Below are 53,112 nucleotides of genomic sequence, written 5' to 3'. Positions count from 1 at the left end.
TGGTGCCCAGGCCCGACACCGAGACGCTCGTCGACTGGGCGCTGCGCTGCCTGGACGGCCGCAGCGCGCCCGCCGTGCTCGACCTCGGCACCGGCAGCGGCGCGATCGCGTTGGCGATCGCGCATGCCCGCCCGGACGCCCGGGTCGCGGCCGTCGACGCCAGCGCCGACGCACTGGCGGTGGCCCGCGCCAACGGCGCACGGCTCGGCCTGCCGGTGCGCTTCGTCCAGGCCGACTGGCTCGAAGGCGCCGACCGCGGGCTGGACCTGATCGTCTCGAACCCGCCCTACATCGTGGCCGGCGACCCGCACCTGGCCGCACTGCGCCACGAACCTCTGCACGCGCTGGTTTCCGGCGCCGACGGGCTGGACGACATCCGCCGCATCGTCCAGGCCGCCCCGGGGCACCTGTCACACGGCGGCTGGCTGCTGCTCGAGCACGGCTACGACCAGGCCGAGAGCGTGCGGCAGTTGCTGGCCGGACGCGGATTCGCCCAGGTCCAAAGCCGCGACGACCTCGCCGGCATCGCCCGCTGCTCCGGCGGAATGTGGCCGGGAGTGAAATAATCCGCCCAGTCCAATTTCAGGAGTTCCCCATGTCCGACACCCAGCAACGCATCGACGATCTCGTCAAGAGCAACGATCTCGTGCTCTTCATGAAGGGCAATGCCAGCTTCCCGATGTGCGGCTTCTCGGGCCGAGCGATCCAGATCCTCAAGGCCGTCGGGGTCGACACCCGCACGCTCAAGACCGTCAACGTGCTGGACGACGCCGAAGTGCGCCAGGGCATCAAGGAATACAGCAACTGGCCGACCATTCCCCAGCTCTACGTGAAGGGCGAATTCGTCGGCGGCTCGGACATCCTGATGGAGATGTACGAATCGGGCGAACTGCAGCAGATGCTGAACGCCAATCCGGCCTGATTTCTTTCCGCCATGAGCCACGACCACGCCGATCATGGCCACGCGCATGACGGCGAGGCCGCCTGGAAGCACGACGGCGTGCGCGTGATCCCGGGCGACCGGCTCGACACGAACACCGCCCAGACGCCCGGCATGAACCGGGCCGCCGCGATCGATTTCGCGCGCGTCGGCGCCCGCAAGCTCTGGGCCGGCACGGTCACGATCCATGCCAACGCCAAGACCGGCGCCCACCATCACGGGCACCTCGAATCCGTGATCTACGTGGTGCGCGGCCGGGCCCGCATGCGCTGGGGCGAGCGGCTGGAGTTCACCGCCGAAGCCGGTCCGGGCGACTTCATCTATGTGCCGCCCTACGTCCCGCACCAGGAAATCAACGCCAGCGAGACCGAGGCGCTCGAATGCGTGCTGTGCCGCAGCGATGGCCAGGCGGTAGCGATCAACCTCGACATCGAGCCGGTCGAAAAACCGGAAGCGGTGCTGTGGGTGGACCCGACCCATCCCCACGGCGGCGTGTGACCGCCGCGCGACAGATCCGCAAAACACCTCAAAGCGAGAAAACGTAGACATCCATCGAACCCGGGCACGGCTTATGCTGTCCAAAGAGTGTTCGAAACCGGAGGTGTCCATGGATTCCCGCAGTCTCGTCCTCGCCTCGCCGCCGTTCCAGCTGCCGGTCGCCAACCTGCGCAGCGTGTTCCAGACGCACGATGTCGAGCGCAAGCTCGCCAAGCTCCCCGATCGCGACCATGAGCACCTGCGAACCACCTACGAGCGGATGCTCGAGCGCGGCCCGGACCGCTTCCAGGTCAAGCCCAGCGGTGTGCCGGAAATGGCCTCGCTCTACGCCCAGCTGCCCAACTTCACCGAGGTGCTCGACGACGTGCGCCGCCATGTCGCGCTGGCGCAGGACAGCCGCGACGGGCTCGAAGTCACCCCGATGCTGCTGCTCGGCGCGCCCGGCATCGGCAAGACCCATTTCGCCAGGAAGCTGGCCGAACTGCTGGGCACCGGCATGTCGCTGGTGCCGATGAACTCGATGACCGCCGGCTGGCTGCTCTCCGGCGCCTCCTCGCAATGGAAGGGGTCCAAGCCCGGCAAGGTCTTCGAGGCGCTGGTCGAAGGCCAGTACGCCAACCCGGTGATGGTGGTCGACGAAATCGACAAGGCCGGCGCCGACAGCCAGTACGACCCGCTCGGCGCCTTGTACAACCTGCTCGAGCACGACACCGCGCACGCCTTCGTCGACGAGTTCGCCGAAGTGGCGATCGATGCCAGCCAGGTGATCTGGATCACGACGGCCAACGATGCGCGCGGCATTCCCGAGCCCATCCTCAACCGCATGAACGTGTTCGAGATCGACGCGCCCTCGCCCGAGGCGGCACGCCAGATCGCACGCCAGCTCTACGCCTCGATCCGTGGCGACCACGACTGGGGCCGCCGGCTGGCCGAGGAGCCTTCGGCCGACGTGCTCGACCACCTGGCCGTGCTGGCACCGCGCGAGATGCGGCGCGCCCTGATGACCGGGTTCGGCAATGCCCGGCTGGCCGGCCGCGACGAGGTCCGGGTCGAGGATCTGCCGCGCGCCAACGCCGCCAGGAGCCGGATCGGGTTCGTCCAGTAGCGGCTCGTTCGCGGCTCATGGCACCATGTCGGTCTTCATCGACCGACCCATGACCCTGACACAGAGCCTCCTGATCATCGTCGCGCTCATCGCGACCAGCGCCTTCTTCTCCCTGGCCGAGATCTCGCTGGCGGCTTCGCGCCGCCTGCGGCTGCGCCAGATGGCGGACGAAGGCGATGCACGCGCCGAACGCGTGATGCGCATCCAGGAGCAGCCGGGCCACTACTTCACCGTGGTGCAGATCGGACTCAACGCGGTCGCGATCCTCGGCGGCGTGGTCGGCGAAGGTGCGCTGAGCCCCTACTTCGCGCGACTGTTCGAGATCTGGCTCAGCGTCGACGCTTCCCAGACCGCCGCCTTCCTGGCCTCCTTCATCACCATCATCTCGGTCTTCCTGGTCTTCGCCGACCTGTTTCCCAAGCGCCTGGGCATGAGCAGCCCCGAAACGCTCGCGGTGCGCATGGTCGGGCCGATGCAGGTCCTGATCACCGCCTTCAAGCCGCTGGTCTGGCTGTTCACCGTCTCCACCGACCTGCTGTTCAAGCTGCTCGGCATGCCGTTGCAGCGCGATGAGAAGATCACTTCGGCCGACATCCTCGCGATGACCGAAGCCGGAGCCCGCGCCGGCGTGCTCGCCGTGCGCGAGCAGCAGGTGATCGCCAACGTCTTCGAGCTCGACACCCGCGTGGTCAGCAGCGTCATGACCTCGCGCGAGCGCATCGCGTGGTTCCTGCGCGACGATCCCGAACACGTGCTGCGGGCACGCATCGTGGCCGAGCCTTTCTCTGCCTACCCGGTATGCGAAGGCGACATCGACCACGTGCTGGGCTACGTGGACGCCAAGGACATGTTCCAGCGCGTGCTGAGCGGCCAGCCGCTCGCCTTCGGCCAGGGCCTGCCGCTGCACAAGGCGCTGGTCATTCCCGACCGGCTGTCGCTGACCGAAGTGCTCGAGCAGTTCCAGCAGGCGCACGAGGATTTCGCCATCATCGTCAACGAATACAGCCTGGTGGTCGGCGTGATCACCCTCAACGACGTGATGAGCACCGTGATGGGCGACCTGGTCGGCGACCAGGACGAGGAGCAGCAGATCGTCAAGCGCGACGAGAACTCCTGGCTGATCGACGGCGTGACGCCGATCCAGGATGTCCAGCGGGCACTCGACATCGAAGAGCTGCCGCATGCGGAGGAGTACGAAACGCTGGCCGGCTTCCTGATGGTGATGCTGCGCCGCGTGCCCAAGCGGACCGACAGCGTGACCTGGGCCGGTTACACCTTCGAGGTCATCGACGTCGACAGCCACCGCATCGACCAGGTGATGGTCACGAAGATGTGACTCGCCCCCAGGTTGCCCGGCACTTCGTGTCCGGGCGCCCACCCCCTGCCGGGGGCAACACCAGCGGCCCGGCGAAGCCGGTTCCGCGGTGTTTCACCAACGGGCCTGGCTCCGCCGGCCGGGGGAACACCGTCGCCATCGCTGTGTTTGTTCTTCGGCTGCGCGCAGCGCACGCCAGTTGGTGGGCAGCCGCGGAACCAGCTTCGCCGGGCCGCTGGCTGCGCCCCCGGCAGGGGGTGGGCGGCTACACGGAGTGAGCCAACCTGGGGGCGAGCTCATTCCACGGGTCCTTGAAGAGCCACAGCCGCTGGTTCGCGAACACCGCATCGGGATACGGCGACTTGCCGCGGCTGCCGTTGTAGCGGCCCAGGGTCATGAAGAGATCGCCCTTCTCGCGATCGAGGTAGTGGCGCAGGATCACGCAGCCGAAGCGCAGGTTGGTCTGCATGTGGAACAGCTTGGACGGGTCGCTGTCGCCGATGACCCGCGTCCAGAAGGGCATCACCTGCATGTAGCCGCGGGCACCGGCGCTCGAGACGGCGAACTTGCGAAAGTTGCTCTCGACCTGCACCAGGCCCAGCACCAGGCTGACGTCGAGCCCGGCGCGGCGCGCCTCGTACCAGACGGTCTGCAGGAATTCCTTGCGCGTCGGCCAGTCGGGAAGTTTCTTCTTGAGCCGCTCGCTCGTCGCCCCGAGCCAGCGCAGGTAGGCCATGCGGGCCTCGGTATCTCCGAATTCCGGGATCGGCGGCGCCTTGTTGTGGATCGCCGAGCTCAGCGCGGTGCGCACCGAGTCGATCAGCGGCTCCTCGATCTGCGCGCCGGCGATGGCTCTGCGCGGCACGGCCAGCGAGAGCGCGCCGGCCGCCGCGCCACCGAGGTACTGGCGCCGGGAAAGGCCGGGAGCTTTCAAGGCCAGGGGCTCAAGCCGCAGCCAGGCGGCCGGTGATGAAGTCGGCGATGCCGGTGGCGGGCACCTTGGTCGCTGCGGTATCGCGGCGATGCTGGTACTCGAGCTGGCCTTCCTTCAGCCCGCGGTCGGAGATCACGACCCGATGCGGCACGCCGATCAGTTCCCAGTCGGCGAACATCGCGCCCGGGCGCTCGCCGCGGTCGTCCAGCAGCACGTCGACACCGCTGGCCAGCAGTTGGGTGTAGAGCGCCTCAGCGGCAGTCTTGACCTCGGCGCTGCGGTCCATCCCGATCGGGCAGACCACCACCGTGAACGGCGCGATGGCGTCGGGCCAGATGATCCCGCGCTCGTCGTGGTTCTGCTCGATGGCCGCCGCCGGCAGCCGCGTGATGCCGATGCCGTAGCAGCCCATCTCGAGGAACTGGGGCTTGCCCGCCTCGTCGAGGAAGGTCGCGTTCATCGGCTTGCTGTACTTGGTGCCGAGCACGAACACATGGCCGACCTCGATGCCGCGCTCGATCGCCAGCAGCCCCTTGCCGTCGGGCGAGGCGTCGCCGGCCACCACGTTGCGGAGATCCGCCACCGCATCGGGCTCGGGCAGGTCGCGGCCCCAATTGACGCCGGTCAGGTGGAAGTCGACCTCGTTGGCGCCGCAGATCCAGTCGGCCATCACCGCGACCTCGCGGTCGGCGACGATCTTCACCGGCTGCCTGAGGTTCAGCGGGCCCAGGTAGCCGGGCTTGCAGCCGAAGTGATCCTCGATCTCGGTCACGGTCGCGAAGCGGAAGCCCTGGTCGAGCCCCGGCACCTTGCTCACCTTGATCTCGTTCATGTCGTGGTCGCCGCGCAGCAGCAGCAGCCAGACCTTCACGTTCTTGATGTTGCCGGCCTCGTCCAGCTCGTCGGTGGCCAGCACCAGCGACTTCACGGTGGTCGCCAGCGGTACGCCCAGCAGCAGGGCGACGTCCTCGCAGGTGCTCTTGCCCGGGGTCGGCGTCTTCGTGAGCGCGCCAGCGGCGGCGCCGCGCGGACCGGCCGGCGCCAGCGCCTCGGCCTTTTCCATGTTGGCCGCGTACTCGCTGTCGGGACAGTAGACGATCGCGTCCTCGCCGGTGGCTGCGATGACCTGGAACTCCTGGCTCACATCGCCGCCGATGGCTCCGCTGTCGGCCGCCACGGCCCGGTAGCGCAGGCCGAAGCGGTCGAAGATCTTGCGGTACGCGTCCGCCATCACCTGGTAGCTGGCCTTGGCGCCTTCGAGGTCACGGTCGAAGCTGTAGGCGTCCTTCATGATGAACTCGCGCCCGCGCATCAAGCCGAAACGGGGCCGGCGCTCGTCGCGGAACTTGGTCTGGATCTGGTAGAGGTTCTTCGGCAGCTGCTTGTAGCTGCGAATTTCCTGGCGCGCGATGTCGGTCACGACCTCCTCGCTGGTCGGCTGGACCACGAAGGCGCGGTCATGGCGGTCCTTGATGCGCAGCAGCTCAGGCCCGTAGCCCTGGAAACGGCCGCTCTCCTCCCAGATCTCCGCCGGCTGCACCACCGGCATCGCGAGCTCGACCGCGCCGGCCCGGTCCATCTCCTCGCGCACGATGGCCTCGACCTTGCGGATCACGCGCAGGCCCATGGGCATGTAGGTGTAGATGCCGGTGCCCAGCTTCTTGATCATGCCGGCACGCATCATCAGACGGTGGCTGGCGACCTCGGCATCGGCGGGCGCTTCCTTGAGGGTGGAGATAAAGAATCGGGAAGCTTTCATCGGTCTCGAAGAGGGCTAGAAGCAGTGGTCGGGAGGGCAGGTCCTGAGCGGTCCTGGAACCGGTCGCTTGCCGTGTGCAACCCGGCATGCATAATCGACTCAGTTCAAAAAATTGGGGTTTGATTATGCTCGACCGGGACGGCTTCAGGCCCAACGTCGGCATCATCCTGCTCAACCAGAGAAACCAGGTTTTCTGGGGCAAACGCATTCGCACCCATTCCTGGCAGTTTCCGCAAGGCGGCATCGATCGCGGCGAAAGTCCCGAGCAGGCCATGTTCCGGGAACTGCATGAGGAAGTCGGTCTCCATCCGGAGCATGTGCGAATCGTCGCCCGTACCCGTGACTGGTTGCGCTACGAGGTGCCGGATCGGTTCATCCGCCGTGACGCACGCGGCCACTACAAGGGCCAGAAGCAGATCTGGTATTTGCTGCAGCTGACCGGTCACGACTGGGATCTGAACCTGCGCGCCACCGACCACCCGGAGTTCGATGCCTGGCGCTGGCACGACTACTGGGTGCCACTCGACGTGGTGGTCGAATTCAAGCGAGGCGTCTATGAAATGGCGCTGACCGAGCTCGCCCGCTACCTGCCGCGGCAGGACTTCCGCAACCGCTTCCTGCGCAGCAATGTGCGAGCCCGCGAATTCGAGCGCCACCCGCCCGGCGCGGGCCATGAACCGACTTTCGAGCTGCCGCCCGGCGCCAGCTTCGACCCCAACCCGAATGCCCATCTTGCCAACGACCCTGCCCCGACGAACGACCCGTCCCATGTTCCGCGCTAGCCGCACGATCCTGCTGGCCTGCGTGCTGGGTGCCGCCGGCCTGGCCCAGGCGCAGCTGTTCCAGGACCCCGAGTGGAAGGAGACCGAGGCGCCGCCCGCCCCGGCCTTCGACCCCAACAAGCTGGTCCCGGTCGAGATGCCGCCGTACATGACCCTGAAGTTCGGGATCGATCCGTCGACCATCAAGGTGACCGGCGACGGCGTGGTGCGTTACGTGGTGGTCGCCAGCCATCGCGAGGGCGGCGGCTTCAACGCCTTCTACGAAGGCCTGCGCTGCGCCACCGACGAATACAAGAGCTATGCGCGCTTCACCAACGGCACCTGGGAGGTCACGCCGGCGCCCGAATGGAAACGCCTGAATGACCGCAACTCGACCTATACCAAGGCATTGGCACGGCAGGGGCTGTGCCGAGGCAGTGCACCGCGCGCCTCGGTGGGCGAGATGGTCCGCTTCCTGAAGGCCCCGGTCCGCGAAGTCGAATAGGACCCGCTGTGCGCGCAGGCTCTCAGGCTTGCAGCAGCACCATGTTGTCGCGGTGGACCATCTCGGGCTCTGCGGCATAGCCCAGCAGGCGCTCGAACTCGGCCGAGGGCTTGCGGCACAGCATCCGGGCCTCGGCGCTCGAATAGTTGGCGAGGCCGCGCCCGAGTTCGACGCCCTGTTCGTCGCGGATCGCGATCACGTCGCCACGCGAGAACTCGCCCTCGACGCCGGTCATGCCGATCGGCAGCAGGCTCTTGCCCTCGGTGCGCACCTTGGCCGCCGCGCCGGCATCCACCGACACGGCGCCGCGCAGTTGCAGATGGTCGGCCATCCAGCGCTTGCGCGCCTGGTGCTTGGCGGTCTGCGCCACGAGCAGCGTTCCGATGGCTTCGCCGCGCGTGAGGCGCAGCAGGGCGTCGGGCTCGCGGCCCCAGGCGATCACGGTCGAAGCGCCGGAGCCGGCGGCGCGCTTGGCGGCCAGGATCTTGGTGATCATGCCGCCGCGGCCGATGCTGCTGCCGGCACCGCCGGCCATGGCCTCGAGCACGGGGTCGCCGGCCGCCGCCTCATCGACGAAGCGGGCATCCGGGTCCTTGCGCGGATCGGCGCTGTAGAGGCCTTTCTGGTCGGTCAGGATCACCAGCGCATCGGCTTCCACCAGGTTGGCGACCAGCGCACCCAGGGTGTCGTTGTCGCCGAACTTGATCTCGTCGTTGACCACCGTGTCGTTCTCGTTGATGACCGGCACCACGCCAAGGGCAAGCAGGGTCACCAGCGTCGAGCGCGCATTGAGATAGCGCTCGCGATCGGCCAGGTCGGCGTGGGTCAGCAGCACCTGGGCGCTGCCGATGCCGTTCTCGCGCAGCTTGGTCTCGTAGACCTGCGCCAACCCCATCTGCCCGACGGCGGCTGCGGCCTGCAACTCATGGATCTCGCGCGGCCGCACGCGCCAGCCCAGCCGCTTCATGCCTTCGGCGATGGCTCCGCTCGACACCATCACGACCTCCCGCCCCTCGCGCACCAGCGTCGCGAGTTGCCGGCACCACTCGCCGACGGCTTGCTCGTCGAGCCCGCGCCCCTCGTTCGTGACGAGGCTGGAGCCCACCTTGACGACGATGCGGCGCGCGTCGCGCAATACGGCAGAGCCTTGGGTCGAACTCATCATTGAACGTCTGGAAAACGGGGATCGATTTCCGTCGGCGGCTGCTCGGCCACCTGCTGGGCCTTGACGTGCTGGTAGATCGCCTGCACCAGCGGCTCGCAACCCTCGCGCGTGAGCGCGGAAATCTCGAACACCGGCCCCTTGAAGCGCAGTCGCTTGACGAAATCCTTGACCCGGGCCGCGCGCTCGTCGTCCGGCACCATGTCGAGCTTGTTCAGCACCAGCCAGCGCGGTTTCTCGTACAACGCCTTGTCGTACTTCTTGAGCTCGCCCGCGATCGCCTTGGCCTGTGCGACCGGATCCACGCCCTCGTCGAAAGGCGCCAGGTCCACCACGTGCAGCAGCAGCCGGGTGCGCTGCAGGTGGCGCAGGAACAGGTGGCCGAGGCCCGCGCCTTCGGAGGCCCCTTCGATCAATCCCGGCAGGTCGGCGACCACGAAGCTCTGCTCCGGACCCACGCGCACGACGCCGAGGTTCGGATGCAGCGTGGTGAACGGATAGTCGGCAATGCGGGGACGGGCATTGGAGATCGCGCTGATCAAGGTCGACTTGCCGGCGTTCGGCATGCCGAGCAGGCCGACGTCGGCCAGCACCTTGAGCTCGAGCTTGAGGTTCTTCTTCTCGCCCGGCCAGCCGGGCGTCTTCTGGCGCGGCGCGCGGTTGATGGCGCTCTTGAAGCGCATGTTGCCGAAGCCGCCGTCGCCGCCCTTGGCGATGGTGATCACCTCGCCGGGCGTCAGCAGCTCATACAGCACCTCGCCGGTCTCGGCGTCGGAGATGATGGTGCCGACCGGCATCTTGAGCGTGACGTCGTCGCCGGCGGCGCCGAACATGTCGGAGCCCATGCCATGCTGGCCGCGCTTGGCATCGTGGCGGCGCGAGAAGCGGAAGTCGACCAGCGTGTTCAGGTTCGAGTCCGCAACCGCGAACACGTGGCCGCCGCGACCGCCGTCGCCGCCGTTCGGGCCGCCGAATTCCTTGTACTTCTCATGGCGGAACGACACGCAGCCGTTGCCGCCGTCGCCGGCGGCGACGTCGATGAAGGCTTCGTCCACGAACTTCATGAGATGTCCAATCAGTCTACAAAATGAAAAAGCCCCGGCAAAGCGGGGCTTCGATCGGATCGAAGTGACTGGCTTACGCCGGGGTCACGTTGACCGTGTGCTTGTTGAGTGCGCCCTTGGTGCCGAAGGACACATGGCCCTCGACCAGGGCGAACAGCGTGTGGTCCTTGCCGATGCCGACATTGACGCCGGGATGGAACTGGGTACCGCGCTGGCGCACGATGATCGAGCCTGCGCTGATCAGTTCGCCGCCGAAGCGCTTCACGCCGAGCATCTTGGGCTTGGAATCGCGCCCGTTTCGCGTTGAGCCGCCGCCTTTTTTCTGTGCCATGGAATCTGCTCCTTAGCCGGCGATCGCGCCGATTTGCAGTTCAGTGAACTGCTGGCGATGGCCCTGACGTTTCTGATAGTGCTTGCGACGGCGCATCTTGAAGATGCGAACCTTGTCGTGCTTGCCGTGCGACAGTACCGTGACTGTCACCGTTGCGCCGGACACCAGGGGCGTACCGACCTTGATTTCGCTGCCGGTTCCGACTGCGAGCACTTGATCGATCACGATTTCCTGGCCCACGTCCGCAGCAATCTGTTCTACTTTAATTTTTTCGCCGGAAGCAACGCGATACTGCTTGCCGCCGGTTTTTATGACCGCGTACATATTGACCTCTTGATGAAGATGGCTCCACGGCGAATTCCGCAGAGCCCATGATTATAGCACCCCAGCCTCTTGCCGCCAGTGGGCACACCCCTGGCGGGCGGAGGGCGGTCCGGGCTTCCCTATAATCGAAGGCTTCCGGCCGCTTCGGCCTCCAGCGCCACGTCGCATTCCCTGCAGCGCGCAAGCGCCCTCGCCCTTGTCAGTCCACGCCGTCGACACCTCCCCCGCTGCTGCCGTTCTCAGCCTGATCGCCGAAGACATGGCCAGCGTCGATCTCGTGATCGCCCGCCGGCTCGACACCGGCGTCCCGCTGGTGAGCCAGGTGTCCAGGTACATCATCTCCGCCGGCGGCAAGCGGTTGCGACCGGCGCTGCTGCTGCTGATGGCGGGCGCCCTCGACTATCGCGGCGAACAGCGCTTCAATCTCGCCGCCGTGGTGGAGTTCATCCACACCGCCACGCTGCTGCACGACGACGTGGTGGACGAGTCCACGCTGCGCCGAGGCCGCCCCACCGCCAACGAATCCTTCGGAAACCCCGCCAGCGTGCTGGTCGGCGACTTCCTGTACTCCCGGGCGTTCCAGATGATGCTGGACGCCGATGACGTGCGCGTGATGCAGATCCTCGCGGAGGCGACCAACGTGATCGCCGAAGGCGAAGTGCTGCAGTTGATGAACATGCACGACGCCACGCTCGACGAAGAAGCCTACCTGAAGGTGATCCGCTCGAAGACCGCCAAGCTGTTCGAGGCCAGCACCCGGCTGGCCGCCGTGCTGGCCGGCGTGCCCCCCGACGTCGAGGAAGCCTGCGCCGCTTACGGGCAGGCACTGGGCACCGCCTTCCAGGTCATCGACGACGTGCTCGACTACGCCGGAGATGCCAACGAAACCGGCAAGAACGTCGGCGACGACCTGCGCGAAGGCAAGACCACGTTGCCGCTGATCCTGGCGATGCAGCGCGGCACGACGGAGCAACGCGCGCTGATCCGCACCGCCATCGAGGCCGGCGACACCACGCAACTGCCGCAAATCGTCGCCATCGTGCGCGAAACCGGCGCCCTGGAAGCCACGCGCGCCGCAGCGGCGGCCGAAGCGCAACGCGCCATCGACGCACTTCGTGGTTTTTCTGCAAATTCGCACTCCGCGGCTTTGCTACAATTGGCGGCTCAGTTGTTAGAGCGACGCGCCTGATTCAACTCACGAGAGTGAGTGCCACGGACGATTCCCTTTTCTTGCAACCACCATCGGGGTGTAGCTTAGCCTGGTAGAGCGCTACGTTCGGGACGTAGAGGCCGGAGGTTCGAATCCTCTCACCCCGACCAGATTTCCGCCAAGGAAGTCGGTAATTTCAAGTTGGCAGGCCCCTTTGGCCTTCGCCAAAGCCAGTGCGGCACTGGCCGGCGTCGCCCCATGTGCCGTGGCGAGTGCCAAGCCCAGCCGCTTCGTGCGTCAGCAGATTCCGATAGCGACCGCACACTTGAGGCGCATTCTCAACGCCTGTCGGGACGACATCGTTATAAAATCCGCCCCCAGTCCCTTTCACCTCGACCAGCCTTTCAGGGCTGTAATTGCCAAATGCTTCGCGGAACTGTTGCCGCGCGGCGATTTACAGCGCTTGGGCGATCAGCGATGATCGTGAAGCACATTTTCACGTTTCTTACATTCGTTGAATGGCCGCTGCCGAACCCTTAGTCAAAGAAAGCTCGCCGATCGCCCTGCCGGGACTCGCGCGCGCCCTCGTTTCGGCCGGAAAGCTCCCCGCGAAGACCGCGGAAGACATCTATCAGAAATCCCTCAGCGGCCGAACCAGCTTCATTGCGGAGCTGACCGGCTCCGGTGCGGTCTCGGCGGCTGACCTGGCCCATACGCTGTCGAGCGCGTTCGGCGCGCCGTTGCTCGACCTCGACGCCATCGACTCGCAGCGCCTGCCCAAGGACCTGCTCGACCCCAAGCTGTGCCAGGCCTACCGGGTGGTGGTGCTGAGCAAGCGCAACAACCGCCTCATCGTCGCGACCGCCGACCCCTCCGACCAGCAGGCGGCCGAGAAGATCAAGTTCGCCTCGCAGATGGGCGTCGACTGGGTCATCGCCGAGTACGACAAGCTTTCCCGCATGATCGAAGCGGCGGCGGTGTCCGCCTCCGAGACCATCGACAGCATCATCGGTGCGGAGTTCGAGTTCGACGAGGTGACGGCCGATACGTCGAGCGAGAGCAACGACCCGGCGGTGGCCGAAGTCGAGGACGCGCCGGTCGTGCGCTTCCTGCACAAGATGCTGCTCGACGCCTTCAGCATGCGCGCCTCGGACATTCACTTCGAGCCCTACGAGCACAACTACCGCGTTCGCTTCCGCATCGACGGCGAGTTGCGCGAGATCGCCAGTCCGCCGACGGTCATCAAGGACAAGCTGGCGTCGCGCATCAAGGTCATCTCCCGGCTCGACATCTCCGAGAAGCGCATCCCGCAAGACGGCCGGATGAAGCTCAAGATCGGTCCCGAGCGCGTGATCGATTTCCGGGTCAGCACCCTGCCCACCCTGTTCGGCGAGAAGATCGTGATCCGGATCCTGGATCCGAGCAGCGCCCGGCTGGGCATCGATGCACTCGGCTACGACGCCGTCGAGAAGGAGCGCCTGCTGGCGGCGATCGGACGCCCCTACGGGATGGTGCTGGTCACCGGGCCGACCGGCTCCGGCAAGACCGTGTCGCTCTACACCTGCCTGAACCTGCTCAACAAGCCCGGCGTGAACATCGCGACCGCCGAGGATCCGTCCGAAATCAACCTGCCCGGCGTGAACCAGGTCAACGTCAACGACAAGGCCGGCCTCACCTTCGCCACCGCGCTCAGGGCCTTCCTGCGGCAGGATCCCGACATCATCATGGTCGGCGAAATCCGCGACATCGAAACGGCCGACATCTCGATCAAGGCGGCGCAGACGGGCCACCTGGTGCTCTCGACGCTGCACACCAACGACGCCCCGACCACGCTCACGCGGATGCGCAACATGGGCATCGCGCCCTTCAACATTGCCTCCAGCGTGATCCTGATCACGGCCCAGCGCCTGGCGCGCCGTCTGTGCACGGTGTGTCGCACGCCGACCGACGTGCCCCGGCAGGCCCTGCTCGATGCCGGTTTCGACGAGTCCGACCTGAACGGCACCTGGAAGCCCTATCACCCGGTCGGCTGCTCGGCCTGCAACGGCGGCTACAAGGGTCGCGTGGGCATCTACCAGGTGATGCCGATCAGCGAAGAGATCCAGAAGATCATTCTTCGCGACGGATCCGCACTCGACATTGCGAAGCAGTCCGAGTCCGAAGGCGTCAGGTCGCTGCGCCAGTCGGGGCTTCGAAAAGTCATGCAGGGACTGACCTCACTCGAAGAAGTGCTGGCAGTCACCAACGAATAACGCGGCAATACGCGCATCAGTACGCAGAGGCGGAGATCCCATGGCAACGGCAGCAGCATCGAACCGGACGCTCAAGGAGTTCATCTTCGAGTGGGAGGGCAAGGACCGCAACGGCAAGACGGTGCGCGGCGAAGTGCGCGCCGCCGGCGAGAACCAGGTGCAGGCGGCACTGCGCCGCCAGGGCATTCTCACCACCAAGATCAAGAAGCGGCGCATGCGCTCGGGCAAGGCGATCAAGCCCAAGGACATCGCGATCTTCACGCGCCAGCTGGCCACCATGATGAAGGCCGGCGTGCCCTTGCTGCAGTCCTTCGACATCGTCGGCCGCGGCAACGCCAATCCGAACGTCGCCAAGCTGCTCAACGACATCCGCAGCGACGTCGAGACCGGCACCTCGCTGTCGGCGGCGTTCCGCAAGTTCCCGAAGTACTTCGACAGCCTCTATTGCAACCTGGTCGAGGCCGGCGAGGCGGCCGGTATCCTGGAAGACCTGCTCGACCGCCTGGCCACCTACATGGAAAAGACCGAGGCGATCAAGTCGAAGATCAAGTCGGCGCTGATGTACCCGATCTCGGTCGTGGTGGTGGCCTTCGTGGTGGTGGCGATCATCATGATCTTCGTGATCCCGGCCTTCAAGCAGGTGTTCTCCTCCTTCGGCGCCGACCTGCCGGCGCCCACGCTGATCGTGATGGCGATCAGCGAATTCTTCGTCTCCTACTGGTGGCTGATCTTCGGCGTGATCGGCGGCGGCATCTATTTCTTCCTCCAGGCCTGGAAGCGCAACGAGCGCGTGCAACAGGTCATGGACCGCCTGCTGCTGCGCCTGCCGATCTTCGGCGCCCTGATCGACAAGTCCTGCACTGCGCGCTGGACCCGCACGCTGGCCACGATGTTCGCCGCCGGCGTGCCGCTGGTCGAGGCGCTCGACTCGGTCGGCGGGGCGTCGGGCAACTCGGTCTATGCGGAGGCCACCACCCGCATCCAGCAAGAAGTCTCGACCGGCACCAGCCTGACGACCGCGATGACCAACGCCAACCTGTTTCCTTCGATGGTGCTGCAGATGACCGCGATCGGCGAGGAATCCGGCTCGATCGACCACATGCTGGGCAAGGCCGCGGATTTCTATGAGTCAGAAGTCGACGACATGGTGGCCGGCCTTTCGAGCCTGATGGAGCCGATCATCATCGTCTTCCTGGGCGTCATCATCGGCGGCATCGTGGTCTCGATGTACCTGCCCATCTTCAAGCTTGGCCAGGTCGTCTGATGCTCGTATCGCAGGGGGTGGACGCCGCGTTGGCCGGCGTGTTCGGGCTTTTGATCGGCAGCTTCCTCAATGTGGTCGTCTACCGGAAGCCGGTGATGATGTACCGCGACTGGCTGTTCGACGCCGTCGGCCACCTCATGACCCAGGCCGACGGCCGCTCGCTGTGGACGCGGGCGCTCGGTCCCGCGTCGGCCGTGGAGTCCAGGCTCGCGGCGGCGGCCGACGAGGCCGTGCCGGTGCTCGAGGCGCTGCCGCCGTTCAACCTTGCGCGTCCGGCGTCGCGCTGCAGTCATTGCGGCCAGCCGGTGCGCTGGTGGCGCAACGTCCCGGTGCTGAGCTATCTGGCGCTGGGTGGACGCTGCGGTGATTGCAAGGCCCGGATCAGCCCGCGCTACCCCATCGTCGAAGGAGTGATCGGATTGCTGTTCGCGCTGTGCGGCTGGCGCTTCGGGCTGACGCCGGTCGGCGCGCTCTGGGCCGCCTGCGCGACGCTGCTCGTGTGCCAGTTCCTGATCGACCTGGACACGCAGTACCTGCCCGACGACTACAACTACCTGCTGCTCTGGCTGGGTCTGATCGGCTCGGCCCTGGGCTGGACCGGGGTCCCGCTCTCCTCCGCCGTCTGGGGTGCGGTGGCCGGCTATCTGAGCCTGTGGCTGATCTACCAGCTCTATCTGCGGATCACCGGCAAGGAGGGCATGGGTTACGGCGACTTCAAGCTGCTGGCGGCGCTGGGGGCCTGGTTCGGCGCGGAGTTCCTGCTGGCCATGGTGCTCGTGTCCTCGCTCGTCGGCGCGGTGGTCGGCGGCATGCTGCTGGTGGCGGGCAAGCTCGCGCACAAGGACGTGCCCATCTCCTTCGGCCCCTTCCTCGCGGGTGCCGGCCTGGTCTGCCTGGTGGCGGGGCCGGCGCAGGTCATGGCCTGGCTGCCGTTCGCCTTCCCCTTCCACCCCTGAGGCCGGCCATGCGCATCGGCCTCACCGGCGGCATCGGCAGCGGCAAGAGCACCGTCGCGTCGATGCTGGTCGGGCTCGGTGCGAAATTGATCGATACCGATGCGATCGCGCGCACCATCGCCCAGCCGCAAGGAGCGGCCATGCCGGCGCTGCAGCTGGAGTTCGGTGCCTCGGTGATTGCGGTCGACGGCGGCCTGGACCGGGCCCGCATGCGGGAACTGGTGTTCGCAGATCCGGCAGCGAAACGGCGGCTCGAATCCATCCTGCACCCGCTGATCGGCGCCGAGTGCGAACGGCAGGCAGCCACCGCTGCGGCCGGCCAGACCATCGTCTTCGACGTCCCGCTGCTGGTGGAATCGAGGCGCTGGCGCACGAACGTCGACCGGGTGCTGGTGGTCGACGCATCCGAAGCGACGCAGCTCGAACGGGTGGTGGCGCGCTCGGGCTGGACGCCCGATGCGGTCCGGTCGGTGATCGCCCAGCAGGCCGAACGCGGCCTGCGGCGCGCGGCCGCCGACGCACTGATCTTCAACGAGAAGCTCACGCTCGCGGAACTCGCCCTCGAAGTACAGAGTCTTTGGAATCGTTGGGCCGACGCGGACACGCGATAATCCCCGGTCCGCCGGCGCGTGCGCGCCCGACAACAAGAAAGCGGCGTGCGTTTCGACCCCGCGAGACAGCCCTCCCCAAGATGCTTTTCAATTCGTACGCGTTCATCTTTTTCTTCTTCCCGATCGTGCTGGTCGGGTTCTTCCTGATCGGAAAGCGCAACGCACGGGCGGCCGCCGGATTTCTCGCGCTCGCCTCCCTGTTCTTCTATGGTTGGTGGAGTGTCCAGGCGCTGCCGCTGCTGCTGGGCTCGATCTGCTTCAACTACTGGGCCGGCCTGCGCCTGACCCCCGGCCCCGGACGCACCGACGCCAACCGCAAGCGGATGCTGGTGATCGCGCTGGTGGTCAACCTGGGCGTGCTGGCGGTCTTCAAGTACGCGAACTTCTTCGTCGCCAACGTCAATGACGGCCTCCTGGCGGCGGGCTACTCGCCGATCTCGATGCTGCACATCGCGCTGCCGATCGGGATCTCGTTCTATACCTTCACGCAGATCGCCTTCCTGGTGGACTGCTGGCAAGGCAAGGTGCACGAGCGCAGCTTCGTGCACTACCTGCTGTTCGTCACCTACTTTCCCCACCTGATCGCGGGTCCGGTGCTGCATCACGCGCAGATGATGCCGCAGTTCGCCAATCCGGCGACCTACCGGGTCGACTACGACAAGATCGCGCTCGGGCTGGCGATCTTCGTCTTCGGGCTGGGCAAGAAGCTGCTGATCGGCGACCCGATGGGCGAGTACGCCGACCTGATGTTCAACGGCGTCCACAAGGGCCTGACGCCGACGATGGGCACCGCTTGGGTCGGCGTGCTGGCCTACACGCTGCAGATCTACTTCGACTTCTCGGGCTACTCGGACATGGCGGTGGGCCTGTCGCTGTGCCTGGGGGTGCAGTTGCCGCTCAACTTCAATTCACCCTACAAGTCGACCAACATCATCGAGTTCTGGCGCCGCTGGCACATCTCGCTGTCGACCTTCCTGCGCGACTACCTCTACGTGCCGCTGGGCGGCAATCGCAAGGGACCGGCGCGGCGCTACCTGAACCTGTTCCTGACGATGCTGCTGGGCGGCCTGTGGCACGGGGCGGCCTGGACCTTCGTCATCTGGGGCGCATTGCACGGCTTCTTCCTGATGGTCAACCACCTCTGGAACGCCAAGGTGCGCCGCAACGCCAAGCCCGGCCGGGTGGCGCGCCTACTCGGCTGGCTGCTGACCTTCGTCTGCGTGATGATCGCCTGGGTCGTGTTCCGGGCCGAGAGCATGCACGCCGCGACCACCATCTACCAGGCCATGCTCGGGATGCACGGCACCGCGCATTCGGTGTTCAGCGAACTCGGGGCCGTGCCCTACCGCAAGAACGACTTCTTCCATACGCTGCTGGTCGGACTGTTCATCTGCCTGGTCATGCCGCCGACCATCACGCTGCAGCGCTGGGTGCCGCAGCTGCAGGCCCTGGCCGGACGGCCGCGCCTGGCCTGGGTGTTCACGGCGCTGATGGCCGTCTTCACGGTGTACCTGCTGGGCGTCTGCGTTTCGAAGCTGGGCTCGTACAGCCCCTTCCTCTATTTCCAATTCTGATATGACTCCCGCGAAACTCTGGCTGCGGATCTTCGGGGCCGGCTTCCTCGTCATCATCGCGCTGCTGATCGTGACCCTGAAGACGCCGGCCTTCTATGGCGACATGACCCGCATCGGCCTGCTGTCGGAGACCGCCTTCGGCTGGCGGATCGAGCCGCCGCACGTGGACCGGCAGTACCTGAATGCGGTGCCGGTCGCCGACGCCGACATCGTTGTGATCGGCGACAGCTTCTCGATGTCGAACCGCTGGCAGTCGCTGCTCACCCGGGCCGGCTACCGCGTCACGACCACCTTCTGGGGCCAGATCAACGAGGAACTCTGCGGCGACTTCGATGCCTGGCTCGATCGCGCGGGCTTCCGCGGCAAGCTGGTGATCGTCGAGAGCATCGAGCGCCTGGTGAACGACCGCATGGTCGCCACGCAGACCTGCAAGACGATGACCAAGCCCTTCTCGGCCGGCCTCAAGCCCTTCTTCGAATCGCCCTCGGCGGTGCCGGCGCCGGCGCTCAACTGGGACGGCAAGCTGACCTCGGGCGTGCGGATCTATCGCAACACCAGGAGGGCGCGCGAGGCGACGGAACCGATCTTGTCGAACGACCGCATCCTGGTGCGTCCGGTTCCCGAGGGCTGCGCGATGTTCAGCCACCAGCTCTGCGACAAGGTCCCGTTCTGGCCGGCCGACGACGAGAACGGCGAGCTCACGGTGCAGCATGCGGCACAGATGAAGGCCTTCAGCGACGCCCATCCGCAGCGCGCCGTCCTGTGGATGATCATTCCCAACAAGACCACCGTGTATGTCAAGCCGGAACATTCGAAAGATTTCGTGACGGCTTTCGGGGCCGCCGATCTCGGCCCCGACCTGTTCAGCCTCTCGCAGGAGGAGAAAAAGAAGGTCCGCGACTATTTCTTCCCCAACGACACGCACCTGTCGATGCACGGGCAGTTGGTGGTCGGTCAGCGCATACTCGAGGCGGTTCGCAAGATCCTGCCCACTGCGCCCTCGAAGGCTTCTTGAAGCTATCATCTGCAACCGGAAGCCACTACGCGTGATCCTCTACGAGTACCCCTTCAACGAGCGCATCCGGACCTACCTGCGGCTGGAACACCTGTTTCGCCGTCTTGGCGAACTGGTGCCGGCCGACTCGCCGCTGCTGCATCACTATGCGCTCGTCACGATCTTCGAGATCATGGACGTGGCTGCTCGCGCCGACCTCAAGGCCGATGTGCTGCGCGATCTCGACAAGCACAAGAACGTCTTCAACAGCTACCGCGGCAATCCCGCGATCGCCGAGTCGGTGCTGGACCAGGTGGTGGGCAAGCTCGAAAGCAACTTCGCGACGCTCAACACGGTGCCTGGCAAGGCGGGCCAGGCGCTGACCGAGAACGAGTGGCTCATGAGCATCCGCAGCCGCGCCGGCATCCCGGGCGGCACCTGCGAATTCGACCTGCCGGCCTACTACACCTGGCAGAACCGCCGGGCCCCCGAGCGCCGCGCCGACCTCGAACGCTGGTCGTCAACGCTCGCTCCGCTGGCCGAATCGATCTACCTGCTGCTCAAACTGCTGCGTGACGCCGACGTGCCCTACAAGGTGATCGCGGCCAACGGCCAGTTCCAGCAGACCCTGCCGCAAGGCCGCAGCTTCCAGCTGCTGCGGCTGCGCATCGACCCCAAGCTCGGGCTCATCCCCGAGATCAGCGGCAACCGGCTCATGGTGTCGGTGCGCCTGATGCGGCACGAGGCCGACGACCGGCTGCACCAGAGCACGGACGACGCGCCTTTCGAACTCACCCTCTGCGCATGAGTGCCGTGAATGCTCTCGGCGAGCGGATCGTCAGGTGCCCGGCGTGCGGGCAGGACAGCGTCTATGCGGCCAGCAACCCCTACCGGCCGTTCTGCAGCGCGCGCTGCAAGGGCATCGATCTCGGCGCCTGGGCCAGCGAGGAATTCAAGATGCCCGCCGATGCGCCGCCGGACGATGATCCGTTCGGCGATCCCAAGCGCCAGTAAGCCCTAGGCCGCAGGCCGCTCGAAGGCCAGGCCGCGCTCCTCGGCCAGCCAGCCCAGCACCGGGAGCGCGCCCGGCAGCACCGGCGCAACGTCCAGCGGCAGTTGCTGCCAGCACATCGCCTGCCCCTCGCGCATTTCGAAATCGCCCGCCCACTGCGTCACCTTGCACCAGTGCAGGCGCACCAGCGCGTGCGGGTAATCGTGCTCGGTGACCTTCCAGACTTCGGCGCCGGCGATCGTGATGCCGAGTTCCTCGTGCAACTCGCGGCGCAGGGCCTGTTCGACGGACTCGCCGGCTTCGAGCTTGCCGCCCGGGAATTCCCAGTAGCCCGCATAGGGCTTGCCCTCGGGCCGGGTCGACAGCAGCAGCGCGTCGTCCTCGCGGATCAGGATGCCGACCGCGACCTCGGTGTGCTTGCGCGAACCCGTCATGGCAGCCTCAGGCGCGCCCGGCATAGTCGCGCGCGAACTGGTAGGCCACGCGGCCGCTGCGCGAGCCACGCTCGAGCGCCCACACCAGCGCTTGCGGGCGCGCGGCCTCGACCGCCTTGGCGTCGACACCGAAAGAGGAAAGCCACTGGGCGACGATCGCCAGGTACTCGTTCTGGCTGAACGGATAGAAGCTCACCCAGAGGCCGAAGCGCTCCGACAGCGAGATCTTCTCCTCGATCACTTCGCCCGGGTGCACCTCACCGTCTTCCGTGTGGGTGTAGCTGAGGTTGTCCTTCATGTACTCGGGCAGCAGGTGGCGCCGATTGCTGGTCGCGTAGATCAGCACGTTGGGCGTCGACGCGGCGATCGAGCCGTCGAGGATCGACTTGAGCGCCTTGTAGCCCGGCTCGCCCTCGTCGAAGCTCAGGTCGTCGCTGAAGACGATGAATTTCTCGGGACGGCCCGAAACCACCTCGACGATGTCGGGCAAGTCGGTCAGCTCGGCCTTGTCGACCTCGATCAGGCGCAGGCCCTGCGGCGCATAGGCCTGCAGGCAGGCGCGGATCAGGGACGACTTGCCGGTGCCGCGGGCACCGGTCAGCAGCACGTTGTTGGCCGGCTTGCCCTCGACGAACTGGCGCGTGTTGCGCTCGATCTTTTCCTTCTGGACGTCGATTTCCTTCAGCGCATCGAGCGACATCGCGGCCACGTGGCGCACCGGCTCGAGCGTGCCGTGGCCCGAGCTGCGGCGGCGGTAGCGCCAGGCGATCGAGGCGTTCCAGTCGTCGGGGGCCGACAGCGGCTGGGGAAGGATCGACTCGATGCGGCCGATGAGCTGTTCGGCGCGTTCCAGGAGACGTTCGAATTTCTCGTTCATGGCAGCGAGCGCAGCAAGCGTGGGGGCTTCATGACCGGTAGTCGGCGTTGATGGTGACGTAGTCGTGGCTCAGGTCGCAGGTCCAGACCGTGTCGGCGGCGCTGCCGCGGCCCAGCGCGATGCGCACCGTGATCTCGCTCTGCTTCATCACGCGCTGGCCATCTTCCTCGCGGTAGCTCGGATTGCGACCGCCCTTGACCGCCACATGGACGTCGTCGAGGTAGAGGTCGATGCCGGTCTGGTCGAGGTCGGCAATGCCGGCATAGCCGACGGCCGCGAGGATGCGGCCCAGGTTCGGGTCGCTCGCGTAAAACGCGGTCTTGACCAGCGGCGAATGGGCGACCGCATAGGCAACCTGCCGGCACTCGGCCGAATCCTTGCCGCCCTCGACCCGGATCGTGATGAACTTGGTCGCGCCTTCGCCGTCGCGCACGATGGCCTGGGCCAGCTGGCGCGCGACGTTCTGCATCGCTTCCACGAGGGCGCGGCCTTCGACGGATTCGAGCGAGGTGATGGTGGCGTGCGCCGCCTTCTGCGTCGCGATCACGACGAAGGAATCGTTGGTCGAGGTGTCGCCATCGATCGTCACGCGATTGAAGGAGGCATCGGCCAGCGCCTTGGCCAGCGGCTGGATCAGCGACGCCTCGATCTTCGCATCGGTGGCCATGAAGCCGAGCATGGTCGCCATGTTCGGCCGGATCATGCCGGCGCCCTTGCTGATGCCGGTGACCGTGACGGTCACGCCGCCGATCTGCACCTGCTGGCTGAAGGCCTTGGGCACGGTGTCGGTCGTCATGATGCCTTCGGCCGCGCGCGCCCAATGGCCGGGCGCGGCATCCGCGAGCGCGGCAGGCAGGCCGGCTTCGATGCGGTCGATCGGCAGCGGCTCCATGATCACGCCGGTCGAGAAAGGCAGGATCTGCTCGGGCGCGAGATTCAGGTGCCGCGCGAGCGCGATGCAGGTCGCCCGCGTGCGCGCCAGGCCGTCCTCGCCGGTGCCGGCATTCGCGTTGCCGGTGTTGATCAGCATCGCGCGAATGCCGAAATCGCGGGCCAGGTTCTCGCGGCAGACCTGGACCGGCGCGGCGCAGAAGCGGTTCTGCGTGAACACGCCGCCGACCGCGGCGCCTTCGTCGATCAGCACCACCGTGAGGTCCTTGCGGTTGGCCTTGCGTACGCCCGCTTCGGCCACGCCGATGCGGACACCGGGCACCGCATGCAGCGCGGCGGGGTCGGGAGCGGAAAGATTCACTGGCATGAGGAAATCCTGGTCGTTGCTGTCAGGTGAGCTTGCCGTGGCACTGCTTGAATTTCTTGCCGCTGCCGCACGGACACGGGTCGTTGCGGCCGACGCGCGCGAAGGCCGCGGCACCGGCACTCAGGCCGCCGGCCGCCTGGCGGCGCAGGCTTTCCTCGTCGACCCGGACCTCGACCTCGCCGGTTTCGGTCGGCGCCGTGTAGGTGATGTTGGCGAGGTTCTCGCCGCGGCTTTCCATGGCGTCGGCAGCTTCCTCGAGCTGTTCGCCGGACTGCACGCGCACCGTCATGAGCTGGCGCGTGACCTCGTTCTTGACCGAGTCGAGCAACTGGCCGAAGAGCTCGAAGGCCTCGCGCTTGTATTCCTGCTTGGGCTGCTTCTGCGCATAGCCGCGCAGGTGGATGCCCTGGCGCAGGTAGTCCAGCGAAGCCAGGTGCTCGCGCCAATGGGTGTCGATGCTCTGCAACAGCACCATGCGCTCGAACTGCGTGAAGTTCTCCTGGCCGATCAGCGCGACCTTGGCGCTGAAGGCCTCGTTGCCGGCGGCGACCACCTTCTCGACCACATCCTCGTCGCCGATCGCAGTCGCGGCCTCGACTTCCTTCTGCAGCGGGATCTGCAGGCCCCACTCGTCGGCCAGGGTCTTCTCGAGCCCGGCCAGCTGCCATTGCTCCTCGACCGATTCGGCCGGCACGTACTGACGCACCAGGTCGGTGAAGCAGCCTTCGCGCAGCGCCTCGATCTGCGCGCTCAGATCGGTGGCGTCGAGGATGTCGTTGCGCTGCTGGTAGATCACCTTGCGCTGGTCGTTCGAGACGTCGTCGTACTCGAGCAGCTGCTTGCGCACGTCGAAGTTGCGCGCCTCGACCTTGCGCTGCGCGCTCTCGATGCTGCGGGTCACGATGCCGGCCTCGATCGCCTCGCCGTCGGGCATCTTGAGGCGGTCCATGATCGCCTTCACGCGGTCGCCCGCGAAGATGCGCATCAGCGGGTCGTCCAGGCCCAGATAAAAGCGCGAGGAGCCCGGGTCGCCCTGGCGGCCCGAGCGGCCGCGCAGCTGGTTGTCGATGCGGCGCGACTCGTGACGCTCGGTGGCAATGATGCGCAGGCCGCCGAGCGACTTCACGAACTCGTGGTCCTTGTCCCATTGGGCGCGCAGCCGTGCGATTTCTTCGGCCTTGGCGGCATCGTCGACGGACTCGTCGGCTTCCACTGCCTCGATCATCTTCTCGACGTTGCCGCCGAGCACGATGTCGGTCCCGCGGCCCGCCATGTTGGTCGCGATCGTGATCATCTTGGTGCGGCCCGCCTGGGCCACGATCTCGGCTTCGCGCGCATGCTGCTTGGCGTTCAGCACCTGGTGCGGCAGGCCGGCCTTCTCGAGCAGGCCGTCGATGATCTCGGAATTCTCGATCGACGAGGTGCCGACAAGCACCGGCTGGCCGCGCTCGTAGCACTCGCGGATGTCCTGGATCGCGGCGTCGTATTTCTCGCGCGTGGTCTTGTAGACGCGGTCGAGCTGGTCCTCGCGCCTGCTCTGACGGTTCGGCGGAATGATCATGGTCTCGAGGCCGTAGATCTCCTGGAACTCGTAGGCCTCGGTGTCGGCCGTGCCGGTCATGCCGGCGAGCTTGGCGTAGAGCCGGAAGTAGTTCTGGAAGGTGATCGAGGCCAGGGTCTGGTTCTCGGCCTGGATCTCGACGCCTTCCTTGGCCTCCACGGCCTGGTGCAGGCCATCGCTCCAGCGGCGGCCGGTCATCAGGCGGCCGGTGAATTCATCGACGATCACGACCTCGCCTTGCTGCACCACGTAGTGCTGGTCGCGATGGTAGAGATGCCGCGCCCGCAGTGCCGCATTCAGGTGATGCATCAATGTGATGTTGGCCGGATCGTAGAGCGACGCGCCCTCGGGCAGCAGCTTGAACTCGGACAGCACCTGCTCGGCCTTCTCGTGGCCGTCTTCGGTCAGGAACACCTGGTGGGTCTTCTCGTCGACCGTGAAGTCGCCGGGCTTGGTGACGCCTTCGCCAGTGCGCGGATCGGCCTCGCCTTCCTGCTTGACCAGCAGCGGCACGACCTTGTTGATCGCCAGGTAGAGCTCGGTGTGGTCCTCGGCCTGGCCGCTGATGATCAGCGGCGTGCGCGCCTCGTCGATCAGGATCGAGTCCACCTCGTCGACGATCGCGTAGTTCAGCCCGCGCTGGACCCGGTCGCCCGGCTCGTACACCATGTTGTCGCGCAGGTAGTCGAAGCCGTACTCGTTGTTGGTGCCGTAGGTGATGTCGCTGCCGTAGGCCTGCTGCTTCTCCTCGCGCGGCATCTGCGGCAGGTTGATGCCGACCGACAGCCCGAGGTAGTTGTAGAGGCGGCCCATCCACTTGGCGTCGCGGCCGGCGAGGTAGTCGTTCACCGTGACCACGTGCACGCCCTTGCCGGTGAGCGCATTGAGGTACACCGGCAGCGTGGCCGTCAGGGTCTTGCCCTCGCCGGTGCGCATTTCGGAGATCTTGCCGTTGTGCAGCGCCATGCCGCCCAGCAGCTGGACGTCGAAATGGCGCATCTTCATGATCCGTTTCGACGCTTCCCGCACCGTAGCGAACGCTTCAGGCAGCAGGTCGTCGAGCGACTCGCCCTTGGCGACACGGTCCTTGAACTCCTGCGTCTTGGCGCGCAGCGCGTCGTCGTCGAGCTTCTCGAAGGACGGTTCCAACGCGTTGATGCGTTCGACCGTCTTGCGATACTGCTTCAAGAGCCGGTCGTTGCGACTGCCGAAAATTTGGGTCAGGAAGTTGGTGGCCATGAATGGAGATCGATGCACACTCGCCGGATGCGGGCGCCTCGACCGAAGTCCCTAAGATAGACGGAGAACGAACTTGGGCGCGCTTTGTCAAAAGACAAGCGGACCGGCCCGCAGGATTGCCGGCAAACCGCTGATTTTAGCCGCCTTGTCCTGGCCCTCACGACCTGCCATTTCCCGCCACTTCGGCCATTTGCCCGTCCATTGCCCATGAATCGCCGCTACAACGCCGTCACCGTGCTCGAAGCCACCGAGGGTTCCCCGACCCTGGCGGGCCTGGCCGCGCGCGCCCGCGACGCCAGCGAACGGCTGGCCGCGGTGCTTGACCTGATCCCGCCCGAGATGCGCCCCGCCATCCAGGCCGGCCCGGCCGAGGGCGATGTATGGTGCATGCTGGTTCACGGCAGCGCGGCGGCCGCCAAGCTGCGCCAGTTGGCACCGATGCTGCACGCGCGGCTGAAGTCGCGCGGCTGGGAGGTGGCGACGATCCGGATCAAGGTGACGTCGAGGCGCTGAAAACCGTCGCCGGCGGCTCAGGTCTGGGCCAGCGCCAGTCCCAGCGTGAGGGCCACCGAGGTGCCGAAGATCGCCAGCCCGACGGTGCGGCGCCGGTGCGTCAGCATCCAGAGCACGACGCCCGAGAGCGACAGAAAGATCAGGCTGCCCGCCAGCGTGTCGACCAGCAGGATCCACCCCAGCGACATGCCGGTACCCTTGTGCATGTTGGTCAGCGTGGCGAGGAAGCCGTTGCGCGTGGTCGTGACGCCCACCGACCGGTTGCCGCGCCAGTAGTCCGCCTGCACGATGGCATCGGGGCCGCCGAAGTTGAACACCCATCGCTCTGGCTGCATCAACGGGTCGGCCTTGCCCTTTTCGCTCCAGCCAACCGGCCGCGCGGGCTCGGTCCGCATCGAATTCGGCGGGCCCTTCTGGTCCAGCGCGCGCTGCAGCCAGACCGCCATGTCCTGCGCGCTCGCGGGCGCCGGGTCGGGAAGCGACAACTGGGCGCTGGCGCGCTGCTGCGACATCGGCAGCTTGAGCACGGCCCGGTGGTTGAGCCAGATGCCCGCGGTGCCGAAGATCAGGCCAAGAATCGCGCCCCAGAGGCCGATCCAGCCGTGGGTCTTGCGGATCCACTGGAGGGCGATCGCGCGGCGCTGCATCGAATGGCTGCGGCTTGCGGCAGGGGCGGAGGCGTTGGATGCGTAGGACATGCGTTCAGCGTGATCGTTTTTTGAATGAAATGGCGCCGTGAGCAGCAGCCACTATGGCTGCCGGATGCCTTGTGGCGCGACAAGGTCGAATCTCTCGGCCGCTGTCCATTCTGCCTTCCTGTCACGCACCGGCGCCCCGGGGCACGGTGAATCAGACGTTTCTGAGGGACGGCCACGCGGCCCATTCCTAGACTGCGTTCAGATGAAATCCCTGGAACCCGAAATGTCCCGCGCTCCCGTACGCATGCCCGTGGCCCCCCCTGCAGACGAGGCAATGCGCCGAGATGCCGAAGCGGGCATGGACACCCTCTTGCGGCGCGTCGGCGTGCGGACGCGAGGCGATCTGCCCGACCAACCGGTTGGCGTGCCGGCGGCCGTTGAAGCGACGCCATTGCACAACTACCCGGGACCGGGGTTCGAGCACATGACGACGCAGGCCTGGAACCGGCTGCCCGCGAGCTGCAGGGGATCGTGGATGGAACGCTCGGCCGGCAATGGTGGCGCTGCGCGCCGGGTCCGCGTGGCCCTGACCGCCGATGCCGACCTGCTGCCGGTGTACCTGATGGATTCGGTCCGCACCGACCTGCCTTCGCTCGGCGCCTGAACCGTGGCCGGAAACGCAGGAAACTGGTGCCGCTTGTCGGAATCGAACTGACGACCTACCGCTTACAAGGCGGTTGCTCTACCAACTGAGCTAAAGCGGCGGGATTCGGATTTTAGCGGCCCGGCCAGGCCGCAAGGTTCACTTGATCCGCTTGAGCGAAGGGCGCGCTCCGCCGCCCGCCGGCGGACGCGGCGGATCCTCGGGATCCGTTGGCGCATCGCTCGATTCGACGGCATCGTCGCCCTCGCCCGTGACCAGGTGCACCACCTTGCTCGCGTCTCCCTCGGTGCCACGCGACGCATCGCGCAGCGGCGTGCGGGTCGAGGCGGCCGATTGGGTCGTCGACGCCGGGCCGGCGCTGCCATCGGCCGGCGCCGGCACGGGTGCCGGAAACGCCATGCCTTGGCCGTTCTCGCGCGCATAGATCGCGATCACGCGGCCGACCGGCACGCTGATTTCGCGCGCCGTGCCGGCGAAGCGGGCCTTGAACTCGATGAAGTCGTTGCCGAGCTTGAGCGAACTGGTGGCGTCGAAGCTGATGTTCAGCACGATCTCGCCATTCTTGACGTACTCGCGCGGCACCTGCACCGTATCGTCGACCTGCACCGCGACATACGGCGTGAAGCCGTTGTCGGTGCACCATTCATACAGCGCCCGGATCAGGTACGGGCGGGTGGATGACGATTCGAGCGCGTTGATCATGGGCGGCTGGGCCAGCGACTCACTTGCGCATGACCTTTTCGGACGGCGTCAGCGCCTCGATGTAGGCCGGGCGCGAGAAGATGCGTTCGGCGTACTTCAGGAGCGGAGCCGCGTTCTTGCTGAGGTCGATGCCGTAATAGTCGAGGCGCCACAGCAGCGGTGCGATCGCGACGTCGAGCATCGAGAAGTTGTCGCCCAGCATGTACTTGTTCTTGAGGAACACGGGCGCCAGCTGAGTCAGGCGATCGCGGATGTGCGCGCGCGCCTTTTCGATGGCCTTCTCGTTGCCCTTGGTGGTGCGGTTCTCGAGCATCGAGACATGCACGAACAATTCCTTCTCGAAGTTGAGCAGGAACAGGCGCACGCGTGCACGGTCGACCGGGTCGCCGGGCATCAGCTGCGGATGCGGGAAGCGCTCGTCGATGTACTCGTTGATGATGTTCGACTCGTACAGGATCAGGTCGCGCTCGACCAGAATCGGCACCTGCCCGTACGGGTTCATCACATTGATGTCTTCGGGCTTGTTGTAGAGGTCGACGTCACGAATCTCGAAATCCATGCCTTTCTCGAACAGCACGAAGCGGCAGCGATGGGAAAAGGGGCAGGTCGTTCCCGAATAAAGGACCATCATGGCGAAAGACTCCTAAAAATCAAAAAGAGTGGGTCGCGTTCGCAACCCACTCTGCGGGACCAGGCGCACGAGGCGCCCGATCGGCGTGGAATTACTTGACGTCTTTCCAGTACGAGGCATTCAGCCGCCACGTGAAGACCACTGCCATGAGCAGGAACAGCAGCACCCAGACGCCCACGCGGATGCGGGTGTTCTGCGCCGGCTCGGCCATCCACTGCAGATAGCTCACGAGGTCGCCGACGGCCTGGTCGAACTGCATCGGCGTCATGGTGCCGGGGCTTACTTGCTCCCAGCCCTTGAACACTTCGGTTTCATGGCCGTGGGCTTCGACCTTCTCGAAGACCGGACGTCGCTCGCCCTGCAGCTCCCACATCACGTGCGGCATCGCCACGGCCGGGAACGCCAGGTTGTTCCAGCCGGTGGCCTTGGTGTCGTCGCGGTAGAAGGTGCGCAGATAGGTGTAGAGGTAGTCGGCACCGGTGCCGCCGTGGCCGGCACGCGAGCGCGCCACCAGGGTCAGGTCAGGCGGAATCGTGCCGAACCATTCCTTGGCCTGTTGCGGAGCCAGGTTGACCTTCATGGTCTCGCCGATCTTGTCGGTCGTGAACAGGAGGTTGTCCTTGATTTGCTGGTCGGTGATGCCGAGGTCCTGCAGCCGGTTGAAGCGCATGAACGCCGCCGAGTGGCAGTTGAGGCAGTAGTTGACGAACAGCTTGGCACCGTTCTGCAGCGATGCCAGGTCGGTGGTGCGGTTGGGCGCCTTGTCCCAGGGGATGCCGCCTTCGGCCGCTTGCGCGCCCGTGACGATGCCGAGCGCCGCGATCAACGTGAGGATCAGTTTCTTCATTCTTGTTGTCTCCCGGTCAGTGAGCGTTGAAAACCACGCGCTCGGGGACCGGCTTGAATTCGCCGAGGCGGCTCCACCACGGCATCAGCAGGAAGAAACCGAAATAGAAGAGCGTTCCGATCTGCGACACGCGCTCGCCGATCGGCGACGGCGGTTGCACGCCGAGGTAGGCGAGCACCACGAAGTTGACGACGAACACACCGTAGACATACTTGTGCCAGCTCGGGCGATAGCGGATCGACTTGACCGGGCTGTGGTCGAGCCAGGGCAGGAAGAACAGGATGACGACCGCGCCGCCCATCACCAGCACACCCCAGAACTTGGCGTCGATCGACAGCATCATCGCGACCACGCCGACGGCGACGACCGCGACACCGGCCTTGATGAAGGCGGGGAAGCGGGCCTTCAGGACGCCGTAGGCGGCCGCACCGACCACGCAGGCGATCAGCGCATACATCATCTCGCTGGTGATGGCACGCAGCATCGAATAGAAGGGCGTGAAGTACCAGACCGGCGCGATGTGGTTCGGCGTCTTGAGCGAATCCGCCGGGATGAAGTTGTTGTACTCGAGGAAGTAGCCGCCGGCCTCGGGCGCGAAGAAGATCACGGCCGAGAAGATCGTCAGGAACACCACCACGCCGAAGATGTCGTGCACCGTGTAGTACGGGTGCGACGGGATGCCGTCGACCGGATGGCCGTCGGCGCCGCGGTTGGCCTTGATCTCGATGCCGTCGGGGTTGTTGGACCCCACTTCGTGCAGCGCGATCAGGTGGGCGACCACCAGGCCGAGCAGCACCAGCGGCACGGCGATCACGTGGAAGCTGAAGAAGCGGTTCAGCGTGGCGTCGCTCACCACATAGTCGCCGCGGATCAGCAGCGCGAGGTCAGGACCGACGAAGGGAATCGCGGCGAACAGGTTCACGATCACCTGGGCGCCCCAGTAGCTCATCTGGCCCCACGGAAGCAGGTAGCCCATGAAGGCCTCGGCCATCAGGCACAGGAAGATCGCGCAACCGAAGATCCAGATCAGCTCGCGCGGCTTGCGGTAGCTGCCGTACATCAGGCCGCGGAACATGTGCAGGTAGACCACGATGAAGAAGGCCGAGGCCCCCGTCGAGTGCATGTAGCGGATCAGCCAGCCCCACGGCACGTCGCGCATGATGTACTCGACCGAGCCGAACGCCAGCGCGGCGTCGGGCTTGTAGTGCATCACGAGGAAGATGCCGGTCACGATCTGGATCACGAGGACCAGCATCGCGAGCGAACCGAAGATGTACCAGAAGTTGAAGTTCTTCGGCGCGTAGTACTTGCCCCACTGGTCGTTCCAGAGCTTGGTCAGCGGGAAGCGGTTGTCGACCCAGTTGAGCAGCTTCTCGCCGGCGGGTGCGTTGGGGGAGATTTCGTTGAATTCAGCCATGTCTTGCTCCTCAAGCCTTCTTGTCGTCGCCGATCAAGATGCGCGTATCGGAGAGATACATGTGCGGCGGCACCGGCAGGTTGTCGGGTGCCGGCTTGTTCTTGAAGACGCGGCCGGCCAGGTCGAAGGTCGAGCCGTGGCAGGGACACAGGAAGCCGCCTTCCCAGTTGTCGGGCAGCGAGGCCTGCGGGCCGGCCTGGAGCCTGTCGATGGGCGAGCAGCCCAGGTGGGTGCAGATGCCCACGACCACCAGGATCTCGGGCTTGATCGAACGGTGGTCGTTGCGGGCGTAGGGCGGCGTGAACTCGTCGGGGTTGCGCTTGGATTGCGGATCGGCGAGCAGCGGATCGAGCTTGGGCAACTCGGCGACTTGCGCCGGCGAACGCTTGAGGATCCAGACCGGCTTGCCGCGCCATTCGACGGTCATCTTCTCGCCGACCTGCAGGGCACCGATGTCCGCCTCGACCGGCGCACCGGCAGCCTTGGCTTTCTCGGACGGCTGGAACGAGCTCACGAACGGCACGGCCACGGCCACACCACCCACTGCGCCTGCGCAGCCTGATGCGATCAACCATGTCCGCTTGCTGGTGTCGATCCGGGGTCGGCCGGCGGTGCTCACGGTACTGTCACTCATGGGGATCCTCAATCTTCTTCGCTAGGGGCTTGGGTCAACCCGCGATTGTAGCGGAGCGTAAGCGGCGATTTCAACGTCGGCGCGGCGCGCGACGCGAGCCCTCGATCGGACATCGACACAAAGCCCCACCCCTATACTGGCCGCCGTTCAAAACAATCCCCGGAAGAGGTGCACGACATGAGCTTTCTGAAAGAGTTCCGCGAATTTGCCGTCAAGGGCAACGTGATCGACCTGGCGGTCGGCGTGATCATCGGTGCAGCCTTCGGCAAGATCGTCGACTCGCTGGTGAGCGACATCATCATGCCGCTGGTCGGCCTCATCTTCGGCAAGCTCGACTTCTCGAATCTCTACATCGTGCTCGGGCCCAGGCCGGCCGGCGTGGCCGACACGCTGGTGGAGCTCAAGAAGGCCGGCGCGCCGGTGCTGGCCTACGGCAACTTCATCACCATCGCGGTGAACTTCGTGATCCTGGCCTTCATCATCTTTCTGATGGTCAAGCAGATCAACAAGCTGCGCAAGACCAGCGAAGCGGCGCCGGCGCCGACGCCCGAAGACACCGTGCTGCTGCGCGAGATCCGCGACAGCCTCAAGCGTTCGTGAGGCGCGCAGGGGCCAGCGACCGGGCCATCCGCACGGCCTCGATCAGGCTGGAGGCGTCGGCCCGGCCGGTGCCCGCAATGTCGAACGCGGTGCCGTGATCGGGACTGGTGCGCACCAGCGGCAGGCCGAGCGTCACGTTCACGCCCTTCTCCACGCCCAGGTACTTCACCGGGATCAATCCCTGGTCGTGGTACATCGCGATCACCACGTCGAACTCGCCCGCGCCGTCGGCCTTGGCGCGGGCGCGCATGAAGACGGTGTCGGGCGCATGGGGCCCGTCGGCATCGATGCCTTCGGCCCGCGCGGCCGCGATCGCCGGTGCAATGATCTCGCGCTCCTCGGAGCCGAACAGGCCTCCCTCCCCCGCGTGCGGATTGAGGCCCGCCACCCCGATCTTGGGCGCTCGCCCGAGCACCGCCCCGAGCGCCTGGTGCGCGATGCGCAGCGTCTGCAGCACACCATCGAAACTCACGGCTTCGATCGCATGGCGCAGCGACATGTGGATGCTCACGAGCACGGTGCGCAGCTCGTCGTTGGCAAGCATCATGCGCACCGGCACCTCGGACAGTGGCCGGCCGAGATGGGCGGCCGCCTCGGCCTGCAGCAATTCGGTGTGGCCCGGATAGGGGAAGCCGGCCGCCGCGAGCGCTTCCTTGTGCAGAGGCGCAGTGACGATCGCGGCGATCTCGCCGCGTAGCGCGGCGCGTGCGGCCCAGACCACGCAATCGCCGGCGATGCGGCCCGCCGCCGCGCTGATCGCGCCGTGCGCGATGACCGCGCCAGGCGGCGCGACCACCTGCAGTACGGGGATGCAGCCCGGCGGCGTATCGCGCACGTCGCGCGCCGCTTCGATCAGCGCGACCGGCAAGGCCGGTGCCCCGGCGGCAGCGATCGCCTGCGCGGCACGGCGCACGATGCCGACATCGCCGGCCACGAAACATCCGCGCAAGTCATCGGCCGCATCGCGAAAGGCCTTCGCGATGATTTCGGGCCCGATGCCCGCGGGGTCGCCGAGCGTGACAGCGATGGGGGACAAAGGTTCGAAGCTCACGCCGGATTGTCGATGTCGATGAATTCGTGCGTCAGCCCCAGCTGCGCCGCCACATGGCCCGCGACGGCCGGGGCGCCATAGCGTTCGGTGGCATGGTGGCCGCAGGCGAGGAAGGCGACGCCCAGCTCGCGGGCGTAGTGGGCCTGGGGCTCCGAGATCTCGCCCGTGATGAAGGCATCGGCGCCGGCCGCGACCGCCGCCTCGAAATAGCTCTGGGCGCCGCCCGTGCACCAGGCGATGTTGCGGATCGGACGCGGCGCGCCCTCCACCAGCGTGACCGGCTTGCCGAGCGCTTTCTCGACGTGCGAGGCCAGCTGCTTCGCGCTCGCGAAGACCTCGCCGTTGTCACGCGCGCCGAGGAAGCCGAGCTCCTGCTCGCCGAAGCGGCCGGTCGAACCCGCATGCGCGACCAGGCCGAGCCGAAGCCCGAGCTGTGCGTTGTTGCCGAGCTCGGGGTGGGCGTCGAGCGGCAGGTGATAGGCGAACAGGTTGACGTCGTCGCCGAGCAGCAGGCCGAGGCGCTGCCGCATCCAGCCCGTGACGCAGCCGTCCTGGCCGCGCCAGAACAGGCCGTGGTGGACGAAGATCGCATCCGCTTCGGCGTGGATCGCGGCTTCGATCAGCGCCCGGCTCGCGGTCACGCCGGAGACGATCTTTCGCACCTTGATGCGGCCTTCGACCTGCAGGCCGTTGGGCCCGTAGTCCTTGAAACGCGCGGGCGCAAGCAACAGGTCGAACGCATGCAGGAGTTCGTGGCGGGTGGTGCTCATCGCGCCATTGTGGCCCCGGCGGGCGCAGGCTCGGCAGCGCATCCGACTGCAAACCCATGAATTCCAAGGGTTATCCCCAATTCCTCCTTGTGCACTGGGGTGTGCGGGGGGCCCGGACAGCGGAAGCCTTGAGGGACAATCGGAGCTTCGGCGCCGGCCACGGCGCAACGCCCGCCCCTCCATTTCTTCCCACCACGTCTCGCCCGCCTCTTCATGAAACGCACCTGGCTGCTGTTCGCCCAAGCCGTGACCATCCTGCTCGCGGCCTATTTCGTCGTCGCGACGCTCAAGCCCGAGTGGCTGAACCGGCGCATCGGCCCGCTCAGCGGCCTGGTCTCTGTGATCGAGGCCCCCACCGCGCCCGCCGGCCCCCCCACCGCCGGCAGCCTGAGCGCCGCGGCCAAGAAGGCCTCGCCGGCGGTGGTCAGCATCAACACCAGCAAGGCGGCGCAGCGCTCGCCGCGCAACGACGACCCGTGGTTCCGTTTCTTCTTCGGCGACCAGGGCGACCAGCCACAAGTGGGGCTCGGCAGCGGCGTGATCGTGAGCGCCGACGGCTACATCCTCACCAACAACCATGTCGTCGAAGGCGCGGACGAGATCGACGTCACGCTCAACGACAGCCGCCATGCGCGCGGCAAGGTGATCGGCACCGACCCCGACACCGACCTCGCGGTACTCAAGATCGAGCTCGACAAGCTGCCGGTGATCGTGCTGGGGAACTCCGACGCGCTGCAGGTCGGCGACCAGGTGCTGGCCATCGGCAACCCCTTCGGCGTCGGCCAGACGGTCACCAGCGGGATTGTCTCGGCGCTCGGGCGCAACCAGCTCGGCATCAACACCTTCGAGAACTTCATCCAGACCGACGCAGCCATCAACCCGGGCAACTCGGGCGGGGCGCTGATCGACGTCAACGGCAACCTCGAGGGCATCAACACCGCGATCTATTCGCGCTCGGGCGGCAGCATGGGCATCGGCTTCGCGATTCCGGTCTCGACCGCCAAGCAGGTGCTCGAGGACATCGTGACGGCCGGCAAGGTCACGCGCGGCTGGATCGGCGTCGAGCCGAACGACCTCTCGCCCGAGCTGGCCGAGACCTTCGGCGTCAAGGCGAGCGCCGGCGTGATCATCACGGGCGTGCTGCAGAACGGCCCGGCGGCCAAGGCCGGCGTGCGCCCCGGCGACGTGATCACCGGCGTCGGCGAGAAGAGCATCGGCAACACCCAGGAACTGCTGAGCGCGGTGGCAGGCCTCAAGCCCGGCACGGCAACCCGCTTCGCGCTGCAGCGCGGCAGCGACAAGCTGGAGCTGGACGTCACGCCGGGCCTGCGGCCGCGGTCGCCGGTGCGGCGGACGCCGAACGAGACCGAGTGAATCGAAATCCCGGCGGGGCCGGAATTCAGGACTGCGCCGAGTCGGCGCTTTCTTCCGTCGGCTTGGTGAATTTCGAGAAGTAGCGCGCGCCGATGATGCCGACCTCGTACAACAGGCACATCGGGATCGCGAGCGCGAGCTGCGAGACCACGTCCGGCGGCGTCAGCACCGCGGCGACGACGAACGCCAGCACGATGAAATAGCCGCGGAACGAACGCAGCTTCTCGATCGTGACGAGCTCGAAGCGCACCAGCAGCATCACCACGATCGGCACCTGGAAGGCGACGCCGAAGGCGATGTAGAGCGAAAGGATCGCCTCCACGTAGGACGAGATGTCGGGCGTGGCATTGACCGACGGCGGCGTGAACCTCTGGATGAAGCCGAACATCTTGTCCAGCACGAAGAACTGCACGAAAGCGATGCCGCCATAGGCCAGCAGGCTGCCGAAGAAGATCAGCGGCAGCGCGAACTTCTTCTCGTGGCTGTAGAGGCCCGGCGCCACGAACATCCAGCACTGGTACATGAGCCAGGGCAGCGCCAGCAGCACCGCCGTCATCCCCAGCACCTTGAGCGGCACGAAAAAGGGCGAGAAGACGCCGATCGCGATCAGCTTGGCGTCCGGCGGCATGTGGGCGCGGATCGGCACCGCGATCATGTCGATCAGGCCGGCCGGCCCGGGCCAGATGGCCAGCAAAAGGCCGGCCACGACCAGGCCGTAGACACAGTAGAGCAGGCGATCCCGCAGCTCCATCAGGTGCTGGACGAAGGGCTGCTCGGTGCCGGCCAGTTCGTCTTCTTTGTTCTTGTCGGTGGGGTCGGCCATGTGGGGGGACGCTGCGCTCGGGAATCCGGCACGCGCTGCGCGCGGGCCGGGTCACCAGCTTGCGCTAGTTGATCTTGTGGGGGCGGTAACGGGCCACGCGCGCCGCGCCCGACAGCGCCTTGGTGCGCACGCCGTTGCGCGCCTTGTACCACTGTGGCGTGGCGCCCTGCTTCAGGCGCCAGTTCTTGCGTGGGTGCTTGTACTCGGGGAAGGAAGGCACCGTGTCGGACAGCGCGGAGAGCGTCTGCCCGCTTTCGGAGAACTGCTTCTCGAAATCGCTGGCGCTGGACTGGATGCTCTGCTCGACATCGCGCGCCGCATCCTGCACCGTGTCCTTCATCTTGCGCAGTTCGTCGAGGTCCATCGAGCGGTTGACCTCGGCCTTGACGTCATTCACGTAGCGCTGCGCCTTGCCGAGCAAGGTGCCCACGGTGCGCGCCACGCGCGGCAGCTTCTCCGGCCCGATGACGATCAGCGCCACCGCGCCGATGAGGGCCAGTTTCGAGATGCCGAGGTCGATCACGGATCGGTCTGGCTCAGGACTTCTGACGCGCTTCGACGTCGATCGTCGACTTGTCGGCGGTGGCGTTGCCGGTCACCTGGGCATTCGGGGCGGCAGGTGCGTCGGTCGAGGCGCCATCCTTCATGCCGTCCTTGAAGCCCTTCACGGCGCCGCCCAGGTCGGATCCCATGTTGCGGAGCTTCTTGGTGCCGAAGATCATCACGACGACGAGCAGCACGATCAGCCAGTGCCAGATGGAAAGTGAACCCATGGATTACTCCTGAAGAATGTGTTGGATTTTAGTCGCCGCGAAATGACCGGCCGAAATGATGGCTATCAGCCCCTGAGCCATGGCCGGGGCCCGCCCATGACGTGCACATGGAGATGGTGCACCTCCTGCCCGCCTTCGGCGCCCGTGTTGACCACGATGCGGAATCCGCCCTGGGGGTAGGGCCGGCAGCCCTGCTCGACCGCCAGCTTGGGCGCCAGGGCCATGATTCTGCCCAGCAACGCCGCGTCGTCGGACGTCACCTGCGCCATCGACGGAATGTGGCGTTTCGGGACGATCATGAAATGCACCGGCGCCCAGGGCGCGATGTCGTTGAAGACGAACAACTCGTCATCCTCGTAGACCTTGCGCGACGGGATCTTGCCCTCGATAATTTTGCAGAAGATGCAGTTCGGGTCAGATGACATTGCCTGTTTCCATGGGTCGGCCCGCGTTCATGCGCACCATCCCCTTGACGATGCGATAGAGGAACCAAAGCGAAATCAGTGCCCAGGCGATCCAGCCCGGCACGAGAAAGAGCAGCCACAACCATGAAGTCAGCACGTACAGCACGCCAGCCCACAGCACCGAACGGATGCGCCAGCTGAAGTGCGAGGCCTGCCAGCTGCCGGCAGCGTCCTCGCGCTTGACCAGGTCGATCACCAGCGCGATCAGCAGGAGGCCGATCGAAGCCTGGGCGCCGGGCAGCACGGCGCCGACCGCCACCACCAGATGCAGGATGTAACTGACCCAGCCCCAGGTCTTGAGCGAGTCGTCGGGCTCGACGGTCACGATGTCGTTGGGCATGGCGTGCGCTCCTTTCAGTCGTTGGAAGCTTCGCGGTCCTGCGCCTTGCGCAGGGCCTTTTCCTCGATGCCGCTGGTGCCTTCGCGGCGCTCGAGCTCGGCCACCACATCGGCGGGCGAGAAACCGTAGTGCGCCAGCGCCACCATGCTGTGGAACCACAGGTCGGCCACTTCGTTCACCAGTTTCGAGCGGTCTCCGCCGTGGTCGGCGTCCTTGGCGGCCATCACGACCTCGGTGGCTTCCTCACCGATCTTCTTGAGAAAGGCGTCCGGGCCCCGGTGCAGCAGGCGCGCGACGTAGCTCTGGTCGGGGTCGCCGCCGCGTGCCGGCAGCCGGCTCTCGATGACAGCGGCCAGGCGCGCGAGCGCATCTTCCGCATTGCGTGTTTCAGTGCTCATCTCGGGGACGATGTGTAGATCGAAGCGGGGTCTTTCAAGACCGGCTCGGTGACGGTCCATTGGCCGTTCTCGTACTTGCTGAAGAAACAGCTGTGGCGGCCCGTGTGGCAGGCGATGCCCGGCTCATGGCCCTGCTGCGTGACCTTGAGCAGCACCACGTCGTTGTCGCAGTCGAGCCGGATTTCGTGCACGGTCTGCACATGGCCGGACTCCTCGCCCTTGAACCACAGCTTCTTGCGCGAGCGGCTGAAGTACACGGCGCGGCCGGTCTCGGCGGTCTTGGCGAGCGCCTCGCGGTCCATCCAGGCGAACATCAGCACGTCGTTGCTGCCCTGTTCCTGCGCGATCACCGGCACCAGGCCGTTCGCGTCCCATTTCACTTCGTCGAGCCAGTTCATATCGTTCCAACACGCTGTCGCGTGACCCGCGCCGCACGAAACCGGTGCGATCCGATGCCAGGGATACCGCGGAACCGGCTTTGCCGGGCCGCTGGTATCGCCCCCTTCAAGGGGCTGAGGTCCGCGGCTCCAAGCCTGCCTGCGCAGGCTTGGACGGACCCGAAGAGCCGCTGCCTCTGGCAGCGACTCGGGGCGCCGCAGGCGCTTCGGGGGTGTTTCATATCCGGGTATTGTCGGTCACAGCCGGACCGGGATCCCGCGCGCCGCCATCTGCCGCTTGGCGTCGCCGACCGTGAACTCTCCGAAATGAAAGATGCTGGCCGCCAGTACGGCGTCGGCGCCTCCGGTCTGGATGCCGTCGGCCAGGTGCTCGAGGCTGCCGACACCGCCGGAGGCGATCACCGGCACGCTGACGGCATCGCTCACGGCCCGCGTCAGTTCGAGGTCGAAGCCGCTCTTGGTGCCGTCGCGGTCCATGCTGGTCAGGAGGATCTCGCCGGCGCCGCGGCGCGCCATCTCGACGGCCCACTGCACGGCGTCGAGGCCGGTGTTCTTGCGCCCGCCGTGGCTGTAGACGTCCCAGCCGGGACCCCGCGTGGCGGCGTCCTCGGGCGTGCGCCGCTTGGCGTCGATCGCCACCACGATGCACTGGGCGCCGTACTTGCGCGAGGCGTCCTCGATCACCTGGGGATTGGCGATCGCGGCCGAATTGAAGCTGGTCTTGTCGGCACCCGCATTGAGCAGCCGGCGCACGTCCGCCACCGTGCGCACGCCACCGCCGACGGTCAGCGGAATGAAGACCTGGGAGGCCACCGCCTCGATGATCGGCAGGATCAGGTCGCGGCCGTCGCTGGTGGCGGTGATGTCGAGGAAGGTCAGCTCGTCGGCGCCTTGCGCGTTGTAGCGCGCCGCGATCTCGACCGGGTCGCCGGCGTCGCGCAGTTCGACGAAATTGACGCCCTTGACGACGCGGCCGCCGGTGACGTCGAGGCAGGGAATGATTCGTTTGGCAAGCATGGTGTGGTTCAGGCGATGGGTTCAGGCGACCGTGAGCTGTTGCCAGCCTTGCCACTGGGCACCGGGCGCCAGCAGCACGGGTTCGTCGATGCGTGCGGCCTCGACGCAGAGCATCTGGCGCCAGCCGTCGTCGGGCAGGTCGTCGAGCTTGGCGCTGAGCTGCGGGCCCGGGTTCCAGACCACGGTCTCGGTGCAGCTCGCGCTTTGCGAGATCTCGAGTGTGCCCGAAGGCTGCACCAGCCGAAGCGGCCGGGCGGGCGCGGCGTAGACGCTGTCGAACTCGCTGCCGAAGCCCTGCGCCGGCGCCATGTCGACATGCCGGTCGTCACGCACCGCGTCCCAGCGGTTGGCACCCTGCAGGCCTTCGAGCCGGGCCAAGGTGACATCGTCGACCCGCAGGTAGCTGTGAAGCGCGGCCGCGAAGGACAACGGGCCGCTGCCGCTGTTGTCGATCGTGAGCGCGACGCGCAGCGCCCGCGGCGCCAGGGTGACGGCCAGCCGGGCCCGGAACGCATGCGGCCAGAGCGCGCGGGTGGCCGCGCTCTCGCGCAGCGTCAGCACCACGGTGTCGCGCCGGCCGGCGGCCTCGGGGGCCTCGGCGGTCCAGGGCAGGTTGCGGGCGAAGCCGTGCTTGGGCAGCGACCCGCGCTGATTGAACTGCGGCCAGCAGACCGGCACGCCGCCGCGGATCGCGCTCTGGCCATCGAAGCGGGCCTCGGGGCTCAGGTAGAGCCGCTCCACGCCATCGGCCGTGGTCCAGGACAGCACATGGGCGCCATGCAAGGCCACGGTACAGCTGCCGCCGTCCGGCAGCGCGAGGCACACGGCCGGCTGGCCACGAAAGTCGAGGGCGCTGGAGGTCATGGCCCGATTCTAGATTTGGGGCGGTCCTCGCGATGCGCCATCGGAATCGCAGGGGCATTGCGAACGGCGCGAATTTCGCTTGAAATGGGCTCAACCGGCGGCAGCTGTTGCGCGCCCCCGGCGGAATCCGCGCTTCAGAACAACTCGCACAAGGAGTCGCCATGAGAAGGAAACTGCCGCCGGCAGCCTGGATTCTGATCGCGATGCTGATCGGGATCGTGATCGGCTACATGGTCTTCGTCAATTTCCCGGACAAGAAGACCGCGGTCGAGATCGCGGGCTACATCTCGATCATGTCCGACGTCTTCCTGCGCCTGATCAAGATGCTGATCGGGCCGCTGGTCTTCTCGACGCTGGTGGTCGGGATCGCCCACATGGGCGACGCCGCCGCGGTCGGCCGCGTGTTCGGCAAGGCGCTGGGCTGGTTCATCACCGCCTCGCTGATCTCGCTGGTGCTGGGCCTGATCATGGCCAACCTGCTGCAGCCGGGCCACAACCTGGGCCTGCCGCTGCCCGACATCGGGTCTTCCGCCAACCTCGCGACCTCCAAGTTCACGCTGAAGGATTTCATCAGCCACGTGGTCCCGAAGTCCTTCGTCGAGGCCATGGCCAACAACGAGATCCTGCAGATCGTGGTGTTCTCGATGTTCTTCGGCGTCGCCCTGGCCTCGCTCGGCGAAAAGGCGCGCACGCTGATCAACGCCATCGACGAGCTCTCGCACGCGATGCTCAAGATCACCGGCTACGTGATGAAGCTCGCCCCGCTCGCCGTGATGGCCGCGATGGCCGCCACCGTCGCCACCAACGGCCTGGGCATCCTGCTCAAGTTCGCGGTCTTCATGGGTGGCTTCTACCTGAGCCTGTTCATGCTGTGGGGTTTGCTGGCACTGGCCGGCTTTGTCTTCCTGGGGCCACGCATCGTGACGCTGCTGAAGCTGATCCGCGAGCCCTTCCTGCTGTCCTTCGCAACGGCCAGTTCGGAGGCCGCCTATCCGAAGATCCTGATCGCGCTCGACCGCTTCGGCGTCAAGCGCAAGATCTCCAGCTTCGTGATGCCGATGGGCTACTCGTTCAACCTCGATGGCTCGATGATGTACTGCACCTTCGCCGTGCTGTTCATCGCCCAGGCCTACGACATCCCGCTGTCGATCGGCACCCAGATCACGATGCTGCTGATCCTGATGCTGACCTCCAAGGGCATGGCCGGCGTGCCGCGCGCCTCGCTGGTGGTGATCGCCGCGACCCTGAACCAGTTCAACATCCCCGAAGCCGGACTGCTTCTGATCCTCGGCGTCGACACCTTCCTGGACATGGGGCGCTCCGCCACCAATGCGGTGGGCAATTCGATCGCCACGGCGGTGGTGGCCAAGTGGGAGGGCGAGCTGCTCTCCGAGAGCGACGCCGCGGCCAACGCGCGGGCCATGGATGCCGAGAGCGCCGCAACCCTCGCCCATCCGGCGCACGCCTGAGGAGCGGCCATGACGCCCGTCCGGATCCGCCTCGGGACTGCCGCCGTGCTGCTGGGCGCACTACTGGGCTTGGCGCCGGCCGCGTTCGCGCAGCCCGAGCCGGCGCCGGCGGGTCCGGCGAGCCTGACCGGCACCCTGGCCAGGGCACGGGACGCCGGTGTGGTGGTCATCGGCTACCGGGAGTCGTCGGTGCCGTTCTCCTTCCTGTCGCCGCGCAAGGAACCGATCGGCTACTCGATCGAGCTGTGCAAGGCGGTGGTCGAGGCCATGAGCGATGCGGTGCACAAGACGCTGGCCATCCGCTGGCTGCCCGTGACCGCCGAATCGCGCATCGATGCGGTGGTCAGCGGCCAGGTCGACCTCGAATGCGGCTCCACCACCAGCAACCTGGAGCGCCAGAGACGCGTGGCCTTCTCGCCGACGATGTTCGTCTCGGGCACCCGGCTGCTGGTGAAGAAGGGCTCGCCGATCCAGTCGTTCCGCGACCTGGCCGGCAAGCCGGTGGCCGTGACCGCCGGCACCACCAACGAGAAGACCCTGCGCGACCTGTCGGCGCGCTTCAAGCTGGGACTGAACCTGCTGGTGTCGCGCGACCATGCCGATTCGTTCGCGCTGGTGAAGTCCGGCCAGGCCGAGGCCTTCGCGACCGACGAGGTGCTGCTGTACGGCCTGATCGCGCAGGACCGGGGCGGCGCCGGAGGTGCCAGCGACTACCAGGTGGTCGGCGACTTCCTCTCGTACGACCCCTACGGCGTGATGTACCGCAAGGACGATCCGCAGCTGGCCAAGGTGGTCAACGACACCTTCCAGGCGCTGGCCGAGGACGGCGAGATCGAGCGCCAGTACAAGCGCTGGTTCCTGCGCAAGCTGCCGTCCGGCACCAGCCTCGACCTGCCCATGAGCCCGCAGCTCGAAACCATCATCCAGACCATGGCCGTCAAGACAGAATAGCCCGCTGCACCGGCCGGCGCAGCCAGGCCCGTTCGTGAAACACCGCGGAACCGGCTTTGCCGGGCCGCAGGTGTTGCCCCCGGTAGGGGGTGGGCGCCCGACACGAAGTGCGGGCAACCTGGGGGCGAGCTAGTTACGCCGCCAGTTCGTCCGCGCGAGCCTGGGCGGCGGCGAAATCGAGGTCGCCCGAGTAGATCGCACGGCCGCAGATCACGCCCTCGACGCCATCGGGCTCGACCGCGCACAGCTTGTCGATGTCAGCCATGTTCGACAGCCCGCCCGAGGCGATCACGGGGATCGTGAGCGCCTGCGCCAGCCGCACGGTGGCCTCGATGTTGATGCCCGACAGCATGCCGTCGCGGCCGATGTCGGTGTAGATGATCGACTCGACGCCGTAGTCCTCGAACTTCTTGCCCAGGTCGGCGACCTCGTGGCCGGTCAGCTTGCTCCAGCCGTCGGTCGCCACCTTGCCGTCCTTGGCGTCGAGGCCGACGATGATGTGGCCGCCGAAGGCGCTGCAGGCATCTTTCAGGAAGCCGGGATTCTTGACCGCCGCGGTGCCGATGATCACGTAGCGCAAGCCGTCGTCGATGTAGCGCTCGATCGTGTCCAGGTCGCGGATGCCGCCACCGAGCTGCACCGGGATGTCGTCGCCGACTTCCCTCAGGATCGCCTTGATCGCCGCATGATTCTGCGGTTTGCCGGCAAAGGCGCCATTCAGGTCGACCAGGTGCAGCCGGCGCGCACCGGCTTCAAGCCATTTGCGCGCCATGGCGGCCGGGTCTTCGCTGAAAGTGGTGGACTGGTCCATATCGCCTTGCTTGAGGCGAACACAGTGGCCATCCTTGAGGTCGATCGCAGGAATGAGAAGCATGGTGATGCGGGATTGCGTGGCGGACGAAAGGGGACGGGGACAGTGGGCGGGGGAATGCGCGATGGTACTCAGAACCCGGCAGGCACAGGCCGGGGCCGAGCGATGGGGGCGTTCACTGCGTCAGGGATTCCAGTGGAGGAAATTTCGATAGAGCTGCAACCCGTGCTCCGCACTCTTCTCGGGGTGGAACTGGGTTGCAAAAATATTATCGCGTGCCAGGGCGGCGGTAAAGCGCTCGCCGTAGTCGGCCTCCCCTACGCTGTGGGCGACGTCGGCGGGCCTGGCGTAGAAGCTGTGGACGAAATAGAAGTAGCTCTGGTCGGGCACCCCGGCCCAGACCGGGTGCGCCCGCGTCTGAAAGACCTGGTTCCAGCCCATCTGCGGCACCTTGTAGCGGCTGCCGTCCGGCTGCGTGCGGCCCTCGAGTTCGAACCTGCGCACTTCGCCAGGGATCAGGCCCAGGCCGTCGGTAGGCCCTTCGTCGCTATGGGACAGCAGCATCTGCATGCCGACGCAGACACCGAACAGCGGCTTGCTGGCCGCGGCCTCGAGCACCGACTCGAGCAGGCCGGAGTCGGCCAGCTCGCGCATGCAGTCGGGCATGGCACCCTGCCCCGGCAGCACCACCCGGGTGGCCCGGCGCACCACCTCCGGATCGGAGGTGACGAACACCTCCACCCCGACCTGGTCGGCCGCGTGCTGCACGGCCTGCGACACCGAGCGCAGGTTGCCCATGCCGTAGTCGACGACGGCGACGGTATTGGCGGTCATTGGGCGTCGTGGCGGCTCAGAGCGAACCCTTGGTGGAAGGAATGACACCCGCGGAGCGCGGGTCGAGTTCCAGGGCGGAGCGAAGCGCCCGGGCGAAGGCCTTGAACACGGTCTCGCACTGGTGGTGCGCGTTGACACCCTTGAGGTTGTCGATATGCAGTGTCACGAAGGCGTGGTTGGCAAAACCGTGGAAGAACTCGTAGGTCAGCTGGCTGTCGAAGGTGCCGATCATGCCACTGGTGAAGGGAACGTCCATCACCAGGCCCGGGCGGCCGGAGAAGTCGATCACCACGCGGCTCAGCGCCTCGTCCAGCGGGACGTAGGCGTGGCCATAGCGGCGGATGCCCTTCTTGTCGCCCACGGCCTTGGCCACGGCCTGCCCCAGCGTGATGCCCACATCCTCCACCGTGTGGTGGCCGTCGATGTGCAGGTCGCCCTGGCAGTCGATGTCGAGGTCGATCAGGCCGTGACGGGCGATCTGGTCAAGCATGTGGTCGAAAAAGCCGATGCCGGTCGACAGTTTCGCGCGGCCGGTGCCGTCGAGGTCGACCTGGACCGTGATCTTGGTTTCGGCCGTGTTGCGGGTGACGCAGGCCGTGCGCGCGCCGGTGGCGACGACGGCTTCGGGTGCCAGAGGGGTGTTCATAGTGAGGCTTCGAGGGCGGCGAGCATCTGCGCGTTCTCGTCGGCGGTTCCGACCGTGAGGCGCAGGCAGTTCGCGAGCAATGGGTGCATTTTAGAAACGTTCTTGACCAGCACGCCGCGCGCCTTCATTCCTTCGAAGGTCTTTGCGGCATCGGGCACCCGGATCAGGATCATGTTGGCCTCGCTCGGCCAGCTCTTGACCGCCGGCAGCCGCGCCAGGCGCTCGACCACCCCCGCGCGCTGGTCGCGGATCTCGGCCGCCTGCCCGGCGAACACCTCGGCATGCTCGAGCGCGAACAGTGCGCATTCGCAGTTGAGCACGCTGATGTTGTAGGGCGGGCGCACCTTGTCGACCTCCGCAATCAGCGCCGCCGGGCCCATCAGGTAGCCCAGCCGGGCTCCGGCCAGGCCGAACTTGCTGAGCGTGCGCATCAGGAGCACGTGGCCGTGGCGCGCGACGCGGTCGATGTAGCTGCGGCCGGCAAACGGCTGGTAGGCCTCGTCGATCACCACCAGGCCGCCCTGCGCGCCCTGGGCCAGGACGATCTTCTCGATCACCGCGTCGTCCCACAGGTTGGCGGTCGGGTTGTTCGGATAGGCCAGGAAGACGATGGCCGGCTTCTCCCTGGCGATGGCTTCGAGCATGGCGGTCTCGTCGAGCTCGAAATCGGCGGTCAGCGGCACGCCGACAAAGCGCAGCCCCTGCAGCTGGGCGCTCACGGCGTACATCACGAAGCCGGGCACCGGCGCCAGGATCGCGGCACCGGGCAGGTCGCAGGCCAGCGCCAGCAAGGAGATCAGCTCGTCCGAGCCGTTGCCGAGCATCAGCGCGAAGCCCTCGGGCATGGCGGCATGGGCGGCCAGCGCTCGCTGCAGGTCGGCGCCGCGTTCCCCCGGGTAGCGGTTCAGCGCCAGGGCGCCGAGGCGCTGTCCGAGCGCGGCCTGCAGCGCGGGCGGCAGGCCGTGGGGGTTTTCCATGGCGTCGAGCTTGAGCAGGCCGCGGGCGTCCTGCACGGCATAGGCATGCATGGATTGGATGTCGGCGCGGATGCGGCCCAGTACGCGGCGGGTGTCGTCGGTGGCAGTCATTCGGAGTTCAGGGGTTGCAGCGGTAGCTGTTGCGCAGCGCGGCGGAAAGCACCAGCTGGACCGGCATGTCGGCCTCGTAGCTGTCGGCGTTGCGCGTCAGTTCGGATTGGTAGAGCGAGCGTGCCATCACGGGTTCGAGCCGGCGGCCGTTGATGCAGAAGATCGGCTTGCGGCCCGCGCGCAGCTCCGCGTCGCTGGCCTCGCGCAGACCTTCCATGACTCCGACGAGGTAGTAGTTGGCGTAGAGCTTGCCCTCCTTCTCGTTGGCCTCGAGCAGGCGCAGTTCGCGGATCGACATCGCCTGCGCGAGCGTCGACAGCATCAGCAGCGCCAGGCAGGCGCCCGCCGCGCGGATCAGTCGCGCGGGCGTGGCTTGATCAGCACGCATGGGTTCCCCGCATGGACGCAGTGGCCCTCGAGATCGCGCGTCACGACCGAGCGGGCGCCGACCACGGCGCCATCGCCGATCGTGACGCCCGGCGCCACGAAGGTCTCGGCCGCCAGCCAGACTCCGTCGCCGACGCGGATGTCGTCCCAGATCAGCGGAAAGCTGGGCCGCTTGTAGTCGTGGGTGCCGGTGCACAGCCACACCCGCTGCGAGACGCAGCAGTTCTTGCCGATCCGGACCTCGCCGTAGTTGTAGATCTCGACGCCCTCGCCGATCGCGGTGTACTCGCCGATCACCAGATTCCACGGCATCAGCACCTTCACGCCGGCGCTGATCAGCACCTTCTCGCCGAGCCGGGCGCCATAGAGCCGCAACAGGAAGAGCCGAAGCGGCGACAGCGCGCGCGGCCCGACGCGACCCAGCAGGGCCCAGACCAGCATCCAGGAAGCGCGTCGCAGCTTCTGGCCCAGGGTCCAGGGATGCCCCCGACTGGTCTTGAGATCCATGCCGTCCGGTTTCACGGCGTTGCGCCGCGCAGGCGCAACTCGGCCGCCCGCGCATGCGCCTGCAGCCCCTCGCCGTGCGCCAGCACCGAGGCGACCTGGCCGAGCACCTGGGCGCCCTCCTCGCTGACCTCGATCAGGCTCGAGCGCTTCTGGAAATCGTAGACGCCGAGCGGCGAGCTGAAACGCGCGGTGCCGCTGGTGGGCAGCACGTGGTTGGGGCCGGCGCAGTAGTCGCCCAGGCTTTCGCTGGTGTAGGCGCCCAGGAAGATCGCGCCCGCATGCCGCAGCAGCGGTTCCCAGCGGTGCGGCTCCGTGCTGCTGACTTCCAGGTGCTCGGGTGCGATGCGGTTGCTGATCTCGCACGCCTCTTCCATGCTGCGCGTCTGGATCAGGGCGCCACGGCCGCTGAGCGAGGCGGCGATGATCGCGGCGCGCGGCATCGAGGGCAGCAGCCGGTCGATCTCCTGCTGCACGCGCTCGATGTAGCCGGCGTCCGGACACAGCAGGATGCTCTGCGCCAGCTCGTCGTGCTCGGCCTGGCTGAACAGGTCCATGGCCACCCACTCGGGCGAGGTGCTGCCGTCGGCCAGCACCAGGATCTCGCTCGGGCCCGCGATCATGTCGATGCCCACGGTGCCGAAGACCCGGCGCTTGGCGGCCGCGACGTAGGCGTTGCCAGGCCCGGTGATCTTGTCGACCGCCGGAATCGTCGCCGTGCCATAGGCCAGCGCCGCCACCGCCTGGGCGCCGCCGATGGTGAAGGCACGCGTCACGCCTGCGACGTGCGCCGCGGCCAGCACCAGCGGGTTCTTCTCGCCGCCCGGCGTGGGCACGACCATGATGATTTCGCCGACACCGGCGACGTGCGCGGGAATCGCGTTCATCAGCACGCTCGACGGATAGGCGGCCTTGCCGCCCGGCACGTAGATGCCGACGCGGTCCAGCGGCGTGACCTTCTGGCCGAGCAGCGTGCCGTCGGCATCGCGGTAGCTCCAGCTCTCGCCGCTGGCCTTCTTCTGGGCCTCGTGGTAGGTGCGTACGCGGCGCGCGGCGGCTTCGAGCGCCTCCCGCTGTTCGGCCGGCAGCGATTCGAAGGCGGAACGAAGCTCGGCCGCCGTCAGTTCCAGCGCGTCGACGCTGTCGAGGTCGAGTCGATCGAAACGGCGCGTGTACTCGAGCACCGCCTCGTCGCCGCGGCGCCGCACGTCGGCGAGGATGTCGGCCACCACCTGCTCGATCGCGGCATCGGCCTCGGCGGACCAATGCAGGCGCGCCTGGAATTCGGCCTCGAAGTTGGCCGAAGCGGTCGAGAGACGGGCGGGGGCGGCTTTCAGGTTCATTTCGGAATGGCCGATGCGAAGGCGTCGACGATGTGGCGGATGGCCTCTTGCTTGAGCTTGAGCGCGGCCTGGTTGACCACCAGGCGGGCGCTGATGTCCATGATGCGCTCGACCTCCACCAGGTGGTTGGCCTTGAGCGTGTTGCCGGTCGAGACCAGGTCGACGATCGCGTCCGCGAGGCCGGTGAGCGGCGCCAGCTCCATGCTGCCATAGAGCTTGATCAGGTCGACGTGCACACCCTTGCTGGCGAAGAACTCGCGCGCCAGGCCGACGTACTTGGTCGCCACCTTGAGGCGCGAGCCCTGCTTGACGGCCGAAGCGTAGTCGTAGTCGGCGCGCACCGCGACGCTCAGGCGACAGGCTGCGATGCGCAGGTCCAGCGGCTGGTAGAGGCCCTGGTTGCCATGCTCGAGCAGCACGTCGAGGCCGGTCACGCCGAGGTCGGCGCCGCCATACTGGACGTAGGTCGGCACGTCCGACGCACGCACCAGCACCACGCGCACATCGGGCCGCGTGGTGGCCAGGATCAGCTTGCGCGAGGTCTCCGGATCCTCGGTCACCTCGATGCCGGCTGCGGCCAGCAGCGGCAGCGTTTCCTCGAAGATGCGGCCCTTCGAAAGCGCGAGCGTGATCACGGCAGCACCTCCGCCGACCCGCTGACCCGCTCGATGTCGGCGCCCAGGCCGCGCAGCTTGCCTTCCATGCGGTCGTAGCCGCGGTCGAGGTGATAGATGCGATCCACCATGGTCTCGCCATCGGCCACGAGGCCGGCGATCACCAGGCTGGCGGACGCCCGCAGGTCGGTCGCCATCACGGTGGCGCCGGACAGCTGCGAGACGCCCTCGATCACCGCCACCTTGCCGTCGGTCTGGATCTTGGCGCCCAGGCGCAGCATCTCGTCGACGTGCATGAAGCGATTCTCGAAGATCGTCTCGGTCACGGTCGAGGTGCCTTCGGCAATCGCATTGAGCGCCATGAACTGGGCCTGCATGTCGGTCGGAAAGCCCGGGTACTCGGTGGTGCGGAAGCTCTGCGCCTTGAGCCGGCCCTGGCTTTGAACGCGGATACCGCCATCGACCGCCGACACCTGCGCGCCGGCTTCGCGCAGCTTTTCGATGACCGCGTCGAGATGATCGGCCCGGCCATGCTTCAGGAACACGTCGCCACCGGTCGCGGCCACGGCGCACAGGAAGGTGCCGGCCTCGATCCGGTCCGCCACCACCTGGTGGGTGCAGCCGTTCAGCCGCTCGACGCCCTGGATCCGGATGCGGCTGCTGCCATGGCCTTCGATCGTCGCCCCCATCGCGATCAGCATCTCGGCCAGGTCCGCGATCTCGGGCTCCTGGGCGGCGTTCTCCAGCACGGTCTCGCCATCGGCCAGCACGGCCGCCATCATGAAATTCTCGGTGCCCGTGACGGTCACCATGTCGGTCGTGATGCGGGCGCCGTGCAAGCGCGTGCGCCCGCCGCCGATGCGCGCCACCATGTAGCCGTGCTCCACCACGATCTCGGCGCCCATGGCCTGCAGGCCCTTGATGTGCTGGTCGACCGGCCGCGAGCCGATGGCGCAGCCGCCGGGCAGCGAGACCCTGGCTCGGCCGAAGCGCGCCAACAGCGGTCCGAGTGCAAGCACCGAGGCACGCATGGTCTTGACCAGCTCATAGGGCGCCTCGGGCAGTTCGAGCGCACGCGCATCGATGCGAACCGTGCCGTTGTCGTCGCGTTCGGCCACGACGCCCATGTTGTGGACCAGCTTGAGCATGGTCGCGACGTCCTTGAGGCGCGGCACGTTGTGCAGCGTGACCGGTTGGTCGGTCAGGAGCGCCGCGCAGAGTTCGGGCAACGCCGCGTTCTTGGCGCCGGAAATGAGTACTTCGCCGCGAAGCTTGCGCCCGCCGCGAATCAAGAGTTTGTCCATGAGGAATCCAGCGGAGGTCTAGCGAGACTGGCCTGCCCATTCGGCAGGCGTGAAGGTTTTCATCGAGAGCGCATGTACCTCGTCGGTATGCATTTTCGCGCCCAGGGTGGCATAGACCCGCTGATGACGCTGGATGGCGCGCTTGCCCTCGAATTCGGGCGAGACGATGGTGGCGTACCAGTGGCGGCCATCACCCTCGAGCGTGATGTGGTCGCAGAGCAGGCCCGCCTGGATGATCGATTTCAATTCTTCTGCAGTCATGTCAGTTTTCCAGCGCGCGATCGCGTGACCCGAGACGCATGAAGCGGTCCCGGCGCAAGGCCAGGGATACCGCGGAGCCGGCTTTGCCGGGCCGCCGGTATCGCCCCCTTGAGGGGGAGGCGCCGCAGGCGCTTCGGGGGTGGTTCATTTCATCCGCGGATTTTGTAGCCGATGCGCAGCAGGTGGACCGCGATCGCGCTCACCACCAGCCAGGCGCTGCCGACGATCGCCAGGCTCAGCCACGGCGAGGCGTCGCTGACGCCGAAGAAGCCGAAACGGAAGCCGTCGATCATGTAGAAGAAGGGGTTCAGGTGGCTCACCGTCTGCCAGAAAGGCGGCAGCGAGCCGATCGAATAGAACACGCCGGACAGGAAGGTCATCGGCATGATGAGGAAGTTCTGGAACACCGCCATCTGGTCGAACTTCTCGGCCCAGAGGCCGGCGATCAGCCCCAGCGTGCCCAGGATGGCGGCGCCCAGGAAGGCGAACACCAGGATCCACAGCGGCGCCACGAAACCCGGCATGGCAAAGAAGGCCGTCACCACGAACACGCCCAGGCCGACGGCCAGCCCGCGCACGATCGACGAGCCGACATAGGCGAAGAACCAGCCCCAGTGCGAGAGCGGCGTCAGCAGCACGAACACCAGGCTGCCCATGATCTTGCTCTGGATGATCGACGACGAGCTGTTGGCGAAGGCGTTCTGCAACACGCTCATCATCACCAGGCCCGGCACCAGGAAGGCCGTGTAGCTCACCGTGCCGTAGACCTTGACGTGATCCTCCAGCACGTGGCCGAAGACCATCAGGTAGAGCACCGCGGTCAGCACCGGGGCGCCGACGGTCTGGAAGCCGACCTTCCAGAAGCGCAGCGTTTCCTTGTACAGAAGCGCCCGCCACCCCAACGCGTTGATCATCATGTGAGCCCCCACGCCCGGCACTGCGTGTCCGAGCTGCCCCCCGAGGGGGCGTTCGCTTGCTTGGGGCGGCCCGGCGCGGCGCTCATCGGGCGACCTCCAGCGGCGTCTGCTCGCCGGCCATCAGGTCGATGAACACGTCCTCCAGGTCGGCCTTGCGCATCTCGACGTCCTCGACATCGAGACCGGCTTCGCGGATCGCGGCCAGCAGCTGCTCGACCTCATAGGCGTTCTGCGCCGGCAACTGCACGATGCGACCCGTGATGCGCGCGTGCTGCGCGATCGACCAGGGCAGCATGCCGTCGGTCTTGAAGCGCAGCACGTTGCTGGCGGCATTGCGCAGCAGCTCGCTGGTGCGGTCGAGCGCGATCACGCGGCCCTGCTTGAGCATTGCGATCCGATGGCACAGCGCCTCGGCCTCCTCGAGGTAGTGGGTGGTCAGCAGCACCGTGCTGCCCTGCTTGTTGAGCTTGGCCACGAACTGCCACAGCGTCTGCCGCAGCTCGACGTCGACGCCTGCGGTGGGTTCGTCCAGCACGATCACCGGCGGCTTGTGGACCAGCGCCTGCGCGACCAGCACGCGCCGCTTCATGCCGCCCGAGAGCTGCCGCATGTTGGCATTCGCCTTGTCGGCCAGGCCGAGGCTGTGCAGCAGTTCGTCGATCCAGGCGTCGTTGTTCCGGATGCCGAAATAGCCCGACTGGATGCGCAGCGCCTCGCGGACGTTGAAAAAGGGGTCGAAGACCAGCTCCTGCGGCACCACGCCGAGCTGGCGGCGCGCCTGGGCGTAGTCCTTCTGCACGTCGAAGCCGTGGACGCCGATGGCGCCGCTGGTCGGGCGCGCGAGACCCGCGAGCATGCTGATCAGCGTGGTCTTGCCGGCGCCGTTCGGTCCCAGGAGGCCGAAGAACTCGCCCTCCTCGATCTGGAAGCTCACGTCGTCGACAGCGCGAAGCCCAGGTTTGCCCTGGTTTCGTTGCTGGCGTGAGGCGGGGTAGGTCTTGGAGACCGATTGGAAGGAGATCGCGGGCATTGGAACGGAGCATTTTAAGCTCGCCCCCAGGTTGGCTCACTTCGTGTAGCCGCCCACCCCCTACCGGGGGCGCAGTCAGCGGCCCGGCGAAGCCGGTTCCGCGACTGCCCACCAACGGGCCTGGCTGCGCCGGCCGTTGAAAACCGGCGCTGCTC

The 53,112-nt window shown here is 66.7% G+C and carries 61 protein-coding genes and 2 tRNA genes (1 of these 63 only partly in view); 23 read left to right on the top strand and 40 right to left on the bottom strand.

The genetic code is table 11. The features are described 5' to 3' along the window. The 5 genes from prmC to paeA form a co-directional block, all read left to right on the top strand. Nucleotides 1-566 carry the 3' portion of a peptide chain release factor N(5)-glutamine methyltransferase gene (prmC, locus tag AC1D2O_RS31055; protein ID WP_478092742.1) on the top strand. It extends 247 nt beyond the left edge of the window, so the window shows 566 of its 813 coding nt (coding positions 248-813); its start codon lies off the left edge, out of view; it ends in the stop codon at nt 564-566. A 29-nt stretch (nt 567-595) separates the two neighbouring features. After that, entirely contained in the window at nt 596-922 is a 327-nt protein-coding gene (gene grxD, locus AC1D2O_RS31050) for a Grx4 family monothiol glutaredoxin (protein WP_478092735.1), read from the top strand. A gap of 12 nt (nt 923-934) precedes the next feature. Then, nucleotides 935-1,438, top strand: coding sequence for a cupin domain-containing protein (locus AC1D2O_RS31045; RefSeq protein WP_478092737.1), 504 nt, complete (start codon nt 935-937; stop codon nt 1,436-1,438). A 109-nt stretch (nt 1,439-1,547) separates the two neighbouring features. Then, nucleotides 1,548-2,543, top strand: a complete 996-nt coding sequence (locus tag AC1D2O_RS31040) for an AAA family ATPase (RefSeq protein ID WP_478092739.1) — start codon at nt 1,548-1,550, stop codon at nt 2,541-2,543. 49 nt (nt 2,544-2,592) lie between these two features. Continuing rightward, on the top strand, nt 2,593-3,879 hold the full coding sequence (gene paeA / locus AC1D2O_RS31035) for a polyamine export protein PaeA (RefSeq protein ID WP_478092741.1): 1,287 nt from the start codon (nt 2,593-2,595) through the stop codon (nt 3,877-3,879). Nucleotides 3,880-4,123: 244 nt separating this feature from the next. Here the strand turns inward: paeA and AC1D2O_RS31030 are convergent, their stop codons facing one another. Together AC1D2O_RS31030 and AC1D2O_RS31025 are read right to left on the bottom strand one after the other, a co-directional pair. After that, complete coding sequence (locus tag AC1D2O_RS31030; RefSeq protein ID WP_478092470.1) at nt 4,124-4,792, bottom strand: lytic transglycosylase domain-containing protein; 669 nt, start codon at nt 4,790-4,792, stop codon at nt 4,124-4,126. Nucleotides 4,793-4,802: 10 nt separating this feature from the next. Next, a complete protein-coding gene (locus AC1D2O_RS31025; protein WP_478092472.1) occupies nt 4,803-6,551 on the bottom strand; it encodes a proline--tRNA ligase in 1,749 nt (582 codons plus the stop codon). 125 nt (nt 6,552-6,676) lie between these two features. Between AC1D2O_RS31025 and AC1D2O_RS31020 the strand changes: the two genes are divergently transcribed. Together AC1D2O_RS31020 and AC1D2O_RS31015 are read left to right on the top strand one after the other, a co-directional pair. Beyond that, entirely contained in the window at nt 6,677-7,333 is a 657-nt protein-coding gene (locus AC1D2O_RS31020; protein WP_478092480.1) for an RNA pyrophosphohydrolase, read from the top strand. Then, nucleotides 7,320-7,817 (top strand): CNP1-like family protein, encoded by a 498-nt coding sequence (locus AC1D2O_RS31015; RefSeq protein WP_478092474.1) that lies wholly within the window; start codon nt 7,320-7,322, stop codon nt 7,815-7,817. Before AC1D2O_RS31020 ends, AC1D2O_RS31015 begins: the two co-directional genes overlap by 14 nt. A 22-nt stretch (nt 7,818-7,839) precedes the next feature. Here AC1D2O_RS31015 and proB read toward each other — a convergent pair whose 3' ends face one another. The 4 genes from proB to rplU all read right to left on the bottom strand — a co-directional run bounded on the left by proB (nt 7,840) and on the right by rplU (nt 10,698). Continuing rightward, nucleotides 7,840-8,979 carry a glutamate 5-kinase gene (gene proB, locus AC1D2O_RS31010; protein ID WP_478092475.1) on the bottom strand — a complete coding sequence of 380 codons (1,140 nt, stop codon included), beginning with the start codon at nt 8,977-8,979 and terminating at the stop codon, nt 7,840-7,842. Further along, nucleotides 8,979-10,043 carry an Obg family GTPase CgtA gene (gene cgtA, locus AC1D2O_RS31005; protein WP_478158439.1) on the bottom strand — a complete coding sequence of 355 codons (1,065 nt, stop codon included), beginning with the start codon at nt 10,041-10,043 and terminating at the stop codon, nt 8,979-8,981. Before cgtA ends, proB begins: the two co-directional genes overlap by 1 nt. Nucleotides 10,044-10,116: 73 nt before the next feature. Further along, nucleotides 10,117-10,374 carry a 50S ribosomal protein L27 gene (gene rpmA, locus AC1D2O_RS31000; RefSeq protein WP_158722371.1) on the bottom strand — a complete coding sequence of 86 codons (258 nt, stop codon included), beginning with the start codon at nt 10,372-10,374 and terminating at the stop codon, nt 10,117-10,119. Between the two features lie 12 nt (nt 10,375-10,386). Then, nucleotides 10,387-10,698, bottom strand: coding sequence for a 50S ribosomal protein L21 (gene rplU / locus AC1D2O_RS30995; RefSeq protein WP_286369298.1), 312 nt, complete (start codon nt 10,696-10,698; stop codon nt 10,387-10,389). A 196-nt stretch (nt 10,699-10,894) separates the two neighbouring features. Between rplU and AC1D2O_RS30990 the strand changes: the two genes are divergently transcribed. The 10 genes from AC1D2O_RS30990 (at nt 10,895) to AC1D2O_RS30945 (ending at nt 20,513) form a co-directional block, all read left to right on the top strand. Then, nucleotides 10,895-11,887, top strand: coding sequence for a polyprenyl synthetase family protein (locus AC1D2O_RS30990; protein ID WP_478158438.1), 993 nt, complete (start codon nt 10,895-10,897; stop codon nt 11,885-11,887). Between the two features lie 54 nt (nt 11,888-11,941). After that, nucleotides 11,942-12,018 (top strand) — tRNA-Pro (locus AC1D2O_RS30985). A gap of 348 nt (nt 12,019-12,366) precedes the next feature. Next, nucleotides 12,367-14,100: a type IV-A pilus assembly ATPase PilB gene (gene pilB / locus AC1D2O_RS30980; protein WP_478093368.1), complete on the top strand. Its 1,734-nt coding sequence runs from the start codon at nt 12,367-12,369 to the stop codon at nt 14,098-14,100. A 40-nt stretch (nt 14,101-14,140) separates the two neighbouring features. Further along, nucleotides 14,141-15,364, top strand: a complete 1,224-nt coding sequence (locus AC1D2O_RS30975) for a type II secretion system F family protein (RefSeq protein ID WP_478158437.1) — start codon at nt 14,141-14,143, stop codon at nt 15,362-15,364. Next, nucleotides 15,364-16,320: a prepilin peptidase gene (locus AC1D2O_RS30970; protein WP_478158436.1), complete on the top strand. Its 957-nt coding sequence runs from the start codon at nt 15,364-15,366 to the stop codon at nt 16,318-16,320. The genes AC1D2O_RS30975 and AC1D2O_RS30970 overlap by 1 nt, the downstream gene beginning before the upstream one ends. 8 nt (nt 16,321-16,328) lie before the next feature. After that, nucleotides 16,329-16,931, top strand: a complete 603-nt coding sequence (gene coaE, locus AC1D2O_RS30965) for a dephospho-CoA kinase (protein WP_478093373.1) — start codon at nt 16,329-16,331, stop codon at nt 16,929-16,931. Between the two features lie 80 nt (nt 16,932-17,011). After that, entirely contained in the window at nt 17,012-18,505 is a 1,494-nt protein-coding gene (locus AC1D2O_RS30960) for an MBOAT family O-acyltransferase (protein WP_478158435.1), read from the top strand. Nucleotide 18,506: 1 nt separating this feature from the next. Continuing rightward, the gene (locus tag AC1D2O_RS30955) at nt 18,507-19,520 is read left to right on the top strand and encodes a hypothetical protein (protein ID WP_478158434.1); all 1,014 of its coding nucleotides are present in this window, start codon (nt 18,507-18,509) and stop codon (nt 19,518-19,520) included. A 31-nt stretch (nt 19,521-19,551) separates the two neighbouring features. Then, nucleotides 19,552-20,307, top strand: a complete 756-nt coding sequence (zapD, locus tag AC1D2O_RS30950) for a cell division protein ZapD (protein ID WP_478158433.1) — start codon at nt 19,552-19,554, stop codon at nt 20,305-20,307. Then, nucleotides 20,304-20,513, top strand: coding sequence for a DNA gyrase inhibitor YacG (locus AC1D2O_RS30945; protein ID WP_478090683.1), 210 nt, complete (start codon nt 20,304-20,306; stop codon nt 20,511-20,513). Before zapD ends, AC1D2O_RS30945 begins: the two co-directional genes overlap by 4 nt. Nucleotides 20,514-20,516: 3 nt before the next feature. Here AC1D2O_RS30945 and AC1D2O_RS30940 read toward each other — a convergent pair whose 3' ends face one another. Genes AC1D2O_RS30940 through secA form a run of 4 tightly spaced genes read right to left on the bottom strand, consistent with a single transcriptional unit; the run spans nt 20,517 to nt 25,880 of the window. After that, on the bottom strand, nt 20,517-20,945 hold the full coding sequence (locus AC1D2O_RS30940; protein ID WP_478090682.1) for an NUDIX domain-containing protein: 429 nt from the start codon (nt 20,943-20,945) through the stop codon (nt 20,517-20,519). 7 nt (nt 20,946-20,952) lie between these two features. Next, nucleotides 20,953-21,822: an ATP-binding protein gene (locus AC1D2O_RS30935; protein WP_478090681.1), complete on the bottom strand. Its 870-nt coding sequence runs from the start codon at nt 21,820-21,822 to the stop codon at nt 20,953-20,955. 28 nt (nt 21,823-21,850) lie between these two features. Then, nucleotides 21,851-23,080 carry a bifunctional glutamate N-acetyltransferase/amino-acid acetyltransferase ArgJ gene (gene argJ, locus AC1D2O_RS30930; protein WP_478090680.1) on the bottom strand — a complete coding sequence of 410 codons (1,230 nt, stop codon included), beginning with the start codon at nt 23,078-23,080 and terminating at the stop codon, nt 21,851-21,853. A 22-nt stretch (nt 23,081-23,102) separates the two neighbouring features. Further along, nucleotides 23,103-25,880, bottom strand: a complete 2,778-nt coding sequence (gene secA, locus AC1D2O_RS30925) for a preprotein translocase subunit SecA (protein WP_478090679.1) — start codon at nt 25,878-25,880, stop codon at nt 23,103-23,105. 207 nt (nt 25,881-26,087) lie between these two features. Here secA and AC1D2O_RS30920 point away from each other — a divergent pair, with 207 nt between their 5' ends. Beyond that, nucleotides 26,088-26,393: a hypothetical protein gene (locus AC1D2O_RS30920; protein ID WP_478090678.1), complete on the top strand. Its 306-nt coding sequence runs from the start codon at nt 26,088-26,090 to the stop codon at nt 26,391-26,393. Nucleotides 26,394-26,410: 17 nt separating this feature from the next. Here AC1D2O_RS30920 and AC1D2O_RS30915 read toward each other — a convergent pair whose 3' ends face one another. Next, nucleotides 26,411-27,091 carry a PepSY-associated TM helix domain-containing protein gene (locus AC1D2O_RS30915; RefSeq protein ID WP_478090677.1) on the bottom strand — a complete coding sequence of 227 codons (681 nt, stop codon included), beginning with the start codon at nt 27,089-27,091 and terminating at the stop codon, nt 26,411-26,413. A gap of 298 nt (nt 27,092-27,389) precedes the next feature. Between AC1D2O_RS30915 and AC1D2O_RS30910 the strand changes: the two genes are divergently transcribed. After that, a complete protein-coding gene (locus AC1D2O_RS30910; RefSeq protein WP_478090676.1) occupies nt 27,390-27,695 on the top strand; it encodes a hypothetical protein in 306 nt (101 codons plus the stop codon). 24 nt (nt 27,696-27,719) lie between these two features. Here the strand turns inward: AC1D2O_RS30910 and AC1D2O_RS30905 are convergent. The 6 genes from AC1D2O_RS30905 to petA all read right to left on the bottom strand — a co-directional run bounded on the left by AC1D2O_RS30905 (nt 27,720) and on the right by petA (nt 31,926). Then, nucleotides 27,720-27,795: transfer RNA gene (locus AC1D2O_RS30905), tRNA-Thr, on the bottom strand. 38 nt (nt 27,796-27,833) lie between these two features. Then, nucleotides 27,834-28,397, bottom strand: a complete 564-nt coding sequence (locus tag AC1D2O_RS30900) for a ClpXP protease specificity-enhancing factor (RefSeq protein ID WP_478092260.1) — start codon at nt 28,395-28,397, stop codon at nt 27,834-27,836. A 19-nt stretch (nt 28,398-28,416) separates the two neighbouring features. Continuing rightward, nucleotides 28,417-29,028 carry a glutathione S-transferase N-terminal domain-containing protein gene (locus AC1D2O_RS30895; RefSeq protein ID WP_478092262.1) on the bottom strand — a complete coding sequence of 204 codons (612 nt, stop codon included), beginning with the start codon at nt 29,026-29,028 and terminating at the stop codon, nt 28,417-28,419. A 91-nt stretch (nt 29,029-29,119) separates the two neighbouring features. Further along, nucleotides 29,120-29,875 carry a cytochrome c1 gene (locus tag AC1D2O_RS30890; RefSeq protein WP_478092264.1) on the bottom strand — a complete coding sequence of 252 codons (756 nt, stop codon included), beginning with the start codon at nt 29,873-29,875 and terminating at the stop codon, nt 29,120-29,122. Between the two features lie 16 nt (nt 29,876-29,891). Further along, nucleotides 29,892-31,292, bottom strand: coding sequence for a cytochrome b (locus AC1D2O_RS30885; RefSeq protein WP_478092266.1), 1,401 nt, complete (start codon nt 31,290-31,292; stop codon nt 29,892-29,894). Between the two features lie 10 nt (nt 31,293-31,302). After that, a complete protein-coding gene (gene petA / locus AC1D2O_RS30880) occupies nt 31,303-31,926 on the bottom strand; it encodes a ubiquinol-cytochrome c reductase iron-sulfur subunit (protein ID WP_478158432.1) in 624 nt (207 codons plus the stop codon). A 177-nt stretch (nt 31,927-32,103) separates the two neighbouring features. Here petA and mscL point away from each other — a divergent pair, with 177 nt between their 5' ends. Next, complete coding sequence (gene mscL, locus AC1D2O_RS30875) at nt 32,104-32,526, top strand: large conductance mechanosensitive channel protein MscL (protein ID WP_442284713.1); 423 nt, start codon at nt 32,104-32,106, stop codon at nt 32,524-32,526. Here mscL and pdxA read toward each other — a convergent pair. Continuing rightward, entirely contained in the window at nt 32,513-33,562 is a 1,050-nt protein-coding gene (gene pdxA, locus AC1D2O_RS30870) for a 4-hydroxythreonine-4-phosphate dehydrogenase PdxA (RefSeq protein WP_478158431.1), read from the bottom strand. The genes mscL and pdxA overlap by 14 nt on opposite strands. 11 nt (nt 33,563-33,573) lie before the next feature. Beyond that, the gene (locus AC1D2O_RS30865; RefSeq protein ID WP_478092272.1) at nt 33,574-34,347 is read right to left on the bottom strand and encodes a Nif3-like dinuclear metal center hexameric protein; all 774 of its coding nucleotides are present in this window, start codon (nt 34,345-34,347) and stop codon (nt 33,574-33,576) included. A 213-nt stretch (nt 34,348-34,560) separates the two neighbouring features. On the opposite strand from AC1D2O_RS30865, the gene AC1D2O_RS30860 reads away from it, so the two are divergent. Beyond that, entirely contained in the window at nt 34,561-35,721 is a 1,161-nt protein-coding gene (locus tag AC1D2O_RS30860) for a trypsin-like peptidase domain-containing protein (RefSeq protein WP_478158430.1), read from the top strand. A 25-nt stretch (nt 35,722-35,746) separates the two neighbouring features. Here the strand turns inward: AC1D2O_RS30860 and tatC are convergent, their stop codons facing one another. The 9 genes from tatC to AC1D2O_RS30815 form a co-directional block, all read right to left on the bottom strand. Continuing rightward, nucleotides 35,747-36,544 (bottom strand): twin-arginine translocase subunit TatC, encoded by a 798-nt coding sequence (gene tatC / locus AC1D2O_RS30855; RefSeq protein WP_478088910.1) that lies wholly within the window; start codon nt 36,542-36,544, stop codon nt 35,747-35,749. Between the two features lie 64 nt (nt 36,545-36,608). Further along, nucleotides 36,609-37,067 (bottom strand): Sec-independent protein translocase protein TatB, encoded by a 459-nt coding sequence (gene tatB / locus AC1D2O_RS30850; protein ID WP_478088909.1) that lies wholly within the window; start codon nt 37,065-37,067, stop codon nt 36,609-36,611. Between the two features lie 13 nt (nt 37,068-37,080). Continuing rightward, on the bottom strand, nt 37,081-37,317 hold the full coding sequence (gene tatA, locus AC1D2O_RS30845) for a Sec-independent protein translocase subunit TatA (RefSeq protein WP_478088907.1): 237 nt from the start codon (nt 37,315-37,317) through the stop codon (nt 37,081-37,083). 65 nt (nt 37,318-37,382) lie between these two features. After that, nucleotides 37,383-37,742: a histidine triad nucleotide-binding protein gene (locus AC1D2O_RS30840; protein WP_478088906.1), complete on the bottom strand. Its 360-nt coding sequence runs from the start codon at nt 37,740-37,742 to the stop codon at nt 37,383-37,385. Continuing rightward, nucleotides 37,732-38,121: a DUF4870 family protein gene (locus AC1D2O_RS30835; protein ID WP_478088905.1), complete on the bottom strand. Its 390-nt coding sequence runs from the start codon at nt 38,119-38,121 to the stop codon at nt 37,732-37,734. Before AC1D2O_RS30835 ends, AC1D2O_RS30840 begins: the two co-directional genes overlap by 11 nt. Nucleotides 38,122-38,135: 14 nt before the next feature. Continuing rightward, nucleotides 38,136-38,519 carry a phosphoribosyl-ATP diphosphatase gene (locus AC1D2O_RS30830; RefSeq protein ID WP_478088904.1) on the bottom strand — a complete coding sequence of 128 codons (384 nt, stop codon included), beginning with the start codon at nt 38,517-38,519 and terminating at the stop codon, nt 38,136-38,138. Continuing rightward, nucleotides 38,516-38,917, bottom strand: a complete 402-nt coding sequence (gene hisI / locus AC1D2O_RS30825) for a phosphoribosyl-AMP cyclohydrolase (protein ID WP_478088902.1) — start codon at nt 38,915-38,917, stop codon at nt 38,516-38,518. Before hisI ends, AC1D2O_RS30830 begins: the two co-directional genes overlap by 4 nt. Nucleotides 38,918-39,154: 237 nt before the next feature. Then, entirely contained in the window at nt 39,155-39,934 is a 780-nt protein-coding gene (gene hisF / locus AC1D2O_RS30820) for an imidazole glycerol phosphate synthase subunit HisF (RefSeq protein ID WP_478088901.1), read from the bottom strand. Between the two features lie 21 nt (nt 39,935-39,955). After that, a complete protein-coding gene (locus AC1D2O_RS30815) occupies nt 39,956-40,798 on the bottom strand; it encodes a D-hexose-6-phosphate mutarotase (RefSeq protein WP_478088900.1) in 843 nt (280 codons plus the stop codon). Between the two features lie 161 nt (nt 40,799-40,959). Between AC1D2O_RS30815 and AC1D2O_RS30810 the strand changes: the two genes are divergently transcribed. Next, complete coding sequence (locus AC1D2O_RS30810) at nt 40,960-42,267, top strand: dicarboxylate/amino acid:cation symporter (protein WP_478158429.1); 1,308 nt, start codon at nt 40,960-40,962, stop codon at nt 42,265-42,267. A gap of 9 nt (nt 42,268-42,276) precedes the next feature. Beyond that, nucleotides 42,277-43,218: an amino acid ABC transporter substrate-binding protein gene (locus AC1D2O_RS30805; protein WP_478088897.1), complete on the top strand. Its 942-nt coding sequence runs from the start codon at nt 42,277-42,279 to the stop codon at nt 43,216-43,218. A gap of 133 nt (nt 43,219-43,351) precedes the next feature. Here AC1D2O_RS30805 and hisA read toward each other — a convergent pair whose 3' ends face one another. The 12 genes from hisA to AC1D2O_RS30745 form a co-directional block, all read right to left on the bottom strand. After that, nucleotides 43,352-44,092, bottom strand: a complete 741-nt coding sequence (hisA, locus tag AC1D2O_RS30800) for a 1-(5-phosphoribosyl)-5-[(5-phosphoribosylamino)methylideneamino]imidazole-4-carboxamide isomerase (RefSeq protein WP_478088895.1) — start codon at nt 44,090-44,092, stop codon at nt 43,352-43,354. 120 nt (nt 44,093-44,212) lie between these two features. Beyond that, nucleotides 44,213-44,863 carry an imidazole glycerol phosphate synthase subunit HisH gene (hisH, locus tag AC1D2O_RS30795; RefSeq protein ID WP_478158428.1) on the bottom strand — a complete coding sequence of 217 codons (651 nt, stop codon included), beginning with the start codon at nt 44,861-44,863 and terminating at the stop codon, nt 44,213-44,215. A gap of 16 nt (nt 44,864-44,879) precedes the next feature. After that, entirely contained in the window at nt 44,880-45,509 is a 630-nt protein-coding gene (gene hisB, locus AC1D2O_RS30790; RefSeq protein ID WP_478088892.1) for an imidazoleglycerol-phosphate dehydratase HisB, read from the bottom strand. Beyond that, complete coding sequence (gene hisC / locus AC1D2O_RS30785; RefSeq protein ID WP_478088891.1) at nt 45,506-46,597, bottom strand: histidinol-phosphate transaminase; 1,092 nt, start codon at nt 46,595-46,597, stop codon at nt 45,506-45,508. Before hisC ends, hisB begins: the two co-directional genes overlap by 4 nt. 7 nt (nt 46,598-46,604) lie before the next feature. Further along, on the bottom strand, nt 46,605-46,985 hold the full coding sequence (locus tag AC1D2O_RS30780) for a hypothetical protein (RefSeq protein WP_478088890.1): 381 nt from the start codon (nt 46,983-46,985) through the stop codon (nt 46,605-46,607). Then, nucleotides 46,952-47,506, bottom strand: coding sequence for an LbetaH domain-containing protein (locus tag AC1D2O_RS30775; protein ID WP_478158427.1), 555 nt, complete (start codon nt 47,504-47,506; stop codon nt 46,952-46,954). The genes AC1D2O_RS30780 and AC1D2O_RS30775 overlap by 34 nt, the downstream gene beginning before the upstream one ends. Then, nucleotides 47,503-48,831, bottom strand: coding sequence for a histidinol dehydrogenase (hisD, locus tag AC1D2O_RS30770; protein WP_478088887.1), 1,329 nt, complete (start codon nt 48,829-48,831; stop codon nt 47,503-47,505). Before hisD ends, AC1D2O_RS30775 begins: the two co-directional genes overlap by 4 nt. After that, nucleotides 48,828-49,466, bottom strand: a complete 639-nt coding sequence (hisG, locus tag AC1D2O_RS30765; protein WP_442284735.1) for an ATP phosphoribosyltransferase — start codon at nt 49,464-49,466, stop codon at nt 48,828-48,830. The genes hisD and hisG overlap by 4 nt, the downstream gene beginning before the upstream one ends. Next, nucleotides 49,463-50,749 (bottom strand): UDP-N-acetylglucosamine 1-carboxyvinyltransferase, encoded by a 1,287-nt coding sequence (gene murA / locus AC1D2O_RS30760; RefSeq protein ID WP_478158426.1) that lies wholly within the window; start codon nt 50,747-50,749, stop codon nt 49,463-49,465. Before murA ends, hisG begins: the two co-directional genes overlap by 4 nt. 18 nt (nt 50,750-50,767) lie before the next feature. Next, nucleotides 50,768-51,010 carry a BolA family protein gene (locus AC1D2O_RS30755; protein WP_478088884.1) on the bottom strand — a complete coding sequence of 81 codons (243 nt, stop codon included), beginning with the start codon at nt 51,008-51,010 and terminating at the stop codon, nt 50,768-50,770. 149 nt (nt 51,011-51,159) lie between these two features. Then, nucleotides 51,160-51,924: an ABC transporter permease gene (locus AC1D2O_RS30750; protein ID WP_478088913.1), complete on the bottom strand. Its 765-nt coding sequence runs from the start codon at nt 51,922-51,924 to the stop codon at nt 51,160-51,162. 85 nt (nt 51,925-52,009) lie between these two features. Further along, nucleotides 52,010-52,957, bottom strand: a complete 948-nt coding sequence (locus AC1D2O_RS30745) for an ABC transporter ATP-binding protein (protein WP_478088882.1) — start codon at nt 52,955-52,957, stop codon at nt 52,010-52,012. Nucleotides 52,958-53,112: the final 155 nt, after the last annotated feature.

The sequence above is a fragment of the Variovorax sp. P1_G12 genome, from assembly GCF_056405555.1.
This window is presented reverse-complemented; position numbering and strand designations above follow the sequence as displayed.

What these genes read in the sequence shown, in the direction of transcription:
- grxD (WP_478092735.1), top strand. Translation starts at nt 596, where the DNA reads ATGTCCGACACCCAGCAACGCATCGACGATCTCGTCAAGAGCAACGAT.
- AC1D2O_RS31045 (WP_478092737.1), top strand. Translation starts at nt 935, where the DNA reads ATGAGCCACGACCACGCCGATCATGGCCACGCGCATGACGGCGAGGCC.
- AC1D2O_RS31040 (WP_478092739.1), top strand. Translation starts at nt 1,548, where the DNA reads ATGGATTCCCGCAGTCTCGTCCTCGCCTCGCCGCCGTTCCAGCTGCCG.
- paeA (WP_478092741.1), top strand. Translation starts at nt 2,593, where the DNA reads ATGACCCTGACACAGAGCCTCCTGATCATCGTCGCGCTCATCGCGACC.
- AC1D2O_RS31025 (WP_478092472.1), bottom strand. Translation starts at nt 6,551, where the DNA reads ATGAAAGCTTCCCGATTCTTTATCTCCACCCTCAAGGAAGCGCCCGCC.
- AC1D2O_RS31020 (WP_478092480.1), top strand. Translation starts at nt 6,677, where the DNA reads ATGCTCGACCGGGACGGCTTCAGGCCCAACGTCGGCATCATCCTGCTC.
- AC1D2O_RS31015 (WP_478092474.1), top strand. Translation starts at nt 7,320, where the DNA reads ATGTTCCGCGCTAGCCGCACGATCCTGCTGGCCTGCGTGCTGGGTGCC.
- proB (WP_478092475.1), bottom strand. Translation starts at nt 8,979, where the DNA reads ATGAGTTCGACCCAAGGCTCTGCCGTATTGCGCGACGCGCGCCGCATC.
- cgtA (WP_478158439.1), bottom strand. Translation starts at nt 10,043, where the DNA reads ATGAAGTTCGTGGACGAAGCCTTCATCGACGTCGCCGCCGGCGACGGC.
- rpmA (WP_158722371.1), bottom strand. Translation starts at nt 10,374, where the DNA reads ATGGCACAGAAAAAAGGCGGCGGCTCAACGCGAAACGGGCGCGATTCC.
- rplU (WP_286369298.1), bottom strand. Translation starts at nt 10,698, where the DNA reads ATGTACGCGGTCATAAAAACCGGCGGCAAGCAGTATCGCGTTGCTTCC.
- pilB (WP_478093368.1), top strand. Translation starts at nt 12,367, where the DNA reads ATGGCCGCTGCCGAACCCTTAGTCAAAGAAAGCTCGCCGATCGCCCTG.
- AC1D2O_RS30975 (WP_478158437.1), top strand. Translation starts at nt 14,141, where the DNA reads ATGGCAACGGCAGCAGCATCGAACCGGACGCTCAAGGAGTTCATCTTC.
- AC1D2O_RS30970 (WP_478158436.1), top strand. Translation starts at nt 15,364, where the DNA reads ATGCTCGTATCGCAGGGGGTGGACGCCGCGTTGGCCGGCGTGTTCGGG.
- coaE (WP_478093373.1), top strand. Translation starts at nt 16,329, where the DNA reads ATGCGCATCGGCCTCACCGGCGGCATCGGCAGCGGCAAGAGCACCGTC.
- AC1D2O_RS30960 (WP_478158435.1), top strand. Translation starts at nt 17,012, where the DNA reads ATGCTTTTCAATTCGTACGCGTTCATCTTTTTCTTCTTCCCGATCGTG.
- AC1D2O_RS30955 (WP_478158434.1), top strand. Translation starts at nt 18,507, where the DNA reads ATGACTCCCGCGAAACTCTGGCTGCGGATCTTCGGGGCCGGCTTCCTC.
- AC1D2O_RS30945 (WP_478090683.1), top strand. Translation starts at nt 20,304, where the DNA reads ATGAGTGCCGTGAATGCTCTCGGCGAGCGGATCGTCAGGTGCCCGGCG.
- AC1D2O_RS30940 (WP_478090682.1), bottom strand. Translation starts at nt 20,945, where the DNA reads ATGACGGGTTCGCGCAAGCACACCGAGGTCGCGGTCGGCATCCTGATC.
- AC1D2O_RS30935 (WP_478090681.1), bottom strand. Translation starts at nt 21,822, where the DNA reads ATGAACGAGAAATTCGAACGTCTCCTGGAACGCGCCGAACAGCTCATC.
- argJ (WP_478090680.1), bottom strand. Translation starts at nt 23,080, where the DNA reads ATGCCAGTGAATCTTTCCGCTCCCGACCCCGCCGCGCTGCATGCGGTG.
- secA (WP_478090679.1), bottom strand. Translation starts at nt 25,880, where the DNA reads ATGGCCACCAACTTCCTGACCCAAATTTTCGGCAGTCGCAACGACCGG.
- AC1D2O_RS30920 (WP_478090678.1), top strand. Translation starts at nt 26,088, where the DNA reads ATGAATCGCCGCTACAACGCCGTCACCGTGCTCGAAGCCACCGAGGGT.
- AC1D2O_RS30915 (WP_478090677.1), bottom strand. Translation starts at nt 27,091, where the DNA reads ATGTCCTACGCATCCAACGCCTCCGCCCCTGCCGCAAGCCGCAGCCAT.
- AC1D2O_RS30910 (WP_478090676.1), top strand. Translation starts at nt 27,390, where the DNA reads ATGGACACCCTCTTGCGGCGCGTCGGCGTGCGGACGCGAGGCGATCTG.
- AC1D2O_RS30900 (WP_478092260.1), bottom strand. Translation starts at nt 28,397, where the DNA reads ATGATCAACGCGCTCGAATCGTCATCCACCCGCCCGTACCTGATCCGG.
- AC1D2O_RS30895 (WP_478092262.1), bottom strand. Translation starts at nt 29,028, where the DNA reads ATGATGGTCCTTTATTCGGGAACGACCTGCCCCTTTTCCCATCGCTGC.
- AC1D2O_RS30890 (WP_478092264.1), bottom strand. Translation starts at nt 29,875, where the DNA reads ATGAAGAAACTGATCCTCACGTTGATCGCGGCGCTCGGCATCGTCACG.
- AC1D2O_RS30885 (WP_478092266.1), bottom strand. Translation starts at nt 31,292, where the DNA reads ATGGCTGAATTCAACGAAATCTCCCCCAACGCACCCGCCGGCGAGAAG.
- petA (WP_478158432.1), bottom strand. Translation starts at nt 31,926, where the DNA reads ATGAGTGACAGTACCGTGAGCACCGCCGGCCGACCCCGGATCGACACC.
- mscL (WP_442284713.1), top strand. Translation starts at nt 32,104, where the DNA reads ATGAGCTTTCTGAAAGAGTTCCGCGAATTTGCCGTCAAGGGCAACGTG.
- AC1D2O_RS30865 (WP_478092272.1), bottom strand. Translation starts at nt 34,347, where the DNA reads ATGAGCACCACCCGCCACGAACTCCTGCATGCGTTCGACCTGTTGCTT.
- AC1D2O_RS30860 (WP_478158430.1), top strand. Translation starts at nt 34,561, where the DNA reads ATGAAACGCACCTGGCTGCTGTTCGCCCAAGCCGTGACCATCCTGCTC.
- tatC (WP_478088910.1), bottom strand. Translation starts at nt 36,544, where the DNA reads ATGGCCGACCCCACCGACAAGAACAAAGAAGACGAACTGGCCGGCACC.
- tatA (WP_478088907.1), bottom strand. Translation starts at nt 37,317, where the DNA reads ATGGGTTCACTTTCCATCTGGCACTGGCTGATCGTGCTGCTCGTCGTC.
- AC1D2O_RS30840 (WP_478088906.1), bottom strand. Translation starts at nt 37,742, where the DNA reads ATGTCATCTGACCCGAACTGCATCTTCTGCAAAATTATCGAGGGCAAG.
- AC1D2O_RS30835 (WP_478088905.1), bottom strand. Translation starts at nt 38,121, where the DNA reads ATGCCCAACGACATCGTGACCGTCGAGCCCGACGACTCGCTCAAGACC.
- AC1D2O_RS30830 (WP_478088904.1), bottom strand. Translation starts at nt 38,519, where the DNA reads ATGAGCACTGAAACACGCAATGCGGAAGATGCGCTCGCGCGCCTGGCC.
- hisI (WP_478088902.1), bottom strand. Translation starts at nt 38,917, where the DNA reads ATGAACTGGCTCGACGAAGTGAAATGGGACGCGAACGGCCTGGTGCCG.
- hisF (WP_478088901.1), bottom strand. Translation starts at nt 39,934, where the DNA reads ATGCTTGCCAAACGAATCATTCCCTGCCTCGACGTCACCGGCGGCCGC.
- AC1D2O_RS30815 (WP_478088900.1), bottom strand. Translation starts at nt 40,798, where the DNA reads ATGACCTCCAGCGCCCTCGACTTTCGTGGCCAGCCGGCCGTGTGCCTC.
- AC1D2O_RS30810 (WP_478158429.1), top strand. Translation starts at nt 40,960, where the DNA reads ATGAGAAGGAAACTGCCGCCGGCAGCCTGGATTCTGATCGCGATGCTG.
- AC1D2O_RS30805 (WP_478088897.1), top strand. Translation starts at nt 42,277, where the DNA reads ATGACGCCCGTCCGGATCCGCCTCGGGACTGCCGCCGTGCTGCTGGGC.
- hisA (WP_478088895.1), bottom strand. Translation starts at nt 44,092, where the DNA reads ATGCTTCTCATTCCTGCGATCGACCTCAAGGATGGCCACTGTGTTCGC.
- hisH (WP_478158428.1), bottom strand. Translation starts at nt 44,863, where the DNA reads ATGACCGCCAATACCGTCGCCGTCGTCGACTACGGCATGGGCAACCTG.
- hisB (WP_478088892.1), bottom strand. Translation starts at nt 45,509, where the DNA reads ATGAACACCCCTCTGGCACCCGAAGCCGTCGTCGCCACCGGCGCGCGC.
- hisC (WP_478088891.1), bottom strand. Translation starts at nt 46,597, where the DNA reads ATGACTGCCACCGACGACACCCGCCGCGTACTGGGCCGCATCCGCGCC.
- AC1D2O_RS30780 (WP_478088890.1), bottom strand. Translation starts at nt 46,985, where the DNA reads ATGCGTGCTGATCAAGCCACGCCCGCGCGACTGATCCGCGCGGCGGGC.
- hisD (WP_478088887.1), bottom strand. Translation starts at nt 48,831, where the DNA reads ATGAACCTGAAAGCCGCCCCCGCCCGTCTCTCGACCGCTTCGGCCAAC.
- murA (WP_478158426.1), bottom strand. Translation starts at nt 50,749, where the DNA reads ATGGACAAACTCTTGATTCGCGGCGGGCGCAAGCTTCGCGGCGAAGTA.
- AC1D2O_RS30755 (WP_478088884.1), bottom strand. Translation starts at nt 51,010, where the DNA reads ATGACTGCAGAAGAATTGAAATCGATCATCCAGGCGGGCCTGCTCTGC.
- AC1D2O_RS30750 (WP_478088913.1), bottom strand. Translation starts at nt 51,924, where the DNA reads ATGATCAACGCGTTGGGGTGGCGGGCGCTTCTGTACAAGGAAACGCTG.
- AC1D2O_RS30745 (WP_478088882.1), bottom strand. Translation starts at nt 52,957, where the DNA reads ATGCCCGCGATCTCCTTCCAATCGGTCTCCAAGACCTACCCCGCCTCA.